53 protein-coding genes and 1 tRNA gene (2 of these 54 cut by a window edge) are annotated in these 57,671 nt (G+C 42.7%); 24 read left to right on the top strand and 30 right to left on the bottom strand.

What is annotated here, in order from left to right; all coding sequences use genetic code 11:
- On the bottom strand, nucleotides 1-669 hold the 5' end (the start) of the coding sequence (locus tag L1271_RS16095; RefSeq protein ID WP_010374688.1) for a carbon starvation CstA family protein. The gene continues 1,017 nt to the left of window position 1, outside the view; 669 of the gene's 1,686 nt are visible here — the first part of the coding sequence; the start codon lies at nucleotides 667-669; the stop codon falls past the left edge of the window.
- A gap of 125 nt (nucleotides 670-794) precedes the next feature.
- The gene (gene dinB / locus L1271_RS16100) at nucleotides 795-1,850 is read right to left on the bottom strand and encodes a DNA polymerase IV (RefSeq protein WP_442793308.1); all 1,056 of its coding nucleotides are present in this window, start codon (nucleotides 1,848-1,850) and stop codon (nucleotides 795-797) included.
- A 221-nt stretch (nucleotides 1,851-2,071) separates the two neighbouring features.
- Between dinB and L1271_RS16105 the strand changes: the two genes are divergently transcribed.
- The 7 genes from L1271_RS16105 (at nucleotide 2,072) to L1271_RS16135 (ending at nucleotide 7,539) form a co-directional block, all read left to right on the top strand.
- On the top strand, nucleotides 2,072-3,124 hold the full coding sequence (locus L1271_RS16105; protein ID WP_010605983.1) for an aldo/keto reductase: 1,053 nt from the start codon (nucleotides 2,072-2,074) through the stop codon (nucleotides 3,122-3,124).
- 86 nt (nucleotides 3,125-3,210) lie between these two features.
- Nucleotides 3,211-3,723 carry an NUDIX hydrolase gene (locus L1271_RS16110; RefSeq protein ID WP_010605982.1) on the top strand — a complete coding sequence of 171 codons (513 nt, stop codon included), beginning with the start codon at nucleotides 3,211-3,213 and terminating at the stop codon, nucleotides 3,721-3,723.
- A 72-nt stretch (nucleotides 3,724-3,795) separates the two neighbouring features.
- Nucleotides 3,796-4,485, top strand: a complete 690-nt coding sequence (locus L1271_RS16115; RefSeq protein WP_102057445.1) for a hypothetical protein — start codon at nucleotides 3,796-3,798, stop codon at nucleotides 4,483-4,485.
- A gap of 40 nt (nucleotides 4,486-4,525) precedes the next feature.
- Nucleotides 4,526-5,032, top strand: coding sequence for a LabA-like NYN domain-containing protein (locus L1271_RS16120; RefSeq protein ID WP_102057446.1), 507 nt, complete (start codon nucleotides 4,526-4,528; stop codon nucleotides 5,030-5,032).
- A gap of 144 nt (nucleotides 5,033-5,176) precedes the next feature.
- Nucleotides 5,177-5,767, top strand: coding sequence for a DUF2726 domain-containing protein (locus L1271_RS16125; protein ID WP_010605979.1), 591 nt, complete (start codon nucleotides 5,177-5,179; stop codon nucleotides 5,765-5,767).
- A 108-nt stretch (nucleotides 5,768-5,875) separates the two neighbouring features.
- On the top strand, nucleotides 5,876-6,583 hold the full coding sequence (mtnN, locus tag L1271_RS16130; RefSeq protein ID WP_102057447.1) for a 5'-methylthioadenosine/S-adenosylhomocysteine nucleosidase: 708 nt from the start codon (nucleotides 5,876-5,878) through the stop codon (nucleotides 6,581-6,583).
- Nucleotides 6,583-7,539, top strand: coding sequence for a cobalamin biosynthesis protein (locus tag L1271_RS16135; RefSeq protein ID WP_235368288.1), 957 nt, complete (start codon nucleotides 6,583-6,585; stop codon nucleotides 7,537-7,539). The genes mtnN and L1271_RS16135 overlap by 1 nt, the downstream gene beginning before the upstream one ends.
- Before the next feature lie 62 nt (nucleotides 7,540-7,601).
- Here L1271_RS16135 and tyrS read toward each other — a convergent pair whose 3' ends face one another.
- Entirely contained in the window at nucleotides 7,602-8,801 is a 1,200-nt protein-coding gene (tyrS, locus tag L1271_RS16140; protein ID WP_102057449.1) for a tyrosine--tRNA ligase, read from the bottom strand.
- A 151-nt stretch (nucleotides 8,802-8,952) separates the two neighbouring features.
- Between tyrS and L1271_RS16145 the strand changes: the two genes are divergently transcribed.
- Nucleotides 8,953-10,293 (top strand): peptidoglycan DD-metalloendopeptidase family protein, encoded by a 1,341-nt coding sequence (locus L1271_RS16145; protein WP_235368289.1) that lies wholly within the window; start codon nucleotides 8,953-8,955, stop codon nucleotides 10,291-10,293.
- A 60-nt stretch (nucleotides 10,294-10,353) separates the two neighbouring features.
- Here L1271_RS16145 and L1271_RS16150 read toward each other — a convergent pair whose 3' ends face one another.
- Nucleotides 10,354-11,667, bottom strand: coding sequence for a M20 metallopeptidase family protein (locus tag L1271_RS16150; protein WP_235368290.1), 1,314 nt, complete (start codon nucleotides 11,665-11,667; stop codon nucleotides 10,354-10,356).
- A gap of 128 nt (nucleotides 11,668-11,795) precedes the next feature.
- On the opposite strand from L1271_RS16150, the gene L1271_RS16155 reads away from it, so the two are divergent.
- The gene (locus L1271_RS16155; RefSeq protein ID WP_010605973.1) at nucleotides 11,796-13,007 is read left to right on the top strand and encodes an HD-GYP domain-containing protein; all 1,212 of its coding nucleotides are present in this window, start codon (nucleotides 11,796-11,798) and stop codon (nucleotides 13,005-13,007) included.
- Here L1271_RS16155 and L1271_RS16160 read toward each other — a convergent pair.
- Together L1271_RS16160 and L1271_RS16165 are read right to left on the bottom strand one after the other, a co-directional pair.
- Nucleotides 13,004-13,987, bottom strand: a complete 984-nt coding sequence (locus L1271_RS16160) for a general secretion pathway protein GspB (RefSeq protein WP_235368291.1) — start codon at nucleotides 13,985-13,987, stop codon at nucleotides 13,004-13,006. The genes L1271_RS16155 and L1271_RS16160 overlap by 4 nt on opposite strands.
- Nucleotides 13,988-13,995: 8 nt before the next feature.
- The gene (locus L1271_RS16165; protein WP_174169761.1) at nucleotides 13,996-14,910 is read right to left on the bottom strand and encodes an ExeA family protein; all 915 of its coding nucleotides are present in this window, start codon (nucleotides 14,908-14,910) and stop codon (nucleotides 13,996-13,998) included.
- Nucleotides 14,911-15,000: 90 nt separating this feature from the next.
- Between L1271_RS16165 and L1271_RS16170 the strand changes: the two genes are divergently transcribed.
- From L1271_RS16170 to L1271_RS16180, 3 genes are all read left to right on the top strand, one after another.
- The gene (locus L1271_RS16170; RefSeq protein ID WP_235368292.1) at nucleotides 15,001-16,101 is read left to right on the top strand and encodes a tRNA nucleotidyltransferase; all 1,101 of its coding nucleotides are present in this window, start codon (nucleotides 15,001-15,003) and stop codon (nucleotides 16,099-16,101) included.
- Between the two features lie 463 nt (nucleotides 16,102-16,564).
- On the top strand, nucleotides 16,565-19,528 hold the full coding sequence (locus tag L1271_RS16175) for a TonB-dependent receptor domain-containing protein (RefSeq protein WP_010605969.1): 2,964 nt from the start codon (nucleotides 16,565-16,567) through the stop codon (nucleotides 19,526-19,528).
- A gap of 185 nt (nucleotides 19,529-19,713) precedes the next feature.
- Nucleotides 19,714-22,395 (top strand): ATP-binding protein, encoded by a 2,682-nt coding sequence (locus L1271_RS16180; protein ID WP_235368293.1) that lies wholly within the window; start codon nucleotides 19,714-19,716, stop codon nucleotides 22,393-22,395.
- Here the strand turns inward: L1271_RS16180 and rimI are convergent.
- The 3 genes from rimI to L1271_RS16195 form a co-directional block, all read right to left on the bottom strand.
- Nucleotides 22,387-22,833 (bottom strand): ribosomal protein S18-alanine N-acetyltransferase, encoded by a 447-nt coding sequence (gene rimI, locus L1271_RS16185; protein ID WP_235368294.1) that lies wholly within the window; start codon nucleotides 22,831-22,833, stop codon nucleotides 22,387-22,389. The genes L1271_RS16180 and rimI overlap by 9 nt on opposite strands.
- The gene (locus tag L1271_RS16190) at nucleotides 22,823-23,119 is read right to left on the bottom strand and encodes a hypothetical protein (RefSeq protein WP_235368295.1); all 297 of its coding nucleotides are present in this window, start codon (nucleotides 23,117-23,119) and stop codon (nucleotides 22,823-22,825) included. Before L1271_RS16190 ends, rimI begins: the two co-directional genes overlap by 11 nt.
- A 64-nt stretch (nucleotides 23,120-23,183) precedes the next feature.
- Nucleotides 23,184-23,260 (bottom strand) — tRNA-Trp (locus L1271_RS16195).
- Nucleotides 23,261-23,816: 556 nt separating this feature from the next.
- Here L1271_RS16195 and L1271_RS24745 point away from each other — a divergent pair.
- The 3 genes from L1271_RS24745 (at nucleotide 23,817) to L1271_RS16205 (ending at nucleotide 27,716) form a co-directional block, all read left to right on the top strand.
- Nucleotides 23,817-23,945 carry a hypothetical protein gene (locus L1271_RS24745; RefSeq protein ID WP_010374643.1) on the top strand — a complete coding sequence of 43 codons (129 nt, stop codon included), beginning with the start codon at nucleotides 23,817-23,819 and terminating at the stop codon, nucleotides 23,943-23,945.
- A 286-nt stretch (nucleotides 23,946-24,231) separates the two neighbouring features.
- The gene (locus tag L1271_RS16200; protein WP_235368296.1) at nucleotides 24,232-25,884 is read left to right on the top strand and encodes an ATP-binding protein; all 1,653 of its coding nucleotides are present in this window, start codon (nucleotides 24,232-24,234) and stop codon (nucleotides 25,882-25,884) included.
- Nucleotides 25,881-27,716, top strand: a complete 1,836-nt coding sequence (locus L1271_RS16205; protein WP_174169756.1) for an ATP-dependent nuclease — start codon at nucleotides 25,881-25,883, stop codon at nucleotides 27,714-27,716. Before L1271_RS16200 ends, L1271_RS16205 begins: the two co-directional genes overlap by 4 nt.
- 413 nt (nucleotides 27,717-28,129) lie before the next feature.
- Here the strand turns inward: L1271_RS16205 and guaA are convergent, their stop codons facing one another.
- Both guaA and guaB read right to left on the bottom strand, forming a co-directional pair.
- Nucleotides 28,130-29,704 (bottom strand): glutamine-hydrolyzing GMP synthase, encoded by a 1,575-nt coding sequence (guaA, locus tag L1271_RS16210; protein ID WP_010607640.1) that lies wholly within the window; start codon nucleotides 29,702-29,704, stop codon nucleotides 28,130-28,132.
- A 105-nt stretch (nucleotides 29,705-29,809) separates the two neighbouring features.
- On the bottom strand, nucleotides 29,810-31,279 hold the full coding sequence (gene guaB / locus L1271_RS16215) for an IMP dehydrogenase (protein WP_102057463.1): 1,470 nt from the start codon (nucleotides 31,277-31,279) through the stop codon (nucleotides 29,810-29,812).
- Between the two features lie 131 nt (nucleotides 31,280-31,410).
- On the opposite strand from guaB, the gene xseA reads away from it, so the two are divergent.
- Nucleotides 31,411-32,748 carry an exodeoxyribonuclease VII large subunit gene (xseA, locus tag L1271_RS16220; RefSeq protein WP_235368297.1) on the top strand — a complete coding sequence of 446 codons (1,338 nt, stop codon included), beginning with the start codon at nucleotides 31,411-31,413 and terminating at the stop codon, nucleotides 32,746-32,748.
- Between the two features lie 48 nt (nucleotides 32,749-32,796).
- Here xseA and cysE read toward each other — a convergent pair whose 3' ends face one another.
- Nucleotides 32,797-33,618, bottom strand: a complete 822-nt coding sequence (cysE, locus tag L1271_RS16225; RefSeq protein ID WP_010607638.1) for a serine O-acetyltransferase — start codon at nucleotides 33,616-33,618, stop codon at nucleotides 32,797-32,799.
- Nucleotides 33,619-33,861: 243 nt separating this feature from the next.
- Here cysE and L1271_RS16230 point away from each other — a divergent pair, with 243 nt between their 5' ends.
- Nucleotides 33,862-34,269: a diacylglycerol kinase gene (locus tag L1271_RS16230; RefSeq protein WP_010374636.1), complete on the top strand. Its 408-nt coding sequence runs from the start codon at nucleotides 33,862-33,864 to the stop codon at nucleotides 34,267-34,269.
- A gap of 75 nt (nucleotides 34,270-34,344) precedes the next feature.
- Here L1271_RS16230 and L1271_RS16235 read toward each other — a convergent pair whose 3' ends face one another.
- Entirely contained in the window at nucleotides 34,345-37,221 is a 2,877-nt protein-coding gene (locus L1271_RS16235) for a M16 family metallopeptidase (protein WP_235368298.1), read from the bottom strand.
- A 270-nt stretch (nucleotides 37,222-37,491) separates the two neighbouring features.
- Between L1271_RS16235 and L1271_RS16240 the strand changes: the two genes are divergently transcribed.
- Complete coding sequence (locus L1271_RS16240) at nucleotides 37,492-38,448, top strand: methylenetetrahydrofolate reductase (protein ID WP_010374634.1); 957 nt, start codon at nucleotides 37,492-37,494, stop codon at nucleotides 38,446-38,448.
- A 333-nt stretch (nucleotides 38,449-38,781) separates the two neighbouring features.
- Here L1271_RS16240 and L1271_RS16245 read toward each other — a convergent pair whose 3' ends face one another.
- The 3 genes from L1271_RS16245 to folB are packed head-to-tail and all read right to left on the bottom strand — an operon-like array spanning nucleotide 38,782 to nucleotide 40,425.
- Nucleotides 38,782-39,582, bottom strand: coding sequence for an undecaprenyl-diphosphate phosphatase (locus tag L1271_RS16245; protein ID WP_010607635.1), 801 nt, complete (start codon nucleotides 39,580-39,582; stop codon nucleotides 38,782-38,784).
- A complete protein-coding gene (folK, locus tag L1271_RS16250) occupies nucleotides 39,579-40,067 on the bottom strand; it encodes a 2-amino-4-hydroxy-6-hydroxymethyldihydropteridine diphosphokinase (RefSeq protein ID WP_235368299.1) in 489 nt (162 codons plus the stop codon). Before folK ends, L1271_RS16245 begins: the two co-directional genes overlap by 4 nt.
- A 7-nt stretch (nucleotides 40,068-40,074) precedes the next feature.
- Nucleotides 40,075-40,425, bottom strand: a complete 351-nt coding sequence (gene folB, locus L1271_RS16255) for a dihydroneopterin aldolase (RefSeq protein ID WP_010607633.1) — start codon at nucleotides 40,423-40,425, stop codon at nucleotides 40,075-40,077.
- 124 nt (nucleotides 40,426-40,549) lie between these two features.
- Between folB and plsY the strand changes: the two genes are divergently transcribed.
- Nucleotides 40,550-41,140: a glycerol-3-phosphate 1-O-acyltransferase PlsY gene (gene plsY / locus L1271_RS16260; protein WP_029215929.1), complete on the top strand. Its 591-nt coding sequence runs from the start codon at nucleotides 40,550-40,552 to the stop codon at nucleotides 41,138-41,140.
- A gap of 3 nt (nucleotides 41,141-41,143) precedes the next feature.
- Here plsY and tsaD read toward each other — a convergent pair whose 3' ends face one another.
- The 3 genes from tsaD to L1271_RS16275 are packed head-to-tail and all read right to left on the bottom strand — an operon-like array spanning nucleotide 41,144 to nucleotide 43,131.
- The gene (tsaD, locus tag L1271_RS16265; protein ID WP_010607631.1) at nucleotides 41,144-42,157 is read right to left on the bottom strand and encodes a tRNA (adenosine(37)-N6)-threonylcarbamoyltransferase complex transferase subunit TsaD; all 1,014 of its coding nucleotides are present in this window, start codon (nucleotides 42,155-42,157) and stop codon (nucleotides 41,144-41,146) included.
- A gap of 49 nt (nucleotides 42,158-42,206) precedes the next feature.
- Entirely contained in the window at nucleotides 42,207-42,800 is a 594-nt protein-coding gene (locus L1271_RS16270) for a YjaG family protein (RefSeq protein ID WP_010607630.1), read from the bottom strand.
- Nucleotides 42,784-43,131, bottom strand: a complete 348-nt coding sequence (locus L1271_RS16275) for a putative signal transducing protein (RefSeq protein WP_010607629.1) — start codon at nucleotides 43,129-43,131, stop codon at nucleotides 42,784-42,786. The genes L1271_RS16270 and L1271_RS16275 overlap by 17 nt, the downstream gene beginning before the upstream one ends.
- A 109-nt stretch (nucleotides 43,132-43,240) precedes the next feature.
- On the opposite strand from L1271_RS16275, the gene L1271_RS16280 reads away from it, so the two are divergent.
- The 3 genes from L1271_RS16280 to L1271_RS16290 all read left to right on the top strand — a co-directional run bounded on the left by L1271_RS16280 (nucleotide 43,241) and on the right by L1271_RS16290 (nucleotide 46,232).
- Nucleotides 43,241-43,639 (top strand): DUF2721 domain-containing protein, encoded by a 399-nt coding sequence (locus L1271_RS16280; protein ID WP_010374626.1) that lies wholly within the window; start codon nucleotides 43,241-43,243, stop codon nucleotides 43,637-43,639.
- A 58-nt stretch (nucleotides 43,640-43,697) separates the two neighbouring features.
- Nucleotides 43,698-45,221, top strand: coding sequence for a DUF3369 domain-containing protein (locus tag L1271_RS16285; protein WP_010607628.1), 1,524 nt, complete (start codon nucleotides 43,698-43,700; stop codon nucleotides 45,219-45,221).
- A gap of 108 nt (nucleotides 45,222-45,329) precedes the next feature.
- Nucleotides 45,330-46,232, top strand: coding sequence for a LysR family transcriptional regulator (locus L1271_RS16290; RefSeq protein ID WP_010607627.1), 903 nt, complete (start codon nucleotides 45,330-45,332; stop codon nucleotides 46,230-46,232).
- A gap of 55 nt (nucleotides 46,233-46,287) precedes the next feature.
- On the opposite strand, the gene ubiA is transcribed toward L1271_RS16290, so the two are convergent.
- Nucleotides 46,288-47,151, bottom strand: coding sequence for a 4-hydroxybenzoate octaprenyltransferase (gene ubiA / locus L1271_RS16295; RefSeq protein ID WP_010607626.1), 864 nt, complete (start codon nucleotides 47,149-47,151; stop codon nucleotides 46,288-46,290).
- Nucleotides 47,144-47,671: a chorismate--pyruvate lyase family protein gene (locus L1271_RS16300; protein WP_233525182.1), complete on the bottom strand. Its 528-nt coding sequence runs from the start codon at nucleotides 47,669-47,671 to the stop codon at nucleotides 47,144-47,146. Before L1271_RS16300 ends, ubiA begins: the two co-directional genes overlap by 8 nt.
- A gap of 157 nt (nucleotides 47,672-47,828) precedes the next feature.
- Here L1271_RS16300 and L1271_RS16305 point away from each other — a divergent pair, with 157 nt between their 5' ends.
- Nucleotides 47,829-48,224 (top strand): flagellar basal body-associated protein FliL, encoded by a 396-nt coding sequence (locus L1271_RS16305; protein WP_010607624.1) that lies wholly within the window; start codon nucleotides 47,829-47,831, stop codon nucleotides 48,222-48,224.
- Nucleotides 48,225-48,277: 53 nt separating this feature from the next.
- Here L1271_RS16305 and glpG read toward each other — a convergent pair whose 3' ends face one another.
- The 6 genes from glpG to L1271_RS16335 form a co-directional block, all read right to left on the bottom strand.
- Complete coding sequence (gene glpG / locus L1271_RS16310; protein WP_235368300.1) at nucleotides 48,278-49,105, bottom strand: rhomboid family intramembrane serine protease GlpG; 828 nt, start codon at nucleotides 49,103-49,105, stop codon at nucleotides 48,278-48,280.
- Nucleotides 49,102-49,419 (bottom strand): thiosulfate sulfurtransferase GlpE, encoded by a 318-nt coding sequence (gene glpE, locus L1271_RS16315; RefSeq protein ID WP_010374619.1) that lies wholly within the window; start codon nucleotides 49,417-49,419, stop codon nucleotides 49,102-49,104. Before glpE ends, glpG begins: the two co-directional genes overlap by 4 nt.
- Before the next feature lie 104 nt (nucleotides 49,420-49,523).
- Nucleotides 49,524-50,549 (bottom strand): L-threonine 3-dehydrogenase, encoded by a 1,026-nt coding sequence (gene tdh / locus L1271_RS16320; protein WP_010607622.1) that lies wholly within the window; start codon nucleotides 50,547-50,549, stop codon nucleotides 49,524-49,526.
- Nucleotides 50,550-50,593: 44 nt separating this feature from the next.
- The gene (locus L1271_RS16325) at nucleotides 50,594-51,790 is read right to left on the bottom strand and encodes a glycine C-acetyltransferase (RefSeq protein WP_235368301.1); all 1,197 of its coding nucleotides are present in this window, start codon (nucleotides 51,788-51,790) and stop codon (nucleotides 50,594-50,596) included.
- 225 nt (nucleotides 51,791-52,015) lie between these two features.
- Nucleotides 52,016-52,570 (bottom strand): D-glycero-beta-D-manno-heptose 1,7-bisphosphate 7-phosphatase, encoded by a 555-nt coding sequence (gmhB, locus tag L1271_RS16330; protein ID WP_010607621.1) that lies wholly within the window; start codon nucleotides 52,568-52,570, stop codon nucleotides 52,016-52,018.
- Entirely contained in the window at nucleotides 52,563-53,630 is a 1,068-nt protein-coding gene (locus L1271_RS16335) for a glycosyltransferase family 9 protein (protein ID WP_235368302.1), read from the bottom strand. Before L1271_RS16335 ends, gmhB begins: the two co-directional genes overlap by 8 nt.
- Nucleotides 53,631-53,737: 107 nt before the next feature.
- Here L1271_RS16335 and L1271_RS16340 point away from each other — a divergent pair, with 107 nt between their 5' ends.
- Nucleotides 53,738-54,451 (top strand): 3-deoxy-D-manno-octulosonic acid kinase, encoded by a 714-nt coding sequence (locus L1271_RS16340; protein WP_235368303.1) that lies wholly within the window; start codon nucleotides 53,738-53,740, stop codon nucleotides 54,449-54,451.
- On the opposite strand, the gene hldE is transcribed toward L1271_RS16340, so the two are convergent.
- The 3 genes in view from hldE to L1271_RS16355 are tightly spaced (at most 40 nt apart) and all read right to left on the bottom strand, a layout consistent with a single transcriptional unit that may run on beyond the window.
- The gene (hldE, locus tag L1271_RS16345; RefSeq protein ID WP_010607618.1) at nucleotides 54,448-55,896 is read right to left on the bottom strand and encodes a bifunctional D-glycero-beta-D-manno-heptose-7-phosphate kinase/D-glycero-beta-D-manno-heptose 1-phosphate adenylyltransferase HldE; all 1,449 of its coding nucleotides are present in this window, start codon (nucleotides 55,894-55,896) and stop codon (nucleotides 54,448-54,450) included. The genes L1271_RS16340 and hldE overlap by 4 nt on opposite strands.
- On the bottom strand, nucleotides 55,893-56,489 hold the full coding sequence (locus tag L1271_RS16350) for an SIS domain-containing protein (protein ID WP_010374612.1): 597 nt from the start codon (nucleotides 56,487-56,489) through the stop codon (nucleotides 55,893-55,895). The genes hldE and L1271_RS16350 overlap by 4 nt, the downstream gene beginning before the upstream one ends.
- Before the next feature lie 40 nt (nucleotides 56,490-56,529).
- On the bottom strand, nucleotides 56,530-57,671 hold the 3' portion of the coding sequence (locus tag L1271_RS16355; RefSeq protein ID WP_174169744.1) for a capsule assembly Wzi family protein. Its footprint extends 304 nt past the window's final position; the window shows 1,142 of its 1,446 coding nt (coding positions 305-1,446); the start codon falls outside the window, past its right edge; the stop codon is at nucleotides 56,530-56,532.

The raw sequence follows: 57,671 nt of genomic DNA on the forward strand, positions 1-57,671 counted from the left end.
CCAATTGGCTTTGTCGCTTAAACCAAACATTTCGGTTGGTAAGGTAATCGGCATACTACTGCCCATATAAATGGTCGCGTAGAGCACAATAACCCCGATAATACAGAGCGGTACTAGCGGCACTTTTCGTTTCAGCAATTGGCCGATGATAAGTGCCACGACGATAGCAGACCAAGCGGGGAATACCGCATTTGGGTTACCCACGAAGGAGTTTGCGATCACCACGCCGAACACGGCATTTACCATGAGCAGGACAAGGAAGACCACTATCATAAACAATGAACGTGTGCGCTTGCCTATCACGCTTTCAGACAGTGCGCCCATCGACTTACCTTTGTGACGAGCACTCGCCCATAAAGCGCCCATGTCATGGACACCGGCAAAGAATATAGTGCCAAATACCACCCAAAGCACTGCAGGCACCCAGCCCCAATACACGGCGATAGCAGGTCCCACAATGGGCGCAGCGCCTGCGACTGAAGTAAAGTGATGCCCCCACAATACCACTTTGTTAGTGGGAACATAGTCCACGCCATCCTCAAGCTCATGAGCCGGCGTGACAAAGTTGTCATCCATTTTAAATATTTTTTCAGCAATAAATTTGGAATAGACAAACCATCCAAATAACATCCCTATGATGCCGAAGAGTACGATCATTATGGATTGCATAATGCTTACCTCTTATTGTTGTTTTAATTACACGCAGTTCGCGTGATTAGTTTGTTGCACGACAACTTCGAAGCTAGCACAAAATAAACTAATTGCAGTTATCTTTTAGTCTAGGTAGGTCTGAATTAGCCATCAAAAAGTCCCAGTTGAGCTTGTGTGTTAGATTTTTCATTTAGCCCTAAGTGCAAGCCCACGAGGCGCACGGGTTTAAACTTTTGCCGTGCCATCGCTTCAATCAATAGCTCTTCGAAAACGGGCAAATCAATATGCTGGTATTGGCATTCTTTGGTGGTTTGGGTGAAATCGTAAAACTTCACTTTAACACCAAGCTTATTAAAGCCACGCTGTAAATAAGGCTGTGCTCGGCGAGTCAATTCAGGTAACAACTTTTCTTTTATGACTTGTTTTAAGGTATCAAGGTCGAGCGTGTCTTCTGCAAATGTGGTTTCAACGCCTATCGATTTACGCACTCTATCGGTCTCAACTCGGCGCTCATCAATACCTTGACAACGCCGCCATAATACAGCGCCAAACTTGCCAAATGACTGGCGTAACTGAGTTTCAGACAGTGCCTTAATATCTCGGCCATACTCAAGTCCCATGGCTAGCAAACGCTGTTGAGTCACTCTACCTACACCTGGAATTTTTTTAAGAGGTAACACATCAATAAAAGCGCTCACTTGGTGAGGCGGGATCACACACTGACCATTAGGCTTGTTTTCATCGCTGGCAATTTTGGCTAAAAACTTGATTGGCGCAATTCCCGCCGAAGCCGTAAGGCCCGTTTCTGCAAATATATCCGCTCGGATCTGCTCGGCGATAAGCGTTGCACTGCCATTACATTGCTGACACTCAGTGACGTCTAGATAGGCTTCATCCAAAGACAGTGGCTCAATTAGCTCAGTATAGCGGGCAAAAATAGTTCTAATTTGTTGCGATATTGCCTTATATACCTCCATTCTCCCCGGTACAATCACCAGCTGAGGGCAGAGTTTTTTCGCTTGATAATTCGACATGGCCGAGCGCACGCCATATTGCCGAGCAATATAGTTAGCCGTGGATAGCACCCCACGATGACTCCGCCCACCAATCGCCATCGGCACCTTTGCAAGCTCGGGGTTATCGCGCATTTCTACCGATGCATAGAACGCGTCCATATCAATATGAATAAATTTACGCACGTCAAAATACTGTCTAAATAAACAGTGTTTATTATGTGCTAATTTTCCAATTGTTGCAATCTTGAACATAGGCCATAGTGTTCTGGGCTATACTTGTGTGGATGTCTGTTGCAACTTGCACTGCAAAACAGAGATAATGCTAACAATATCAATACAGTTCAAAGTACTAAATCCGTTACTTTGGCTATATTTAATCATTCAGCAATCAATCAGGAGCCTGCATGAAGTACTCACGACTTGGTAGTAGCCCACTTGAAGTTTCACGTATTTGTTTAGGAAGCATGACTTGGGGCGTACAAAACAACCAGCATGATGCCGACGAGCAAATCAATTATGCACTAAGCCGTGGTATTAACTTCATTGATACCGCTGAAATGTATGCGGTCCCTCCCTCACCTGAAACCTATGGTAAAACCGAAGCCATCATTGGCAATTGGCTAAAGCGGCACCAAGAAAAGCGCGAAAAGCTCGTGCTTGCAACCAAGATTGCAGGCAGCGGATTACCTTGGATCCGTGAAGGCGGTGCTATTACGGGACAATCTGTGATCCAAGCGGTGGACGATTCTTTAGCGCGCCTGAATACCGACTATATCGACCTCTACCAACTACATTGGCCAAACCGTACTTCACCGCATTTTGGTAAACAATGGCCTGGCATGGTGCCTTTGAGTGCGCTTGACCGCGAGGAAGAACGCGCTGGTATGCTAGATATTTTAGAAGGCTTAGCGAGCTGTATTCAAGCGGGTAAAATTCGCCATTGGGGCCTTTCTGATGATACGCCTTGGGGCATTCACACTTACCTTAATTTGGCAATGCAACACAACCTACCTAAGCCGGTTTCAATTCAAAATGAGTTTAGCTTGCTACATGCCAAAGATTGGCCTTACTTGATTGAGAGTTGCGTAAACGAAGATGTTGCCTATTTACCTTGGTCGCCGCTGGCTGGTGGGATGTTGAGCGGTAAATATTTAGGGGGTGCAAGACCTGAAGGCAGCCGCTTTACCTTAGTGCAAAGACAAGGCTTATTTAGAGATACGCAACTAGCACAAGAAGCCGTTGCAAAATATTTAGAAATCGCCAAAGAATTTAATATGACTGCAGCGCAACTGGCGCTAGCTTGGTGCAACCAAGTCGATGGCGTGACTTCAACTATTATCGGCGCGACAACCATGGCACAGCTTAAAGAAAATATTCAAGCGTTTGAACAACCGCTATGTGCAGAGTCTTTAGCCGAGATTGATACTGTATTTAAAGCGTACCCTGCTCCGTTTTAATATCTTCATTCGCGATACGCCGCTTTTACGCAGGCGTATCGTTTTGTAAACCCATTCTTGTTACCTAAATTGAAGTTAAAACCCCCATGCAAAGCTTAAACAACACCCCAGTCATTCCGCTTCAAGGCAGCTGCTTTACTAGAGAGACCACTCGCGCCATAGTCCTTAGAGGCAACGACATTCTTATGCTTTACACCAAACGTTATGACGATTACACCTTACCAGGTGGTGGCGTTAACGAGGGGGAAAGCTTAGAAGCAGCATTAGAGCGCGAGCTAAAAGAAGAAACTGGTGCAGTATCCATTACAGGTCTCACTCCTTTTGGTCGCTATGAAGAGTACCGTCCTTGGTATAAACCAGATCATGATAATGTACATATTATTTCTTATTGCTACGTTTGTGAGATCTGTGGCAAATTTGATCTGCCAACAATGGAGAATTACGAACTTGCTAATGGTATGAAACCTTTGTGGATTAACATAAATCAAGCCATAGCCCACAATGAAGCTAAACTTGCTGATGCAAATAACAAAGGGATGTCCATTTTGCGTGAATTAACTTTACTGAAACACATATCGGCGCAACTAATCACAGAATAATTCGTCTATTGAGGGAACATTTACACGTTGATTAAGCTCTAACTCTGCATAACTCAAGGATTAATAAGAATAATGCGGCCGCTCCAAAACAACCTAATTAGTTTCACCATTATCGGCTCTATTGTGCTGCATCTACTGCTCGGCTGGTATTTGCAGCAAAGTATTTATATCCCCTCAAAGCCTTTAGAAATTAAGGCAATGAAAACCTATTTGGTTATTGAGCCTACTAAGCCCAAGGTGGAGCATATTGAGACACCAGCGATAACTGAAGATAAGCCAGTAAAGGAGTTAAAACCGACACTGAAGGACGATACGGTTGAAGTACTAAAAACTGCGCAAACGGAACCAAAAAAGCCTACGGTTGAAAGTACAACCAAGCACATAGCCAAAGCAGCAGTCGTCACGCAACCTAAAAAGTTAGACCATCGCAAAGCAATCTCTCAATTTCGTCAGCAACTTTTAGAGCGCACTCCCAGTGACGTTGTACTCAGCCAAAACCAAAAAAAGCCGCAGCAGATCACCGTGCCTAAAGCGCATCAAACCAGTGCTGCGAGCAAGCCAAGAGAGCTACTCGCGTCCACACCACATTATAACGTCTACCGTGAAAATGGCCTGTGCTATACTGAGGTTAGACTCGATCCGAGTATTCCTACACCAGAGGGATTAAGTAATAACTGGCGTACTCCGCCTCGCCCTTGCGATGGCGGTGCCATTAAAAAAGCCTATGATGCCGCGATGAGTAAATGGCTAAACAAACGCTAATCTTGCTATCATAAAGCAAATTTATTGCTAAGAGTCCATTATGGAAAAAGTCACCATTTTAGTTGACGCTCAAAATGTTTATTACACCACCAAACAAGCCTACCAAACAGGCTTTGACTATAACGCGTTTTGGCGTAAAGCAACGGCTAATCGCGAGGTATATCAAGCCATTGCCTATTCCAGCGAACGGGGTGACGACAAACAAAAGCAGTTCCAAAATATCCTGCGAGCGATTGGCTTTGAGGTGAAGTTAAAGCCTTATATTCAACGTGCCGATGGCTCCGCAAAATGTGATTGGGATGTTGGCATTACCATTGATGCCATGGAGTGCGCGTCAGAATCCGATGTAATTATTCTAGTAACTGGCGATGGTGATTTTGATTTACTCGCGAATAAACTCAGAGATAAATACCATACCCGAGTCGAAGTTTACGGCGTGCCGCAGCTTACCGCCGCCTCACTGATCCGTGCCGCTAGTGAGTTTATTCCTATTGATAGTAAACTATTAATTAGTCGACGCAGGTCTGAAATACATCACGGCGATTAACACTGTCAGATACGTTCCTATACGACAAATAGTCCACCTCCATAGCCAACCACACAAATTCTTATGACTTGCCGTAAAGTAGTTTTATGGCACAGCTATTGCTTATAAAACCACAGATGTCATTTTTTTGATTTGGAGTTTTGTATGGAATTTGCGTTACTTGCTATTTTGGCTCTAGTGGTCGTTGCTTCCATTGTCGCTTCTAAGTACACCGATGTGGGTGGCAATCCTTATCCATTTAATCGTAAAGAATCTGTTTTTACCACCGTTGAAGCATCGTTTCTACATTTATTAGAACGTGCCGTTGGCGATAGATATAAAATCGTTAGCCGCATTAAGCTCATTGATGTGATTGAGTGCAAGCCGGGTATCTCTCCAAAAGCACGTCGTGCTGCGGTAACTAAAGCTAAGAATAAGCAGTTGGATTATGTCTTGGTAGACAAAGAGACACTGAAAATTGTTGCCGCTGTTGACTTGGTCAATAACGCCAATAAAAACGGCCATAAAGCACAAAAAGATTGGTTTGTAAGTGGCGCTCTGGAATCTGCGGGTATTCCACACATTCGTATGAAAATCAAAAGTGGCTACCAAAGCGCTGAGGTCCGTGCGGCAATCCTATTCAAGCTTGGCCAAAAAGTGGAGATGCCAAAGAAAACCAGAAACCGCACCTACAAACCTGCGGTACTGTCTCCTTCACAGGCAAAAGCACAGTCAACTCAGTTGGCAGAAATCTAGCAAAACGGGCGTCAGCCCGTTTTTTGTTTTACCTATCAAAACCCCTTTCGTATAATAAAAGCAATTTTGACACTGGGGCTTTCCCCACCACAAATTAGGAATCTTTTGATGAAAGTAGGCATTATCGGCGCAATGGAGCAAGAAGTTACCATTTTGCGTAACACCATGGAAAACCCGCAAACATTGACCAAAGGTGGCTTTACTTTTTATACCGGCAAACTGGCTGGTCTTGACGTAACGCTTGTACAGTCTGGCATTGGTAAAGTGGCAGCAACAGTTGCGACAACTTTACTTATCGACAACTTTGCGCCAGATTGCGTGATCAACACGGGTTCTGCAGGTGGCTTTGAACCATCACTAAACGTCGGTGATGTGGTGATTTCAAATGAAGTACGTCATCACGACGTTGATGTTACTGCATTTGGCTATGAAATTGGTCAAGTTCCACAAATGCCGGCTGCGTTCACTTCGCACACAAAATTGGTTGAAGCTGCAGAGCAAAGCGTACATGCGCTTGAGGGCATTCAAACTATGATTGGTTTGATTTGTACGGGTGACTCGTTTATGTGTGACCCAGTGCGCATCGATAAGGCGCGCGCAGACTTCCCTACGATGTTAGCAGTAGAAATGGAAGGTGCGGCAATTGCGCAGGCTTGTCATTCTTTAAACACGCCATTTGTTGTGATCCGCTCGCTATCTGATATCGCCGGCAAAGAATCACCGCAATCATTCGAAGAGTATCTAGAAGTCGCTTCTGTTAACTCTTCTAAAATGGTGATGGCACTACTTAATAAGCTGGATAAGGTTACGCTTTAGTGCTCGACAGCTTGCTTCAGGCCCATGAGGGCCTGATCATTTTCTTACTGGCGATTTTTGCCAGCCTAGGGGTAAGGTTATCAACACTTTATCACCCTAATCTTATTCTTAGCCTTATATTTAAAGCGATTGCCGAAAAAGTTTATCGCCCCAAAGCGGCTTCTAGTTATCAACTGTTATCAGGCACACTGGGATTCCTCCTCCCTATATTAACCATCACCGTATTAACTTATGCGATTATTAGCTTTGCTTTTTATCCTAATTGGCTCGGTGGGCTGGTGTTGTTTTTATGCTTAGATATTAGCCATGAAAGCCGTGCTAAGCGTATTTCCGCGCTGATAAAGTCAAAGCAAAAAGTAACCGCAAGAGCCGTGTTGCAAGGAATGGTAGCAAGAGATGTAGAGAAGCTAACAGAGCTTGGTATTTGTAAAGCCACCATAGATAGCACCGCATTAAATACCCTGCGCCATTTTTTTGTCATTGCTTTACTGTATCTAATGGCAGGCCCCTATCTCGCGCTATTTTATAAACTGTTACTGCTATGCGACCATGCTTGGCGGCAAGTAATGCCCCCCTCAGCCCGTTTTATGACAAGCCTTTCCCGCGTGATTTGGCTCGTTGAGTTTGTACCCATTCGATTATTAATTACCTGCTTTTCGTTGCTACTTAGACCAAAGCAAACTTGGCACTACATTAAATACTACGGCCGTCACTTTAGCCAAACGAATACCGGATGGGCACTGAGCTTTTTTGCCGCAAATTTACATACACAGCTCGCAGGGCCGCGCTTTTATTTTGGTGAACGTTATGATGTGATGCGGGTAGGTGCAAAAGCGCAACCCTCAGCTGAGCATATTCAGCATTTACTCGGGCTACTTAATCAAATGCGCTGGCTATTTATTGCTACTTCCGCCTTACTGCTTGTGATTATAAATTTTGCTAGCTTAATGTTGTAACAACCACAAAAAAGGCCAGTAAAACACTGACCTCTTCGGCTATAACAAGTAGATTAGCTTGTTTAGTTTACCGTAACTTTCGCAAACTTACGCTTACCTACTTGGTAGATTTCACAAGAACCTTTCGCAACTTCTAATTTTGTGTCTGTTACTTTATCTTCGCCATTTAGCTTAACCGCGCCTTGCTTGATCATGCGCATCGCCTCTGAAGTACTTGCCACTAAACCGGCTTCTTTTAGCAAGTTAGTGATAAACGTGCTTTCACCCTCAATAGTTACGGTGACTTCAGGGATCTCATCAGGTAAGGCATTTTTTTGGAAACGCTTGATAAAGTCTTGATGCGCCGCTTCAGCGTCAGCTTCACTGTGGAATCGAGCAATCATTTCTTTTGCAAATTCAATCTTAATGTCACGAGGGTTGCGGCCGCCTGCAACTTCTTCTTTAAGTGCAGCGATATCATCCAGTGTTTTTGCGCTTAACAATTCGTAGTAACGCCACATTAAATCGTCAGAAATCGACATCACTTTACCGAACATGTCGTTTGGCGCATCAGTAATACCGATGTAGTTACCTAGTGACTTAGACATTTTCTGTACGCCGTCGGTGCCTTCAAGTAGCGGCATCATCAGTACTGTTTGCGGCTTTTGCCCTTCGTCTTTTTGTAGCTCACGACCCATTAATAGGTTAAAGCGCTGATCGGTACCACCGAGCTCAACATCCGCCTCTAATGCAACCGAGTCCCAACCTTGAACCAGTGGATATAAGAATTCGTGGATTGCGATTGCTTGGCCATTTGCATAACGCTTTTTAAAGTCGTCGCGCTCAAGCATACGTGCCACGGTTTGACGTGCAGCAAGCTTGATCATACCGGCTGTACCTAGCTTTTCCATCCACTCAGAATTGAATGCGACTGTGGTTTTGGCAGGATCAAGGATTTTGAAAACCTGTTCTTTGTATGTTTCTGCATTTGCCAGTACATCTTCACGAGTGAGTGGCTTACGAGTTACATTTTTGCCCGTTGGGTCGCCAATCATACCGGTGAAATCACCAATCAAGAAAATCACCTCATGGCCTAAGTCTTGAAAGGTTTTCATTTTATTGATTAGCACTGTGTGCCCTAAATGCAAATCAGGCGCTGTTGGATCGAAACCCGCTTTAATACGTAGTTTTTTACCTGACTTCAGCTTTTCTTTTAATTCATCTTGCAACAGAATTTCTTCTGCACCACGGCTAATCTCTGCAAATGCAGTTTCTAAATCCACTATTCTCACTCCAACAGCTATAACTTGTAATCGCTCGATTCTAGCCTATATTTATCCGAGTTTAAATGCACAAAACGCTGGTATTACGGGTTTATTACGTATATCCTGCAATATTATCTACAATAATTCTTGACAGCAGAAAAGGCGCATTATGGTTCATGTGGTTCATAAGCTCCCCAAAAAGCACAAAGTGCTCATCATCGGCTTCCTATCTGCGATGGTCGGAATTGCCCTGATCCCCTCTGAAAAAGCAACAGCTTCAAAAGATAATGACGGAAAAGCTTTAGAAGTTGGGAAACGTTACGAGTTGCCAGTAAAAATATCAGAAAAAACAGAGCAACTTACTGAATTAGATGCAGCGCCAGTCATCACGCCTGAGTCTGCCCCTAAACAACCTGTATTTGAATTTAAAGACCACGAAGTGAAGTCTGGCGACAGCCTAGCCGTGATTTTTAAACGCGCAGGTTATTCTGCCAAAACGTTACACAATCTGGTCAATACCAACGCAGAAACCCGCAAGCTGACTAAAATCCACCCGGGAGAAGTGCTTAGCTTTGCTAGCAATGATGGTGGTGAATTAGCTCAATTAAAATACATCTTGTCAAAAACGGATACCTTATTGGTCACCCTAAACGACGAGGGTAGTTACGAAACCAAAATCGAAAGCAAAGAAATCGAAAGTCGCGAAAAATCAGCAGGTGGCGAGATCAGTTCCAGCTTCTGGAGCGCCGGTATTTCAGCGGGTCTTAGCGAACGCCAAATAATGAACTTCGCCGATATTTTTGGTTGGGATGTCGACTTTGCAAACGATATTCGCAAGGGCGACTCTTTCGCATTAGTGTTTGAAAAGCACTATGTAGACGGTGAAGAAATCGGTAATGGTAAAATTATTGCTGCCGAATTTATCAACCAGGGCGAGCGTTACAGCGCGGTTCGTCATACTGATGACGAATTCTATACCCCTGAAGGCCGTAGCATGAAAAAAGCCTTCTTAAGAGCACCGGTTAACTTCAAATATATCAGCTCCAGCTTCAATCCGCGTCGCCTTCACCCTGTGACTGGCCGAGTATCGTCTCACAATGGTATAGACTATGCGGCACGCGTAGGCACGCCGGTGGTTTCCTCTGGTAACGGTAAAGTACTAAAGTCTGGTTACAATAAACTCAATGGTAATTATGTGTTTATTCAGCACGGCAGCAAGTATGTGACTAAGTACTTACACTTGAATAAGCGTACTGTTAAGACAGGTCAAAAAGTGAAGCAAGGGCAGAAAATTGGTACTGTCGGCTCAACTGGCCGCGTAACAGGTCCTCACCTTCATTATGAGTTTTTGGTGAACGGCGTACACCGAAATCCTAAAACGGTAAAACTGCCAAAGTCTGAACCATTACCTCAGTCTGAGCTCGCTAAGTTCAAACCCATTGCAGATGCGATGCTGGTAAAACTAGAGCGCAATAGAGAGTTAATGCTTGCAGCAGCAAACAAAGACTAAAAACTAAAAGGTAGCCAAGGCTACCTTTTTACTATGCAAGATAAAAATGCTAGATAAAGCTTATTTTTGATTAAACAAAGCAAGTGCACTATTAGTCATCGCTCTAACTCCAGTTGCGATGGCGATAGGGTAATCTGGCGCAAAGTGACTAGAATGCAATGAAGGTAAAGGCTCTCCGCTTTTGTGTGCCGCATCGAATACCGCTTGATTAACACCACCTAGCCAAAAAATTGTAATTGGTACATTGTCGTCAGTACGGCCATATAAACCGAAATCTTCACCAGCCATCACCGGCTGAGATTGTTCAACATTTTCTGCACCAATTTCCTGCTTAATAGCGCTAGTTACAAACTTAGCCAACTCCGGATTATTATACGTAGATGGAATGCTTTCGCTTTCATGAACGATAACCTCAGGCACAAGACTGTCCTCCAATCCTGCACTTTTTGCTATGCCTGCAGTCAAGCGTTTGATCGCCGCAATTTGTTGCTCACGCACATCCGGATTATAAGAGCGTAGCGTCAGTTGAAGCTTCACTTCGTTTGAAATGATATTGTGCTTAGAACCACCGTGAATAGAGCCTACAGTGATCACCGACGGCTCTAACGGAGAGATCTCTCGTGATGTAATGGTCTGTAGTCCTAGTACAATTCGAGATGCTAGTGCCACAGGGTCGATGGTAGTATGTGGATAGGCTCCATGCCCCCCTTTACCCTTGACAATGATGTCAACTGAGTCAACATTCGCCAATGCATAACCCGGTGCGATCGCCACTTTACCGGCAGGAACCGCAGCACTTACATGCAAACCAAGCACATGATCGGGTTTAGCAAACTGAGTATACAACCCTTCCTTCAACATCGCTTTTGCGCCGCCACCCACTTCTTCAGCGGGTTGAGCAACTAACATCAATGTACCTTGCCACTTTTCCTTGTTAGCCATTAGCTGTTTTGCCGTACCGATTAAACTGGTCATATGGATGTCGTGACCACAACCGTGCATCACACCAACCAAATTCCCCGCATCATCTTTCACTTTAACTTTTGACGCGTACGACTTCCCTGTTTCTTCAATAATTGGCAAACCATCGGTATCGGCTCGGATCATCACCGTTGGACCATCACCATTTTTCAGCATGCCAACAACACCAAAGCCACCCACATTTTCAGTCACGTCATAACCAAGTCTGCGCATTTCATCCGCCAAACGCCCTGCTGTTTTTTCTTCTTTATAAGAGAGCTCAGGGTTTTGATGTAAATGTAAGTACAAAGACTCAAGCTCAGGCATAGACTCTGCAACTTGTTGTTTCAAATTGGCATTCGCATGCCAAGACAAAGTGACAATGAGGCCTAATACCAAGGGAGATAAGCGCATAAGATAGACTCCTTTTTGTTTCTTTCAGGATGCGGGTTTATTGGGGGAAAATCAATCATATTTATATTTTAATCCTTTCTATTTTACCAAGTTTTGCTACGCTTAAAGACACAACTTAAGGAACCTTCATGCCAGAGATTAACATTAATATCAGTGATTTAGAGCCAGGTATGTTTGTTGTCGGTGTGACAAAGCAGACAGGCTCAGTTGCGATTAAAACCAAAGGCTGGGTGAGAACGAAAACAAGCATTACAAAGCTACAAAAGAGTGGTGTTTTAGAGGTAACGGTCGATCCCAGTAAGCGCCTTTCAGAACATGACCCTCACGACGAACCACCTCATGATGAAAATATAGAAGAGCCGCATAAACCAGAGCATGATCCATGGCAGAGCAAGTGTAGTGTTGATGCAGAGATGCAACATGCAGTGACACTTTACGACGAAGCAAAAGCAATTCAAAGCAAAGCGTTTGCGGATATTAAAGCGGGTAAAGCGATAGAAATAGAGGCTTTTAAAGCAACAGCAAGCGGCTTTATTGACTCCGTATTTCGCAATCAAGATGCACTATCCTGTATCGCGCGGATCAGAGAAAAAGACGCCTATCTATTGGAGCACTCTATTAATGTTTCTATCTTAATGGCTATTTTCTGTAAGCACCTAGGCTATTCGAGAGAGTTAACCGAGGAGATGACCACAGGCGCGCTACTCCACGACATTGGTAAGATAGAAATTCCCGACGATATTTTACATAAGCCTGGAAAATTGAGCCTCGATGAGTATCACATCATGAAGTCTCACGCTAAATACAGCTTTGATATTTTGCTCAATGCAGGTCTTGGACGAGTTGCTTGTGAAATAGCAGGCTATCACCACGAGCGCCTAGATGGCACAGGGTATCCTTATGGCAAAACTGCGGACGAACTTCCTCAGCATGTGAGAATGGCAGCTATCGTTGATGTATATGACGCATTGACCGCTGAGCGCGTCTATAAAGAGGGCATGACACCAATTAAAGCGTTTAAGTTAATGCGTGAAGGCTGCCCTCACCATTTTGACGAACAACTACTAAGCCGGTTTATTGCTTGCATTGGCGTATACCCTGTGGGCACTTTAGTAAAACTCACTAGTGGTAAGGTCGGTGTTATTGCCCAAAGCAATCCCAAAACGCCGCTAAAACCCGTTGTTAAAGTGTTTTATCACGCTAAGCACATGCATTACATTGAAGTTCAAGATATCGATTTAAGCGCGAAAAAAGCAAACGATGAGCTAGAGTCAGCGATCAAGCCCGAAGAATTCAAGCTTGATCTTATTCGGTTTTTTAAACATTCAATGCTGCCTTAATATGAAGGCAGCCAGTCCTCCATTGCCTCAAGGCTGAATTCAATACCGTCGAAATCAAAACGTGTTTGCTCTGGTGTAATTTCTACAACGGTCAAAGCCCCTAGACTATCACCCTCATATAAAGGTCTATTGTTTATTTTTATCCACCGCTCATGGGAGTCGGTAGCATAAATATGTGCTTGATAGCGCAGGCTTGGAATACTATTTTGCAATTGGGCAGGCAGCAGCGCGATGGGCGTAGCTGAAGCAGACTCCTTAGTAGTAGCAAGCACCTCAGGCTCTTCATGCGGTGCTGTTTCTTTTACCGCCTCTGCAAAGGCTTTTTTAAGTTCTTCTGATACCCCGGCAAGTTCATCATCTTGTGGTTTTGGCTTAGCGCCAAATACACGATAGCCCGCGTACTCCCCAGCCGTTTGGACTTCTCCTGGAGATAAGTCTTGAGTAACCTGATTAGGTTGAATGACATCCGATGTAGGGATTGACACGACAGGTACAGCTTTAACAGAGTCTACCGGTACCAATTGTTGTTGATATAAAGGCTTGCCTTGGTTATCAACGCCAATTTGCACAGACACCCACTGGAAGTGCTGCTCAGGCTCAGCAGTTTGTGCCTCTAGATTAGAATTAACAGTGTTGTTTGTCGCTGAAGTAGTCGCTGGTGTACTCACTTCTTGACTAGCAACACTAGCCTTTTTCACCTGCTGATTATTCTCCACCGCAAGATCTGTAGAAAGCTCAGCTTGCTCTTCTTTTTTCGCCTCCACTTTAGTCGTTACTGCTGGTTGCACTTCTACTGGGGTCGTTATCTTACCGATATAATACCCCGCTCCAAGTGAAGACAAAGACAAGAGACCCGCACCGGCATAGGTAACGAGCTTTTTATAGAAAATGAGTTGGGCGTCTTGGCGTTGACTCAAATAATCCTGTTCGGCATCTGCACCTTGCTGCGACTGTTTCATAGCTCTTGTTAAATACGACATGTTTCCCTCTACACCAATTTTGCCAAACCAAAGCCCGCAACAAATAACATACCAAGCCAAACCGAAAAAAATAATGGCACGCGACTCTTTTCTTGGCTTGCAACTGGCACTAAATTAGTGGGTAGCGCCTCCTTTGCTGCTTGAACAGCGATTGCTTTCGTTACCTGAGTTTGCGATGCCGAGTATGCCCCTAATAAACACCTGTCGGCCAACAAATTTATTAATCTTGGGATCCCTGCTGTCACTTGATGTACATAGGCTACCGCATCATGGTGGAACAAAGCTTGCTGACAACCGGCTTTTTGCAGACGATGCTGTATATAAGCAAACACTTGCGACTCGCTAAGTGGCAGTAAGTGATAACGCGCCGTGATCCTTTGTGCTAATTGCCGCAGCTCGTTGCGCTGCAACAAATGCTGTAGCTCTGGTTGACCCACTAATACTATTTGTAGCAATTTTTTATGATCTGTTTCAAGGTTAGTCAGCAGCCTAAGCTGTTCAAGTACCTCCGGTGCTAAATGCTGAGCTTCATCAATGATCAACATTGTATGACCACCACTATGATGGTTCTCTAACAATCTATGCTTAATCACATCGGTAAGCGATTTTAACGTGGCGTTGTTGCTGTCATAGTCAATTTCCAGCTCATCACAAATCGTCGCAAGCAGTTCAAGCTCCGATAGCGATGGGTTAAGTATAAAAGCAACCTTCGTTGATTCAGGCAACTGAGCCAGCATACTCCGTGTAACTGTGGTTTTCCCCGTACCAACCTCACCAGTCAGTAGTACAAAGCCACCCGCGTCACCCAACCCATAGGTTAAATGTGCAAGTGCTTCCTTGTGACGTTCGCTAAGGAATAAGAATTCAGGATTTGGTGCAATCGAGAAGGGTTTTTCAGTTAACCCAAAATAGCGTAAATACACGACTTGTCTCTTTATTGTTATGATGCGCTCTATAATGGCAAAATCCGGTTCAAGATAAAACCTTGAATCGCATAAAATGGAATATAGCAAATGAAAATCTATCTCGTCGGCGGTGCAGTTAGAGATGAACTGCTAGGGCGCCCAATAAAAGAAAGAGATTATGTGGTCGTTGGCAGCACACCAGAGCAAATGAGTGAGCTGGGCTATCAGCAAGTTGGCAGCGACTTCCCTGTATTCTTACACCCCATCACAAAAGACGAACACGCTCTTGCGCGCACCGAGCGTAAAAGTGGTCAAGGATACACTGGGTTTATTTGTGATTTTGGCCCAGAAATAAGCTTGGAAGAAGATTTACTTCGCCGAGATCTTACCGTTAATGCAATTGCTAAAGATGATGATGGTTCGCTTATTGACCCCTATGGCGGTCAAAAAGATTTAGAAAACCGAGTATTACGCCATGTCAGCAGCGCTTTTAGTGAAGATCCACTTAGAGTGCTGCGAGTAGCGCGTTTTGCAGCTCGCTATAAAGAATACAACTTCACCATTGCAACTGAAACTTGGCACCTTATGCAAACCATGGTCGCTAACGATGAATTAAAAACCTTAACCAAAGAGCGTATTTGGCTAGAAATAGCAAAAACAATACAAGATAACGGATTAGGACACTTTCTAAATACGATCTCAGCGTTAGGTGCACGTGAATTTGTTTCTCCATACATCCCAGAGTGGGATCAAGCAGCATATGGAAAATTTCAAAGTGCACTCTCTAGACTTGAAAAGAATGATGAGTTGGATGGATTAGCACAATTCAGCCTTGCCTGTTACTTTTCGGGTACTTGCTTGATTCAGTTAGAGCAAGCAAAACGATTTAAAGTGCCTAATATTTACTTAGAAAGCAGCAAAGAGCTTATCGCAAATCTCGATTTATTGAGCAAAGAAAGTAAAACCCCTGATGAATGGCTTATTATCTTACAAAATATAGACGCATGGCGCAGACCTGAGAAACTAGAGCGCTTTTGTTATATTTGTAGCAAGGTAAGTGATAATTTACGTGCTCTTTGTGACAAACTTACACAGAACTTTTTAGCAACTCGCAACATCGATGTACAAGAGATCATTGCAGACGGCTACCAAGGAAAGGCTATTCAAGAGCAGCTCAAACTCAGACGCTTAAAAGCTATGCAAAATTAGCTATTTTCCATAAAGAGATAGGTTGATTTTCGGCCTATCTAAAAAAGTTCCCTGTCGAATTCCCCTCAAAACATCAAGTGCTCACTTTTAGCACAGCAAAACCCACATAAAAATTACAATTCCAGCTACAAAAAAGCTTAAATTTCAAACTGAAACTTATATCATTTCTATCAAATTTAAATTTATTGTTCTCAAAACAATAACAGCATTTGTAAACACTTACTAACCGTAAATAAAAGATGACACAAAGAACCAACATAACCAACTGATTATAATAAAGAAAACCAAATAAGGAACAACAAAATCACACATTACACCTTTTTTAAACATCATACACATTTAGACAAAACCCATATTTAACAATTGTTTATGGTAAAAACGCAGCACCTATATTGCGATATGTCGCCTTCCAAAGTATGGAAAGGGTCGGCCATCGTTATAAACAAAGTAAATAAGGGTCAAAATGTTGAAGAAGTTAAATCTAGTTACCGCTGGAATCCAAGTTGCTTTAGTCGCTGGTGCCGTAAGCAGTTCAGTAGCTGTTGCAAACGAACAAACAGAAGCTAAATCAGTAGAGCGCATTCAAGTTACCGGTTCACGAATCAAACGTGTGAACCTAACTTCACCTACACCAGTTACTGTAATTGGTGGTGTAGAGCTTGAAAACCAAGGCATCACCAACGTAAATGACCTTTTAGCTGAAATGCCTCAAGCTAGTGTTGGCCTATCTCCTGAAAATACCACCAGCTACATCTATGCGTCAGGTTTAAATACTACTGATCTGCGTGGTTTAGGCTCAGAACGTACACTGGTATTAGTTAATGGCCGTCGCTTTGTACCAGGCTCTGTTGGTGACACTGCGGTAGATTTAAACAACATCCCTACTTCTATTATTGAGCGTGTAGAAATCGCAACAGGCGGCGCAGCAGCAGTCTATGGTGCGGACGCTGTCGCTGGTGTTGTAAACATCATTACCAAGAAGTCATTTGATGGCGTAGAAGTTGATATCTCCACCGTGAAGCCTGAACAAAGTGGCGGTGAAGATTACTCTTTCTCAATTACTGGCGGACAAGAGCTAGACAAGCTTTCATTCATTACCTCGTTGAATTATACGAAAAACGAAAGCTATGCAAAGCTTGACCGCGATTTCTACAGAAATTCAATGCGATCGATAGCCAACCCTTCTGACACAGGAAGCAAAGATGGCATTCCTGGGAATATCGTACTAAACGGTCAAACGGCCCTCGCTAGATATTCTGAAAAAGGTGATTTCTTTGCTATCGCTCCGGGTGCAGATAAAACTCGTGATGTATATTTAAATAACCACTTTGCATTTCAAGAAGATGGTTCATTACAACCATTTAACTATGGGTTAGGTTTGATCCCAGATCCAAATTCAGCTATTTCAGACTTAGCTGCTGGCCGCTACTTCCACGATGAATACAACAAAGGTGATGGTGTATTTACTCAAGGATCAAAAAGTTATTTTAGAACACCTCTAGAGCGAGTAATCGCTTCTGCGTATGGTACTTACGAACTGAATGATGAGCATGCTCTGACATTTGACGCAACTTGGTCAAAAACAGACTCGACAACTGAAAGCGGTCCAACATTCTTCGCCTATAAGATCTATCGTGATAATGCCTTTGTGAGCGATGAAATGGGCAATATCATGGATAGCGTAGAATACAAAGATAAAGATGGTAATTTAGTCAAAGGTATTGATAGCGTAACTTTATATCAAGCGAACTCAAACCTTTGGGGTGACCGTAACTACGAACAAGAGCGTGAAGTCTTCCGTTCATCTATTGGTGCCGAAGGGATTATCAATGATGATTGGAGTTACAGTGCCTATTTCCAATTTGGCCGCGTAGAGCAAGATACAACTTGGACAGGTGAAGTTCTTGAACAAAACTTACTAAACGCAGTTAACTCAGCCGTTATCGATGGTCAAACTGTATGTGTAGACCGTGATAGTAAAGGTAAGATCATTGGCCAAATCGCAGGCTGTGTACCATTTAATCCTATGGGTGCAACATCAGCAACTGCAGAGCAAATGGGTTATATTTCGACTGTAGCGACCCGTTTTGCAAGACATGATCAAGCTGTTTTTGCAGCCACCGTCGATGGTATTCTATTTGAGCTTCCTGCTGGTTATGTGAGTGCTGCATTTACCGCCGAGCACCGTCGCGAAGTTGCTGAAAAGACACCATCTGAAAATATGGAAAAAGGCTTAATCTTCGGTAATTCTAGCTTACCAATGCATGGTGAAATTGAAGTTGACGAGCTTTCAATGGAGCTATCTGTACCATTACTCGTGGACGAATTTCTTGCATTAGACTTAACATTTGAAGGTGCATATCGTTATATGGATTATTCAGTGACTGGTGGAGATGATGCTTGGAAGCTAGCACTTAATTGGGGTATAACTGAAGAGTTAAGACTACGCGTTAACCGTTCAAAATCAGTCAGAGCACCGAGCTTAGGTGATCTATTTGCACCATCATCAACACAATACAGCTCTGGCCGTGCTGACATCTGTCGTGCTGACAGCATTAAAAAGCTAAGTGACGATTACAAGTACAAACAAAACATTATTAGAAACTGCCAAGCTGACGGCTTACCAGAAGGCTGGATGCCTTCTTCAGAATGGCTTGCGGGCGGCAGTCTTGAAGGTTCAATCGTTGGTAACACCGAACTTAAGAACGAAGTGTCTAATGACTTAACTGTAGGTCTTATCTATACACCTGAATTTATCGAAGGTCTAGATTTTACTGTTGATTATTGGTCATTCGAAATTGACGGCGCAATTCAATACTTTGGTCGTGCAGACATAATCAAATACTGTTATGAAAGTGAATCAATTGACAACTTATTTTGTAAAAACTTAGTTCGCGGTGAAAATGGCGATATTGAACACTTCTATCAACGCCCAATTAACTCTGCACAAATAGTAAAGAAAGGTTACGATCTAGAGTCGGCATATCGATTTGATGCCATGAGTGGTGAGGTTGCTTTAAAATTAGCCGCGACTTACATTCAAAAAGACACTCAAAACTCAACAGGCCGTGCTGACGACTTACGTAGCTTTACTGGACTAACTGATGATTCACCACGCTGGAAAGGCCGTTTTACAGCGGTGTACTCGCAAGATGAATCAGTTTACGCGTTAACGGTTAATTACCGCCATAGTACGGTTGATGACAAAGATTGGACTATTGAAGCTAATAACTTCAACGAAGTTTCATCATATACAACTGTGGATTTCATGTATAAGTCATACGTGTTAGAGGATTTACAACTTCGTCTAGGTGTAAGTAACCTATTTGATAAAGAACCTCCTCGTACACCAGCAACATTCGACTCAGGCGAGTTCTATGATGTTAATGGTCGTAGATTCTCAGTAGGTATGAAGTATAACTTCTAATCTTCTTTAGAATTTGATTCAAAAAAAGCCTCCTTTTGGAGGCTTTTTTACGTTATCCCCACCTTTTATCTTATTTTCGCCGCGATTGAGCAAACTTGAGTATTCACCTCCCCCTGCTTATGATTTAATACTCATGTTAATTTTTTTGTCATTAAGATTTCGTGTAGCAAGGCAGCTAGTTATCCATGAAAACAAGCAAGTTAAGTATTCGACTCCTTTGGTATATCACCCCGCTTGTGATATTACCCTTGCTGTTTCTTGGCGGATTTACGCTCACGAATGTAACTAGCTCAACGCAAAAACAAGCCAAGCTCATTGTTAGTCGTTTCGTTGAACAACAACAGCAGAAGATGTTCAATTATATTGAGATCTACCAGTCCACGACAAAACTGCTTTCAACTTCTCCCGTGCTCAGTGATTTTCTTAATTCGGCCAACCTTGAAAGGATGGAAAAAACCAAGCGTTTAGGTGCACTGATGGATGTATTTGCCAGTTATAGTGAAGCCTACCCTGATATCATTAGTATCAATCTTTTATCTCCCAATGGCAGAAGCTCCGCATTTTACTCTAGTAACTTAGGGGGAGCACCGAACCTTTATCCCTTTGCCAAACAAATCATGCAAAGTAACTTACGCCAACATCAATTTATGGTTGCCTCAAGTGCAGGTACGCAACTGTATTTTGTCCAGCAGATCTACAGTGTAGATTACGAACTTAAGCAGCCTAGACAACAAGGCTATATCGTCGTACAAGTTTCTCCCTCTCTCTTAAGTACTAGCATACTTGAAGCTCCGTATGATAATACGCTAAACCTCTTGGTGAGCATTGATGGTGAGGTATTATTCAGCTCAGATACAAATCTCATTGGCCACTATTTAAGCGCCAGTGAAATAGAAAAAATAGGCTATATTGCTGATCTTGGGCAATTAGACTCTACCGTTATTCATAGCATTGATAATGTAGAAAGGATGACCTACAGCGCGCAACTAAGCGGTGGCTACTTTTATATTTCAACGATCCCTAAGTCGCTACTTTACCGCTCTGGTAAAACTATTAGTCTGATCACAGCATTGATCGTTATTCTATCTGTCGTTACATTGCCCATTTTGATTTTTATCGTGGTCCGCAACCTGTTGCTCAACCCCATAGAATTACTGGGAGAAGCGAGCCACCGGGTCGGAGATGGTGACCTAATGGTGGCGCTACCAGAGCATAATAGTGACGAAGTTGGCATTCTTTTCAGAGATTTCAACCATATGATCGGCCAAATTCGGACCTTTCAGCGAGAGCTTGAGGATTACAAAGAGCACTTGGAAGAGAAAGTTGAAGACAGAACCAAAGAATTAGAAGAAACTAATAGCAAGCTAGAAGTTGCTATTGTAGAAGCCGAGCAGGCAAACCAGCTTAAAAGTCGCTTTTTAGCTAACATGAGTCATGAGATACGTACCCCGCTTACCGCTATTATGGGGTTTACCGAGCAGCTTATACAGAATCCTAATTCTCCTGCCTCAAAACAGCACCTAGACACAATTTTAAGAAACTCTAAACACCTTTTAGAACTTATCAATAATATCTTAGACCTCTCTAAAATTGAGGCTGAGAAACTAGATGTGGAGGAATCAGAGGTCTTGGTAATGCCACTCATCAATGATATTGAATCCATCATTGAGCCGATGACGAATGAAAAACTACTGAACTTTTCCACAGAATTTATTCTACCGTTGCCTGACAAGCTTTACACCGACATTACTCGCTTAAAACAAATCTTGCTTAACATCGCAACAAACGCGGTGAAATTTACTGAGTACGGTGGCGTTCATTTAAAGGTGGAGTTTAGACCAGAATCTGAAAAGTTTATTTTTAGTATCAAAGACACCGGAATTGGCATGTCGCAAAATGAGCTAGAGCGCGCATTTAAGCCTTTTGAGCAAGCTGATACAACAACAACTCGGCGCTTCGGTGGCACAGGGCTAGGTCTTTGTATATCAAAGAATCTAGCACAACTGCTTGGCGGTGACGTAAATGTTCAAAGCCAACAAGGCGCAGGTAGTCTATTTTCTGTTGAAGTCTCGGGTAATTTCAAAGAGCGCTCTTACTCTTGGCTAAACGCACTTGAGCGACCAAGACAACCGGATAACAGTAAAACCCATATTGCAGCAGTAAAAGAGCTTGATGCCAAAGTGCTTGTTGCGGAAGACAATCCCGATAACCAAGAGCTTATTACGCTGCTACTGTCTAACTGGGGCATAGTTCCTGATATTGCTAATAACGGTGCTGAAGCGGTTGAAATGGCGCTGGTTGAAGACTATCAACTGATCTTAATGGATATGCAAATGCCAGTCATGGGTGGTGAAGAAGCAACGCAAATGCTCAGACATGCCGCCTATGATGGACCAATCATCGCACTTACTGCCAACGTAATGAAACACGACATAGACAACCATATTAAAGCAGGATGTGATGCCACTCTTGGCAAGCCGATAGATAAAGAATTGCTAGGTAAATTACTACTAGAGTACCTTGAACTTCAAAATGGCAAGTCCTCTTCATGGGATGCCTTGTTACAAACCGAAAAGTTCTTACAAATAAGCCGAAATTACGTTGAAAAGCTACCGTCACAGCTAGTTGAGCTGCAAAAGCTTTATGATACACAGGAATGGGAATCTTTAAGGGCACTAGCACATAGTATCAAAGGCAGCGCGGGTTGCTTTGGCTTTATGAATATTCATGAAGCCGCAGGGGAACTAGAAACCAGTTTGCAAAAAACACAAAACAGTAATCGCCATTACTATTTGCTTAAGCTCACTGAGGCTATGCGCTACACCCTATCGATAGACCAGCCCACGGATAATAGTCACTTAGGCTAATGGTAAGGCCATGAGCATTGCGTCTTCACGACCATGAGTGCTCGGGTAGTAGTTTTTTCTCAAGCCCATTTCGACAAAATCATAGCGATGATATAACGCGATTGCTGAAGCGTTTGACGCTCTTACTTCAAGGAAGATATTTTCTGCCTGCAAGGTCTCTGCTTGCGCTAACAAATCTTCCATTAATGGCTTCGCGTAGCCCTTACCTTGGTAATTAGGACGAATACAAATATCCATCAAGGTTAAGTCTGGGCCCGCACGCTCTGCAACGTAGAAACCCACTAGCGTATTACCATCAACAATAGCTGTATTAAAGTAACGACCATGAAGGCAAGACTGCATGGTTTTCTCACTCCAAGGAAAAGCATTACAGGCTTGTTCTACTTGCATTATTTCATTAAGTGGAAATTGTAGTAAGCCACCTTGCTTAACTTGCATCTTGTTGACTCCAGATTAATTGCCACAACTCACGCTTTTGAGCCGTACTTAGTTGTGCACTTGGCAAACTCAATTGGTTATCCTGAAGTGCAATCGTGTTACCCATGACAACCTCAATTTTTCTACCCATTGCCAATTCAAAGTCCTGCAACAAAACAGTCGGTAAAGCTATTTGCTGAAGCTCATTCACATCAGTAGCAACAACTGCGTTGGGATCAAGATGTGCAAATGTAGAATTTAGCTTTAGCGGTACAATATCAAGAATATCTGCGTAAATCGGATTCATGGCTAAGCAGTTTAATTTTTTAAGGAAGTTTACTTTGAAAAAATGCGAAGTGCAAAATAAGAAGTGGCAGGGGCGGCAGGACTCGAACCCGCAACCATCGGTTTTGGAGACCGCTGTTCTACCAATTGGAACTACGCCCCTGCAATGTCGACGCATTATAAAGCGCTTTTTCGAAAGGTAAAGTGAAAAAATCACTTTTTTGATTCAACTGCTTCTAAAACAAGCAAAATGGCGAATATTTATCATATTGGCCATTTTCTTAAGCGGATGCTAACTCATTTTAGAGTCATTATTCCCGCTCGAATATCAATGAGCAGGAAATAAATCTATATAACAGCTAGTTAGAAAAGCGCTCGTTATCACTACCATCATCTATACCATGCACAGAATTTTTTTGATTTTTTGCTGTTCGTCGACGTTTTAGTTCAGTTTTGGCCTAGACGGAGAATTCTTGTATATCACGACGAAGCTCTTATATCTCTTCAACACTCAGCCGTCGCGGACCCGAGGTAACCCTATCCATCTTGTGCCTCCAACTGATCACCACACACTTTAAGTGGTTCGTCAAACAGAGAGTTACCAGCAGAGAACTTAGAGGATATTTTTTGATTATTTTTCATACACACCTTGAAAACCATCAATACTGCTCAAAGATCACACAACGAGGAATAACCTCGTTAAATAAAAGGATCAAATCATGGGTTTGAAACCAGGGCCAAAACCAAAAGCCAAATCAACTGGCAAGCCAGATCAACGTCGACGTGACAACAAAAAAACTCCAGGAAACACTCCAGGCCTAAAGCCGAGTAAATCCTCGAGCAAGTAACTCTACCTCAATATCGGGTCAGTGTAAGCGGTACTGACTCTTGTTGCTAAAACCCGCTTCTGCCCCAAAATGAGTTTTGAACCAAAGTTCAAACATTGAATATCAGTTAACTTTGACATACATATACTAATAGCAGATTATGAGCCTAGTTGAGCACTTATGATTATTCAGACATGTTCTGCAATTTATGAGTGGAAGGAAGAATGAGACCTCTAGAACAGTATGGTGCTGCTATGGTGTCTATATTTTCTGAAGATATTATAAAGACAATGAAGGAAGTTATAAATTGACAACATCATTAAGAGAACAAGCTTTAAAATTTGGTAAAATTAAAGAAGTTGACGGTGCCGCAATTATACTTCATGCAGATGTTCTAGAGCGCGAGTTTCAAAGTATAAAGCACTGCGCTGAGGTTGGTGCTTATGTTAACTGTGGCGGAGCGCACGGTAATACAATTTGTACCATAAGCAAAGTTCAGATCACTGAAGTTGAGAGAACAAAAAGATCAAATGATGGGCTTGAAATTGTTAGGGAAGAGAGGAAAGTAGTAACGCTCTCAATATTGGGTTGTGCTATCAATGGTAAGTTTAATCGAGGCACCAAACGTCTTCCCACAATAAATTGTGATACATATTTTCTTAGCAGTGACCAAGTAAACCAATTAATAGGCATAGACCTAAATGAAGACAAAGAGCACTTTTGTGTTACTGATCCAAACGATGACGATCAAACGTATTTAAACTTAGATAAGCTAATGGGGCGGCATACCGCCATATTAGGTACTACAGGTAGTGGTAAAAGTTGCACCGTCGCATCGATAGTTCAATCAATATTATCAAGCTATGAGTGTCCTAGAATATTGTTTTTTGATATTCATAATGAATACCCTTCAGCATTTGGCTATAACGATAAAGCACCAAACGAAGACTTTAAAAATAGAACAAATGCAATTCCTTGGAATGATTTTACACTTCCATACTGGTTTTTAGATTTAGAAGAGTTCTTCGGTGTTTATAATCTTGATCCTGGTTCTAATCAGAAAGCTATAATAAAAAGGCTTATAACGAAACAAAAAGAAATAGAAGCTAAAAAGCAAAATATCGATGGTGTAGTTGTTTCTGCAGACACACCAATTTTTTTCAGTATTGATACTCTTTTAGATGAAATAATAGCTGAAAAGGATTCTCAAAATAATGCTACTAATAAGAAACCATATGAGAGTATTATTCTTAAACTCCAAGCTGTACGTCATGATACTCGTTACTCATTTCTTCATCGAAAAATTGATGATGAAACATCAATAGTCGAATATTTTGAATTTATTTTAGGCTTATCTGAATCTGAAGCATATTTAAACATATTAGATTTAAGTGGCTTGCCCGCAGAAGTAAGAGCTGTTTGTGTTGGCGTTATTTCAAGATTATGTTTCGACTTTAAATATTGGGATTTAGACCCTGAAAACATCCCTCTTAACTTAATACTAGAAGAGGCTCACACCTATATTCCAGAAGATAGCGATTCAAAGTTCAATATAGCAAAAGAACGAGTTGAGAGAATTGCAAAAGAAGGGAGGAAGTATGGTGTTGGTTTGACCGTTGTTACTCAACGCCCATCAAATGTTTCAACAACTGTCTTATCTCAATGCGGAACATATATAACCCTTCGACTTACCAATGATCTAGACCAAAACAAGATTAAAAGGTTGTTGCCAGATACATTAGCTGGTCAAGTTGACTTCTTACCTAGTCTTAGAGACGGTGAGGCATTTGTTTCTGGAGACTCAATTAATTTACCAAGAAAAGTTCAATTTAGGGTGCCTAACCCAATGCCTAGAAGTAATGACGTTAGATATCATAAATCTTGGAAACTAGGGAAGCCTGAAACCTATTCTTTAAAAGCTTTAGTTGACTCTTGGCATAAGCAGGACAAATCTAAATGAAGATTGACTCTATAAAACTTTGTGGTTGGCGCTCATATGATTTAAATGGCGTTTATATAAGCGGATTAAAGTCGATAAACCTAATTATTGGACCAAATAACTCAGGAAAATCTAATTTGGCCAAATATTTTAATTACTTAAAAAGTATAGCTAGTGAAAATCTGACTACTGGAACTGCGATTTCAGTTGCCACTGAACTTGATGAAAGCCAAACATGGGGTTGGGGAAAGGAGAAAATTAACTGTGAAATTTCACTTTCAAACGATAATATCTTCACGGAAGATGATAAAGTTTCTTATACGGCAAATGAGAATAAAGTTACGCTAGATTGCTACCATGATGTTAGTTCTAATATATCTGTTTTAAACATGAAGGTTAATCGTAAGCCGATCTTCAATGATAGTAATTTAATCTGTTCTGATTTGGAAGCAAATACATGGATAGACCCGACAGACGATGTAGCAGGGTTTAGTGATAATGAATTTTATTGGAGAAGCTTCTTAAATTCATTGGTGTTTGTTGACCCTATTCGACATTACTCGCGCAATTCGAATAATGAGCAAAGATACTATTTTGATGGCGCAAAAATTATTGAAGAACTTGATAAGTTAAGACTCGACAGAGCAACTCCATCAAACTGGGCTGGATATAAAAAACAAATTAAGCAGTGGCTAACTGATATTTTAGCTGAGGAAGTAACTAATATTGAAGTTGTAGATAAGGATTTAAATCTTGAATTTGCATCAGGGCTATCCTTTTCTTTAGATCAGTTAGGTACTGGGGTCTCTCAAATAGTAATGTTGCTATCACACCTTTGGATTAACAAGGAAGTCAATTTAAACGTTTTTCTCGAAGAACCCGAAGCCAATTTACACCCAGAAGCAGTAGTTAAACTTATAAGTATTTTTGAGAAAGAGCTAAATAATCATAGATTCTTTATTACTACTCATTCTCCATCCCTTATTGACTGCCTAAATGAAAACTGGGCTGTATACAGAACTTTAAAATCGCCCAATGGCGCAAGCTCAATTACCCCAAATGACAATATAATCAAGTATTATGAAACATTAGATTCATTGGGCGTAAAAGCTTCTCAAATACTTCAATCTAATACTATTTTATGGGTTGAAGGGCCTAGTGATAGGATTTACTTGAAAAAATGGATTGATATATATTCTGACGGAGAACTGAAAGAAGGAAAAGACTACTCCTTCTTGTACTTTGGTGGTACAAACTTAGCCTCTTTCACAGTACTAGATGATATTGGTGAAAATCTAATTAATATTTTTAGCACCAGTAGGAAGGCATGCTTGATTGCCGATTCTGATTGTTCTTCGCAAATAGACCGAGATGATGAGGGTTTTAAAGCATATCTAAGCTCTATGTTGAATAGACTTCGAACAGCCAATGCTAATAATGCTGGTTTAGATTCAACATTAGATGATTATGTCAAAGTGTGGATTACGGAAGGTCGTGAGATTGAGAATTATATTTGCAAAGATTTACTCTTTGACATTTTAACTAGCCAAGGTTTCAAGCGTGAATCAATTGGCAAGCGAAATAACCATAAGAAACTGTCGTTAAAATCAACTCAAGCTTCAGACTTTATATTCAAAAAATTTGATTCATTCGATAAAGCTATTTCCGATTGTTATCAATTTGATGATAATACTCCGCTAGATGCCCTTTCATTGAGTAATATTGCTTTAAGTTATGCAAGCAAAAAAGTACCTATTGCTAAAGCGGTAGTCGATAAGCTCGATAAAAAACACTGTTCGATTCTTGACCTAGAAAATAAACTGAAAGATTTAGTTGATTTTATTCGGAAATAGTTCGGTTGGAATCGGCCATTTAACAAGGCCATTAAGTTGGATTCGTAACAGCTTGCTCGGTTCCACTTCGTTTCACATTTTAGCAAGCTATTACTCACCACTCATAACGGAGTTAATCCATAGAAATTTTTATACGAAACTGACGAGCTAGAGTTAATGCTTTAACTCGGATATGTCCAAAAACAAGTTACAGCTTCACCATAATCGGTTTGATATATGTGAAGTGAGGTGCTGTGTAGCCACGGCCTCCAAAAAATAGCAGGCCAGCATCACTATAAACATCACTGCGAAGAAACCACATACCTCCGCAAGGTTTTTTAGGAAAGTAAAAATTCATAAAAAAGGCCAGTCAGAAATACTGGCTGGCCTTTTATTAATCTAACGAAAGCTAGGTTAGGTTTTTACAACCAAGCCTATTCCCACTCGATTGTCGCTGGCGGCTTACCTGATACATCGTAAACCACGCGAGAAATACCATCAATTTCATTGATGATACGGTTTGAAACGTGGCCTAGTAGCTCGTATGGTAAATGCGACCAACGTGCTGTCATAAAGTCGATAGTTTCAACACAACGTAGTGAGATCACCCAATCGTATTTACGTGCATCGCCCATCACGCCAACAGAGCGTACTGGTAGGAACACGGCGAATGCCTGAGACACTTTGTGGTATAGATCCGCTTTATGTAGCTCTTCAATGAAGATAGCGTCAGCACGGCGCAGTAAGTCACAGTATTCTTTCTTGATTTCACCAAGCACACGAACACCAAGACCTGGACCTGGGAACGGGTGACGATAAAGCATGTCATATGGTAGGCCAAGCTCTAGACCAATCTTGCGAACTTCGTCTTTAAATAGTTCACGTAGTGGCTCAACCAGACCAAGCTCCATATCTTCAGGTAATCCACCCACGTTGTGGTGAGATTTGATCACGTGCGCTTTACCGGTTTTTGATGCTGCCGATTCGATAACATCAGGGTAAATTGTACCTTGTGCTAACCATTTTGCATTCACACGTTGGCTTGCTTGCTCATCAAATACATCAATAAAGGTGTGACCGATTGCTTTACGTTTGTCTTCTGGGTCGTTTAAGCCGTTAAGCGCATTAAGGAAACGATCTTCAGCTTCTACCTTGATAATGTTCAGACCAAACTTATCACCGAACATATCCATTACTTGCTGGCCTTCGTTCAAGCGCAGTAGGCCATTATCAACAAATACACAGGTTAGTTTGTCGCCAATTGCACGGTGAATAAGCATTGCAACCACTGACGAATCAACACCACCAGATAGGCCAAGGATAACTTCATCATCCCCTACTTTCTCTTTGATACGCTCAATTGCATCTTCAATGATTTGCTCAGGCGTCCATAGTTTTTCACAACCACAGATATCAATTGCAAAACGCTCTAGTAAACGCAAACCTTGCTGAGTATGCGTTACTTCTGGGTGAAACTGTACACCGTAGAAGCGCTTTTCTTCCCAAGACATTGCCGCATGAGGACAAGTATCCGTTCTCGCTGAAGTTTTGAATGTATCTGGAATTTTAGCAACTTTATCGCCATGGCTCATCCACACGTCTAGGTAACCAGCACCATCTTCGATGTGATCTTCAATCGCTTCAAATAGCTTACAGTCGCCTACTTTCTCTACTTTTGCGTAGCCGAATTCTTTTTTATCTGAGCTATGTACCTGACCACCAAGCTGCATTGCCATCGTCTGCATACCATAACAGATACCCAGTACAGGCACGCCTGCTTCGAATACATAATCTGGTGCTTTTGGGCTACCTTCAAGCGTCGTTGACTCTGGGCCACCTGATAGAATGATACCTTGAGGGTTGAACTCACGGATTTGCTCTTCTGTCACATCCCAAGCCCAAAGTTCACAGTAAACACCAATTTCACGTACACGACGTGCAATTAGCTGAGTGTATTGCGAACCAAAGTCTAAGATCAAAATTCGGGAATCGTGGATATCTTTGCTCATTGATAATCTCGTTAGTTAGGAACTAAACAGGATAAAGCCGCATTGCGCCTCTATCAAAAGTAATAAGGGCTAGCAACTTGCTAGCCCAGAAACACGCCTTGAGGCTTAACCCATACGGTAGTTAGGCGCCTCTTTGGTGATCTGCACGTCATGTACGTGAGACTCACCCATACCCGCAGAAGTCACACGTACAAACTGCGGCTTAGTATTTAATTCTTCGATGGTTGCACATCCAGTTAAACCCATTGCACTGCGAATACCACCGATCTGCTGATGGATAATCGTTGCGATCGGTCCTTTGTATGCTACGCGACCTTCAATACCTTCAGGTACTAGTTTGTCAGCAGCATCACTCTTCTGGAAGTAACGGTCAGATGAACCTTCTTTTTGGTTCATCGCACCAAGAGAACCCATACCACGGTAAGACTTGTAGTAACGGCCTTGGTATAGTTCAACTTCACCAGGAGACTCTTCAGTACCCGCCAGCATTGAACCCACCATTACACATGCAGCACCAGCAACTAGCGCTTTTACGATATCACCAGAGAAACGGATACCGCCGTCGGCAATCACTGGAATATCACGACCTTTTAGGCCTTCTACTGCATCTGAAATCGCAGTAATTTGTGGTACACCACAACCTGTAACGATACGAGTAGTACAGATAGAACCTGGGCCAATACCCACTTTAACGGCGTCTGCACCAGCATCAGCCAATGCAATTGCGCCTTCAGCTGTTGCTACGTTACCTGCAACGATTTGTAGTTCTGGATAAGTTTCGCGCGTCGCTTTAACACGGTCAATAACACCTTGAGAATGGCCGTGAGAAGTATCGATTAGTAGTACATCAACACCCGCTTCAACCAAAGCAGCAATACGCTCATCAGTGCCAGCACCAACACCAACAGCAGCACCAACACGAAGACGGCCTTGCTCATCTTTACATGCATTTGGTTTATCTTGCGCTTTTTGGTAATCCTTAACGGTGATCATGCCTTTTAGTGCAAATGCGTCATCAACCACTAAGATTTTTTCGATACGGTGTTCGTGCATGAGGCCAAGGATCTCTTCACGAGATGCGCCTTCTTTTACTGTCACTAAGTCATCTTTCTTAGTCATTACCGTTGAAACTGCTTTTTCTAGCTTAGTTTCGAAACGCATATCACGGCTAGTCACGATCCCTTCCAGTTGGTTGTTTGCACCAACAACCGGGAAACCTGAGAACCCTTTGTCCTGTGCAAGTTCCATTGCTTCTGCAATCGTAAGATCAGAAGTAACTGTCACAGGGAAAGAGATAATACCCGCTTCATACGTCTTAACTTTACGCACGTTGCGAGCTTGCTCTTCGATAGTCATGTTTTTGTGGATAAAACCAATACCACCTTCTTGTGCCAGAGCGATCGCTAAGCGCGCTTCTGTCACTGTATCCATTGAAGCGGAAACAAGCGGTAAGTTTAATTCAATCCCACGAGTCAAACGCGTTTTCAGGTTTGCTGTGTGAGGAAGAACAGTTGAATGAGCTGGTACTAAAAGTACGTCGTCAAAGGTAAGGGCTTCTTTTGCAATTCTTAGCATGTTCGCGGCTTCTCTCAAGTGAACTGAGTATAAGGAATTGCGTGCGAATTTTATCAGCGTTCCTTATGGGAGTAAATAAAATTTAGCAAAAAATGTGATAAAGTGACTGTGAATTTTTTATGGAGGCCAACATGGGATACCCCAATAATAATAAAACCTATTCTGTATCAAGACTTAACAGAGAAATACGCTCGCTCTTAGAGCAAGGTTTTGCCTCTGTACAACTCACCGGAGAAATTTCAAACTTTGTTGCTCCGGCCTCAGGGCATTGGTATTTTTCTCTAAAAGATGACAAAGCACAGATAAAAGCGGCCATGTGGCGAGGTAATAATCGATACTGTAACCACCGCCCAGCCAACGGTCAGCAGGTAATGGTACAAGCTAGAGTGTCAGTGTATGAACCGCGAGGCGACTATCAATTGATAGTCGAGCAAATGGCCCCAGCTGGTGAAGGCTTGCTCAAGCAACAGTTTGACGCCCTTAAAATGCAACTAGCCGCAGAAGGCCTATTTTCGGCTAGTCACAAAAAGTCTTTGCCAAGTGTCATTAATCGCGTGGGGGTCGTCACCTCAGCGACTGGCGCTGCCATCAAGGATATTTTGACTGTACTCAAACGTCGTGCCCCACAGTTACAAGTTGTAATTTACCCAGCTCTAGTGCAAGGCGATGAAGCCAAGCAGCAGATTTGCAAACAAATCGCTCAGGCGAATGCTAGACGCGAGGTAGACGTATTGATCGTTGGCAGAGGTGGCGGCTCATTAGAAGACTTATGGAGCTTTAACGAGGAGCCCGTCGCAAGGGCCATTTTTGCCAGCTCAATTCCGGTGATAAGCGCAGTAGGCCACGAAATAGATACTACCATTTCTGACTATGTTGCAGATGTCAGAGCGCCAACCCCATCAGCGGCCGCAGAGTTAGTGAGCCCAGACTCAGAAGCGCTAAAATTGCGTACTTCACAGTTGCTACAATATCTCCATCAGGCTTTTAAGCGTCGCCTTGAAGGTGCATCACATCGTTTGGCAAATTTTGAAGCCCGACTGCAGCTACAACACCCTAAAAATCAACTTATGCAGCAAGCACAACGAGTTGATGAGTTAGAGCAGCGATTAATTCGTGCCCAAGCCTATCACTTACGTCAAAAGCAATCGCAATTTCATTTGCTGCAACATAGATTTGATCGATTACATCCAGAGCAAAGGATCGCTCAGTTCAAGCAATTGGTCGCACAACTCAGTGATAAGTTGCAGTATGCAATGGAGCAAAAGCTTAATACACAAAGACATCAACTCGCGGTATCAAGCGCAAAACTAGACAGTGTCAGCCCACTGGCGGTATTAGCTCGGGGCTATAGTATTGCCAAGCAGGAAGATAAAGTGATTAAGTCAGTGGCGGATGTCGACCCAGAAAAGCCGATAATTACGCAACTGGCTGATGGGGAGGTGGTGTCTATGGTAAAAGCAACCCAGTAAGCGGATATAAAAATGGGGAAGTGATTTCCCCATTTTTAATCTAATAACCTACAACATCGCAGAAGTGATAGACTCATTTTCGAGCCTATCATCGTCTTCTAGGAAGTTTTGGTTCATACTCTCTGCAGGACATGGGCATGATGGCTTACCAACCACCTTAGCAGGGATCCCCACTACCGTAGTGTGCGGTGCTACAGGGCTAAGTACAACGGAACCTGCTCCAATTCGAGCACCCTCTCCTACTTCAATGTTGCCAAGTACTTTGGCACCAGCACCAATCAATACACCGGCGCGGATTTTCGGGTGACGGTCACCCTGCTCGTTACCCGTACCACCAAGTGTGACTGATTGCAGAATAGAAACATTATCTTCAATAACCGCGGTTTCACCAATGACTATACCAGTCGCATGGTCAAACATAATACCATGACCGACTTTACAAGCAGGATGGATGTCAACACCGAATACTTCAGAGGTTCTGCTCTGTATAAAGCGAGCCAGCTCTTTTCTGTCTTGACGCCATAAGCAGTATGCCAATCGATGTGCTTGGATTGCATGAAAACCTTTCAGATTCAAAATTACGTTAAGATAACTATCGGCAGCTGGGTCACGATCTTTAACAGCTTTTATATCATGTGCAACATGAGTCAGCATAGTATCGCAGTGCACAAAGGCCTGATCGAACAACTCGCGGATTGTAAATGCTGACACCACGGCATCCGCCAACTTATTTGCAACGATAAAGCTTAATGCAGAACCAAGACACTCGTGATTTAAAATACTCGAGTAAACGTGACTAGCAAGCAATGGTTCGCGAGCAACCAACTCATTGGCTTCTTCGCGTAACTTATTCCAAATCTCATGTCTCATGTGACGAACTTCCGATAATACTGATACTTCTCATAGTGTAACGCTTAGAGTCATTGAGTGTCATGTATTATAAAAAATCAGGCTTCAAACACTTGGTTATATCTAATAACCAACCAACATATTTTAGCCTGGTTTTAAATACCCTCAGCTGGACCAAAGATTCTTACAATTTAGCACTGTCGAACTGAGTAGATCTTCGTATAATAACGCCCCATTGAATACTACCAACGCGGGATCGCTAATATGTCGATAAAGATCAAGACAACGGATACCAACAAACCAAATGGCACAGGGCTTGCGCGGATAATCAAAGCAACGCATTGCTCGGCGAAAGGAATGAAAGCGGCCTATAAAGAAGAGTCGGCATTTAGACAAGAAACGTGGTTACTGGTGGCAAGTCTTCCTTTATCAATCATATTGGCGCAAAGTATTGCTCAGTGGGCCTTATTGGTCGGTAGTGTACTGTTGATATTGGTCATAGAACTTATCAACTCGGCAATCGAAGCGCTGACAGATAGAGTGAGTACCGAGCATCACTTACTATCTGGTCGTGCAAAAGATATGGCATCAGCGGCCGTTACGCTGACATTATTAATTAGCTCGTTAATTTGGATAGCTGCCGCAGTGGAGTGGTTCAACACCATAACCTAAAATTACGCGTGGTTTTGATACAAAAAAATGGCGGCTAAATTTTTAGCCGCCATTTTTTATTAAGCTGAATAATAGTTATTCAAACACTTTTTCTACATCCAACGTTTTAATATTCTTACTTGGAATATTTAGCGGGTATGTAGCAATTTCAGCATCTTCTGCCAGCAATACATCAGGCTTTTTCGTGTTATAAGTCATAGGAGATGGCTGCTCAGCACTTAGGCGCTTCGCCATATCTTTTGCATCACCAGTGATAAACACATAGTGAATATCTTCGGTCTGCAAGTTCTCTTTGATAACTCGATTGATATCTTCAACAGACAGCGACGCTAGCTGCTTTGTCACATAGGCAACAAACTCATCGGTGTTGTAGAACTGGCTATCAAGTGCATAACCTAGCTGTCTATCTTGGCTCGCCACCATTTGCGGCACAAAGTTGATTAAGAAGTTACGTGTTGCTTCAAAGTCTGCTTTGCTCATCCCTTCTTTGATCAGCTTATCGAGTTCAAACAATGCAGTACGCGTTGCAAAATGGGCGTCGTTATTAGAACGAAGTGGGCGTAACCACACTTGGAAAATTTGCTCACTACGACCTAAGTTTGCATCCGGCTTAGTTTGGAACATACCACGAGGGAAGTATTCGATGTATGCATAATCACCATAGTTCATACCACGTACCTGACGGATACGCTGGTACAAGTGGCTGTTTGAACTGCGATGCTCACCAAAGTATGAACGCACTAACCAAAGCGCAGCCCAGTCTTTGCTGCTACGAACCGTGTCGATTGGGAAACCAAAAGAGACCGCTGTTGATTTTGCATTCTTTTCTACGATGGTTGCGTGATGACCAGATAGTTTAGGGGCATCTGGCACTTGTAAACGCGCTTCTTCGCCTTTAGGTAAAGCCGCAAGATCGTTAAACATCGCTTCTTTTAGCTGTTTATCGAGTGCACCTGTGATACCCACGTTAAGTTTAGCTTGAGTAAATTGCTGAGCGTAAAAAACCTTAACGTCATCCAGTGTGATTGCTTCTAAGTCTGATAAATCACCAAAGTTATAGCTTTCGTATGGGTGGCCTTTGTACAGCTCGTGATAAAGCACTTCTTTACCTAGTTCTTCATCATTTGACGCTTTCAAACCAGCCTTAATGCCGTCGATTAGCTCTTTTTTCAGACGTTTAAAATCATCTTCTCTGAACCCTGGGCTCAAAAGCTGCTGACTCACAATGCCATACCATTGATCTGCATTATCTTTATGAATACGACCACGTAAAGAAATCATTTCTTTATCGATTTGATAACCGAAGCTACCAGCAATAGGATACAGCGCCTTTTGAATTTCTTTGTATGATTGCGACTCACTTCCGCCTTTGGCAATCATAGCCGCAGTAAGCGCAGCAAGACCTTTTTTACCTGCAGGATCTGCGGCAGCACCTGTGTAAAAAAGAAAGTTCACATCCACCAGCGGTGAATTATTGGTCTTGTCTAATACGTTGAAATGACGCGTTACTGGCTTGTCCATTTTTGCTACTAACTTGTCTAAGTTAACTTCCTTATCAAAACCAGGCACAGACTCAAGTGCAGACATAGTCACCGTTGTGCGGCTGCTGTCCACAAAGTATTTATTGGCAATATCACGAATGTCTTTCGCAGTGACTTTATCTGCACTTGCATAAAGCGCATTCACCACTTCAGGGTCACGCTCAAAATGCATGTAGCTTGCGAGTGTCGAAGCAATAGATTGTGATGAGTCAAGGCCGTTAATAAAGCTGTACTTTAGGTTTGATTTAAGTGCAGCAAGTTTATTTTCATCTACCAGCTCTGTGCGTGCTTTTGCGTAAGTGTTATTGATTGCATCACGCACTGTCGCCAGATCTTTTTCATCTTCAACTTTAACGAAAACATGCAGAAGACCAGGGTCTTTGGTTTCAGGGTTGTAGGTAAACATTTGGCTTGCAAGCTGTTTGTCTACCACCAGCTCTTGATATAACTCAGAGTTTTGAGAGAAGTATAACTGCGAGATCAAGTCAAGCGCAGCTCGATCTTTTTTCGCAGGCTCCCATGCAGTGCCTTTATATGAAACAAGCAACCAGTGACCTGGTAAGCCATCATATTTTTCATGGACGTAACGTGCTTTCTCTTGTTTAGGCTCAACTGGAATATCAGCTTGATAATCACCCTTTTTCCAATTACCCCAGTGCTTTTTCACCATAGCCATGGTTTCTTTTGGATCTACGTCACCCACAATGACAAGCGATACGTATTCTGGCTTGTAAAAACGTTCAAAGAAGGTTTTACCATAGGCCATTTGATCTGGCATTGCTTCGATGTCTTCAAAAAAGCCCATCGTTGTGTGTTTATAGGTATGTTTATCAAATGCTTCTTTTCTTACCGCAGAAAGCAGTTTTCGAACTGGGCTGGCATTATTTTTAAGGTATTCACCTTTCACGGTTAGTGCTTCAGTACGAAACTGTTCTTCACTGTAAGTCAGGTTCTGAAAGATATCCGCTTCGATTTCTAATACTTTATCTAAATGCTGCTTCGAGAAATTTAGGTGATAGTTCGTGTAGTCATTGGTGGTGTAGGCGCGATTATCAACACCTGAATTTTTTAGAATGTCTGAATAAACGTCTTGTGGATACTTTTCTGAGCCTTTGAACATCATATGCTCAAAGAAGTGAGCGAAGCCGGTTTTACCCGCTTCGACTTCATTACGCGAGCCAACAGAAACCGGGATCTGTAGCGATACCACATCAGGATAGTTAGTTTTAACTACCATGACGCGAAGGCCATTTTCTAGCTCTTCCAAAACATAATCTTGGGCGAATACTTTATTGGATTGGGCAGCTTGAGTACTTTCAGCTGACTGTTGGGCTTGGTCTGAATTCGTCGCTGCGCAGCCACTAAGCGCTAAGCTTACGGCAAAGCTGGTTGCTAGTAATTTGAATTTCATGAATTTGGTCCTAATCATATTTTTTATTCTAAGTAAGTCGTGTTCACTTACGTTAGTAAACCTCCTGATTATGCCCCAAAGCCATACTAATTCGCTAATTTCCAAGGTGATTTACCATCCTAATGTGTAAACAAATATGAAATTTTGGTTTGAGCACTTGAGATAAATTCATAATTATTGAAATTCTTTCATTAAAAAAATCTATCTAGACGTCTAAATGGCTGCTATATTAGTAAAGAGATACAGAAATGCTTTTGTGGAATGAGGATTATGGCTTTAACGCTTCAAGAGAAAATCATTGACCCTAACCAAGGGGTATATTTAATTGGTACCACACCACCTAAGATTGGCACCGACCCAGAGCAGCTAAAATCAATTGCCGCTAAGCTTTTGGGCCGTTTACATGAGATTGAATACGACGGCGTGATCATCTATGACATTCAAGATGAAAGCAGCCGTACTCAAGTACCACGTCCATTTCCTTTTAAGCACACCGTTGATCCGTGTGAATATAGTCAGTTGATCCGCGAATTATCACACCTTGATGTAATTACGTATAAAAGTGTGGCACAGCGCGACAGTGAAGCTTTTGGCGATTGGTTAAGCAGCACAAAACAGCAATATGGGTTAAACAATCTAGTATTGGTGGGCAGTCCGTCTTCACAAGGCGATATTAAGTTGCCGCTTTCTGAAGCCTATAAGGTATTGAAGCATCATCAAGATGACTTTTTCTTAGGTGGTGTAACTATCGCAGAGCGCCACGCCAGTAAGCGTAATGAACACGAAAGGTTAATTGATAAAACAGAGCAAGGCTGCCAATTCTTTGTTTCCCAAGCAGTGTATGACGCTCAAGCAACCATAGATCTTATTACGAGCTATGCTCGCACCTGTAAACAGCAAGGGCAAACACCAAAACGCATTATTCTTACCTTTACTCCATGTGGTGGAGAAAAAACCTTGCAGTTTATGGAGTGGCTGGGGATTTCAGTACCAGAAGCAACCAAGTGGCGCATGTTAGATGCAGACAATACACTAAGTGAGTCAATTCGTATTTGTAGAGAGAATCTAGATCAAATCTTAAAAAGCTGCTCACACCTAGATATTTCTCTTGGCTTAAATATTGAGAGCTTAACAAACCGAAAAGAAGAAATTGACGCGTCGATAAACCTTTATCGACTGTTGAAGGCGACCATGGAATTATGCCTTGCGGAAAAGCAAATTGCTTAATGCAGTCTAGGGCCTGTTGATCTTCCAAGTTTGTTTTTGCAGCAGTTTGATTGGTATTTATACAAGGCAGAGCCTGCGTAGCATAGTCATTCTATGTAAGTCTGGCGATAACATAGTAGAAATGCCAATCAAGCGCTGCCCTTTGGGTTCACCTGAGTGCGCTTTGTTCATTGTTGCTCAACTTTTGCCTAGATTACTAGGCGGCAAGTCGAGCGTCGCGACCAAAACACACTCAGAAGAACAAAAATCAAACAGCGAAGGCCAACAGGCCCTATAGCCAGCTTCATCAAGCTGGCTTTTCTGTTAACCTTGCTGAATTATCCAAAGCCCAGATTAACTTAGGCTCAAGAAAGCGATTAATCCCACCCCAAGTAGCAAGCGGTAAATGACAAATGGCATCATGCCCATGCGCTCTATGATTTTCAGGAAAAAGAAGATACAGGCATAAGCTGAGATAAACGACAGTGCTGCACCACTTAATAACGCATTCCAATCAACCACTTCATCGCCGGTAGCAAGCTCTAAACTGTAATACAATCCCATCATCGAAATGACTGGAATAGACATTAAAAACGAAAAGCGCGCCGCACTTTTCTTATCAAGCCCGAGTAATAAACCTGCGGTGATGGTAATACCTGAACGCGATGTGCCGGGAATAACAGCGGTAATTTGCGCAAGCCCCAGTATCAATGCGCTTTTCCAGTTTAAGGCAAATTCGTCTTTGATTTGTTTCGCTTTCACGTCGGCATACCAAAGCAGTAAACCAAATACTATCGTCGATGTTGCAATCACCCAAGCACTACGTAAATAAACTTCTACGATATCCTTAAGCAGTGGAGCTAAGATCACGAATGGAATAGTGGCAACCACAATACACCAAGTCAGCCGGCTTTCTTTCGAGTGCGTACCTGAGAATGATTTGAACCATCCTGCCAGTAGGCTGACAATGTCTTGTCGAAAATAAATAACGACAGCCAGCAAAGTACCAACATGAACAGCAACATCAAAGGCAAGACCCTGATCTTGCCAACCTAGTACCTGTGAAGGTAGCAGTAAGTGGGCAGAACTCGAAATAGGTAAAAATTCAGTGAGACCTTGAATAATTGCAAGGACGACAATCTCAATAAAGCTCATTGCTTGGGAAACTCCACTTTCCATAATTTTTGAGTTGGGTTGTGATACTCCAGCCATAACTGAGCAATGCTTTTACCCTCAACAGGATGGATAAAATCAGGAGCTAGTTCAGCTAATGGCTGAAGCACGAAGGCATTTTTGGTTATTTCATCCCGAGGCAACTGAGCGGGTGATGAACAAATAAGGTGGTCATAAAAGAGAATATCGAGATCTAACGTGCGTGGACTAAACTTCTTTTCACTACAGCGACGACCATGATCGTATTCTATCGACTTGAGCAGTTTATATACTTCGTCTAAAGACAGCTGTGTTTGTGCAGCAAAGACCGAATTATAAAAGTTATTTCCTGCAAATCCGACGGCTTCACTCTCAAACACACTCGAATGTTGAAAGTCCGGAAAGTGTTTTATCAATACCCTCAAGCCACTCAGCAAATTTTTTTCTTTTTCTATGTTTGAGCCGAGACTGATAAAAATTTGTGCCATGATAATTCTACTTCTTACGCACAATTTCTACACCAACCGTTTGTGCTTGTGGCACGGCAGCAGGTTTACTCACTTTTATAAGCACTTGTTGTACATTAAATTCATTTAGGATCATTGCGGCAAGCTGTTCAACTAACGTTTCTAATAGCTCAACTGGTTTTGCTTGGGTATGCGCAATAATACGCTCACTCACTTTAGCATAATCAACCGCCAAACTAATATCGTCATGGCGAGCGGCAGCGCTAATATCGGTCAACATCTCAACATCAAAGTAAAGGCTTTGTTTACTTTCTTTTTCAAAGTCGTACACTCCTATTATGGCTTCGACGTGTAGCTGTGAGATATAGACTTTATCCATGTAAACTCCAAACATGTTTATCGCTGTAATTCACCCGCATTTTCTAATCGCAATTCGCGATCTGTGCAGGACTTAAGACCGCCGATCATAGCCCAAAACAACGCAATAAAAAATAAGGAAGACAGTGTTAATCAGTTTAATGTGCGTATGTGCTTATTTATTGGGATCGATTTCCTCAGCGATTCTGGTTTGTCGGTTATTCAATCTACCAGATCCACGCTTTAATGGTTCTAATAATCCAGGCGCAACCAATGTATTAAGATTGGGAGGAAAGATCCCAGCTGCGCTGGTGCTCGTCTTCGATATTTTAAAGGGAACCATCCCGGTGTGGGGAGCCTACTTTCTGAAAATAGAACCTGTGTGGTTAGGTGCAATAGCCGTAAGCGCATGCCTTGGTCACATTTATCCTATTTTCTTCCACTTTAACGGTGGTAAAGCGGTGGCAACGGCATTTGGTGCGCTATTACCCATCGGCTTGTCATTGGGTGGGCTATTGATTAGTACGTGGCTCGTGGTGCTAGCGCTAACACGCTATTCTTCACTCGCAGCGATTGTCGCAGTCGCAGCAGCTCCACTTTACACATGGTGGATAAAACCGCTTTATACGGTGCCGGTAAGCTTTTTAACTGTGGTGATTATTATTCGTCATAGGGCAAATATTAAAAGGCTCTTGAGTGGTAAAGAGCCCAAGGTGGGGAAAAAGTCTAAAGACTAAGGTCTAGACTTTTTCTAGACTATCCAGCGGCCAACGTGGCTTAGTTTTCATATCAAGTGGCGCATGTTGACCTGCTTTTAGGCGCTGCATTCCTGCATAAGCTATCATCGCCCCATTGTCTGTACAAAATTCAGTGCGCGGATAATAAACTCGCCCTTTCATACCAAGCATCATGCGCTCAAGCTTTTGCCTAAGTTCTGTATTGGCGCTGACGCCACCTGCAATCACAAGGCTTTTAATGCCTGTTTCTTTCAGTGCCCGCTTGCACTTAATCGCTAGTGTTTCTACGACCGCAGTTTGAAAGGCATGAGCGATATCTGCTTTCGTTTGCTCATCATCGCCTTCATTACGAATCGTGTTTGCCGCTGCGGTTTTTAATCCACTGAAACTAAAATCCAGACCTGGTCTGTCTGTCATCGGTTTTGGAAAAGTAAATCGCCCTGCTTGACCCTGTGTCGCCATTTTCGCAAGCATTGGGCCGCCAGGATAATCAAGACCGAGTAGCTTTGCGGTTTTATCAAATGCTTCACCAGCGGCATCATCCACTGACTCACCAAGTACCTCATACTCACCGATACCTGAGACTTTGACCATCATGGTATGACCACCAGAGACTAGCAGCGCGACGAATGGGAACTCTGGTTTATCGTCTTCAAGCATAGGGGCAAGCAAATGGCCTTCCATATGATGTACGGCAACGGCTGGGATCCCCCAACCAAATGCTAACGAGCGACCAATTGAGGTGCCAACTAACAGAGCACCGACCAAACCCGGCCCTGCGGTATAAGCAATGCCATCAAGGTCTTCAGGACCGCAACCCGCTTGCGCGAAAGCAGCTTCAATAAGAGGGATCGTTTTGCGTACATGATCACGAGAAGCAAGTTCAGGCACTACCCCACCATAATCGGCGTGTACTTTTACCTGAGAATATAATTGATGTGCCAACAGCCCTTGCTCATCATCATAAATAGCAATACCCGTCTCATCACATGAGGATTCTATACCCAAAATACGCAAGTTACTTTCTCCAAACTCTTTACTGCAGCCGCTGATTATACGAAATCAGCTACTCAAGTTCCAAACCAATATTTGTTTGGCCGTCAGCTAGTGCCAAGGCCTTTAGCGACTTCACCGAGTCGCTGCTAATACGCCCCATATTTTCCACGTGTTCGATAAGCTCAGCGAGGATTTCAATTTCATACTGCATCTGCGGGTGTTCACGCACTAACTCATTCGTTGGAGATATATCTTCCGCCATCAACATAAACTCGATGTATTTAGCTACCGTTGCCTGAGAAATTTTGGCAACGCTTACAAACTCATGTTCATCTTTTGTCATTAGGCCTTGCAACATGCCTAACAGCGCTGTCGCTACATCGATTGCGGGATAGGTACCAAACATATCGAACTCACTGAGCTCAGGTACATTTGGTTCAACCTTTTCAACCAGCTTTTCTAAGCTAATTTTGCTCTTTGGCAGTAATATTTTCTCCCAGATTAAATTCAGCGCATTTCTGAGAACTTGCTCGTCGCCAAAACCCGTAGCCTCACTAAATAATGAATAATTTGGCAACATACGCTCAATAATAGCAGCACCTAAGACTGCCTTTTGAAGATAATTTAACTCTCTAATTCTTTGAAAGTTATTTGCTTTGCTCATGCTTATTTCCACATTGCCAGCAATATTCAAACGCTGGTCCATTTAATTCTGCACAGTGGTTACATAGCCAATCCGACAGCTCGGCGGCACTGCGATGACGTGATTTGTTATAGTTTACCAATATTTCCTGAGCCTCGGGTAACTTTATTGCATAAACAAAAAGCTTGATGGCAGCTTGCTCTGCTGGAATTTCACCAATAGCACCTGACAAATGCTCACCTTGTAAGCGAACCTGAATATTCGCTTGTTCTAGTTGACCTTTGAGTAAATGCGCTTCAACAAAGCCGCTGATAGCGCACAATTGCACCCAATGAAAAGATTGTTCACTCATTGCATTATCTTCACTATTGAATTAGCACTCAATGTGCTCATTTGTTTCTTGATAAAATCATTCATTATCATCACACTTAAACATCAAGCTATTCCATTAAAATACGACTATGACTCTAACAACACCGGGCCTATTATTCCCAGCAATTTCTTTATTACTGCTCGCTTACACCAATCGCTTTTTGGTACTCGCACAATTGATCCGTGAATTAAACGCTCGAGAAGGCGACACCATAAGATCCTTGGTTAAAGCGCAAATCGAAAACTTAAGGAAACGAATTAGATTAATCAGACGAATGCAAGTATGGGGCGTAATTGCGTTTTTACTTTGTACGTCTTCAATGTTTGCCTTGTTCCTTGAAATATCCTTACTTGGCGTAACATTATTTGGTGCGAGTCTCTGTAGCCTAACCTTATCATTGCTACTTTCTCTTTATGAAATCCACATTTCTTGCGATGCAATCGAACTAGAATTGCAAAATATCGAGAAAAAACCTCAACAAGATTAGCGGCCTTGTTACTGCCGACTATACTAACGTTGAGTCAGCATAAAAAGAGGAGCAATCTGTGAGCGGATTTTTGTTCTCAGATGAAGTGCTAGAAAGCCCAATAAATCAAATGGCCGATACCTACTGGGATATTCTGGTTGTAGACGATGAAGAAGACATTCACCAAGTGACTAAGCTGGTGTTGTCCGGCTTTAAGTTTGAGAATAAAGCATTGAGATTTCATCATGCCTACTCAGCACAAGAAGCAAAAGTCATCTTGGACACGGAGCAGAATATTTCTGTAGGCCTTATTGATGTCGTAATGGAAAGTAATCATGCAGGGCTTGATTTAGTGCGATATATCCGTGATGACTTAGAAAACTTTGATATTCGCCTTGTGCTGCGCACAGGGCAGCCAGGTGAAGCACCGGAAGAATCGGTTATTCGCGATTACGATATTAATGACTATAAGAACAAAACCGAGCTCACTGCCGTCAAGTTAAAAACGCTGCTCTATTCTGCTTTACGCGCTCATCGGGATATTCAAACCATCGAAAAGCACAAAATGGGACTCGAACGCATTATTGATGCATCTTCGAATTTTTTAAAGTGTAGCAATATTCAGGATTTTGCATCAACTATATTATCCCATGTATCCGCTGTAATGGGATTATCAGATTCGGAAATATACTGTGCAGCAGCAGTAAATCATCAAGCTAATGAGCCCACAAAATTTAAGTTACTAGCAGCCTCTGGTGCAGGCGTAGAGCCAAGTAATGTAACTTTGCCAGAGAATGTACAAAATTTATTTATAGAAACGCACAACAAAAAATCATCTATGAAGACCCGCAATGAATATATCGGCTACTTCCCTTCCCGAGAAGGCAGTGAAACGATGATTTATGTGAGTAAGGATAGCGATCTTCATAGCATGGATTTCCAGCTACTTGAATTTTTTGCAAACAATATAGCGCTAGCCTACGACAACTTAAAGTTGCGTGAAACCGTCAAAGACTCTCAAAAAGAGCTTTCTTATATTTTGGGTGAAGCCGTCGAAAAACGCTCGAAAGAAACAGGCTCCCACGTAAAACGCGTGGCACATTATAGTATGCTTTTAGCCCAGCTTTATGGACTTTCTCACTACCATGCAGAAATTATCAAACTTGCCTCTCCGCTCCATGATATTGGCAAAATCAGTATTCCAGATCAAATCCTGAATAAACCCGGAAAACTCACTGATGAAGAATGGATAATTATGCAAACTCACGCACAGCAAGGGTTTGAAATCTTAAAAAATTCAACAAATGAGATTCTGCAATGTGGTGCGTTAATTGCGCATCAACATCACGAAAAGTGGGATGGCTCTGGGTATCCAAACGGCTTGAAAGCTGAGCAAATAAACATTGTCGGGAGGATCACAGCACTGGCGGATGTCTTTGATGCACTGGGCAGCGAGCGTTGTTATAAGCCCGCTTGGCCGCTGGAAAAGATAATTGAATTACTCAATAAAGAAAGAGGAAAACAATTTGACCCCAAATTAGTTGACCTTTTTCTAAATAATCTGGAACAATTTATTGAGATACGTGACAGGTATCCTGACTAACTTTGTAATCAGAATGTAAAAACTTCACTTTCTTTTTCTCGTTTTGTGTATTACTATTGGGAAAAGACGTAGTAAATGTGTTTTAGTTGAAATTAAAAGGAATTTCACATGAGATTTGAACAACTCGAGCAGTTCGTAGCATTAGGTAATTTAAGACATTTTAGACAAGCCGCAGAACAAACCCAGATCAGTACTTCAGCGCTTACCCGAAGCATCCAAACCCTTGAAGATGAAATAGGTTGTGAACTCGTTAAACGTTCAACGCGTTCAGTAAAATTAACTGAGCAAGGTGAACTGTTCTTAAAGTATTGTAAAACGACGCTATCAGAACTCGACCTAACCAAGAAAACCATCAAGCAAAGTTTGTTTGGTCGCGATAACCAGAAGTTAATTATTGGTTATACAACACAAGCAAGTAGCATTGTGCCAGTTTCTTGCGGTCAGTTTTTAGCTCAGTATCCTAATGTAAAAATCGAGATGCAGTTACAAGATGAGTTGGAGCTTACTCGCAAGCTGCAACTTGGTGAAATTGATATTAGCGTATATTTACAAAGCGCAAATAGCATAGTGAGCGATATTCACCTACCCGATCAGCTAGTTTTGTTTGTTTCTAGAAACCACCCTCTAGCAAACCAAGACAGCATTAGAAAAGCTGAATTAACGCAATATCCTATGTATGGGTGCTTTTCCCAATCAAAGCAAGTTCAAGGTATGCTTAATGAAGCCGTTGATTCGCTAAACAAATCAACCAGCGTTAAAATTGGTAATATTGAGCAAGTAATTGATGGCTTAAAGAATAGCAACAGTTTCGCAATTGCTAGCATTGAGCATTCCAAAACCATCGCACAAGATCCTAACTTAGTTTTCTTAAAAACCAATAAGGCATTGGATAGAGAGCAATTGATTGTACAAACCAATCATCAAATTGGTTCAAATGCACATATAAATCACTTGCTTGAGCTAATCGAAGATGCAGCATCTTCATCTAGCAAAAAAACAGTAACTTATTAGTTGCAAAAAAACGGGCAAATAATCTGTATTACTTGCCCGTTTTTAATAACCGACTTTAGAACGGTAAAAACCCCAACACGACCCCTACAAAAATCGCCAAGCCAACATAATTATTGTTTAAAAAAGCCCAAAAACATCTGTCTCTATCTCTATTGCGTATGGCATATTGTTGTTTAACAAGCAGCACAGAGGCTGCGAGTAAGCCACACCAAAAAGCGAGGTTTAAATCAAACGTTACACCAACTGCCGCCATCATCGCGATAAATGTGATGTTGAGCAACGCAATAATGTGGAGATCCCATTTTCCGAATAAAATCGCAGTAGACTTTACCCCAATCTTCAAATCATCATCCCTATCTACCATGGCGTACATGGTGTCATAAGCGACCGTCCAAATTAAATTCGCAGCAAACAACACCCAAGCAAGTACTGGCACATTCTGATTTACTGCCATAAAGGCCATCGGTATCGCCCAGCTAAAAGCAGCCCCAAGTACGATTTGAGGTAAGTTTGTATAACGCTTCATGAAAGGATAGACAGAAGCCAACACAAGTGCACCAAACGATAATGCAATAGTCTGCCAGTTTAAAAAAAGCACCAGAATAAAAGCTAGCGTTACCAAAATAGAAAATAGTCCTAGCGCTTCTTTACTCGTCACGGCCCCCCTTGCAAGCGGTCTTGTCGCCGTACGCTTTACAGCCCCATCAACCTTGCGATCGGCGAAATCGTTGATAACACAGCCCGCACTTCGCATTAGAAATACACCAAGTGCAAAAGTAACAATAAGCCAGATACTTGGAATACCTTCAGCTGCAAACCACAGTGACCAAAGTGTTGGCCATAATAATAGTAAAGTTCCGATTGGCTTATCTAATCGCATAAGTTGGCTGTAAGCCTGCCATTTCTGGTGTTCAATCATAAAAGCTTTCCGATATAAAGACTTCACAAACTAAAATCTTTGCTTTACCGTTTTTAAACCAGCTTCTTCTGGCAAATAAACGCTCTGGGACGACGCCAGTGGTGGGTGCAATAAGTTCAATCAGCGCTGGATAGTCTGAAGTAGCTAAACGAAGATACTCAAGGGTTCCGCGCTGCCAATTTGAATCAGTAAACAGTAACTCACCTAACGGCGTCTCACCAATTGCATCCATTCCGACAGTACATGCGTCCTCATTGAGCCAACTTTGTCCAAATACAGCTGCTTTACCGTTACAATTTAGCGTTACTTCTCGGCACCAAACCTGTTCAGAAAGATCTGTACGTAACGCATCTGGAGCGCTCCTGAACTCATTAGCAAGCACAGTCACAGAAAATTTATCACAAGTTTCTTTCAATTTTGCGGTTAGAGATTGGGTCTCTAGTAAATAAGGAGAAAGTGCTGGCTCAACATCCACCAACTGTGTGTTCTTCAGCCAAGGGAGCTCTAAGGGTAATTGCAAAGGCAACGTTCTATTTCCGTTTTAAAAATCCGCGGTCATAATAGCAGAGCAGAGGCTTTCTAAAAAGTTTATGTTTGTGCTGAAGCCAACTGTAAAATCAACGCAATTATGTATAAACTAAGTAAAAAGTAACTTGCATTAGGATACCTGATAAAACATGAGACTGTTGGCTGTTGTACTCACTTTGTGCATTGCATTAACCGCGGCTTCCCCTGTAAAAGCGGATTCAACTATTGGGTATTTCGGGTTTGAGCCAGATATCATCACGAACTACATAGGCCAATCTAATAAAAAGCTTGGCTATGTCCGAGTCACCGTTGACCTAATGCTGAATGACGTTGCGAATATTGCCGTGGTTGAGCACCATACACCTTTACTAAGAGATGCAATTGTACAGATCCTGAGTAAAGAAAACGAAGAAACCATTAAGTCATTAACTGGCAGAGAAGAAATCAGAAAGCGCTGTGCTGAAAAGCTAAAGACATTGCTAAAAGAAGAAACTGGGCAGGAAATTGTTCGAGATGTGCTTTTTACCAAATATTTATATCACTAACCGAATCAACTCATACAAGAACTCGGAAGCGCTAGATTCCGAGTTCGAAGTAACTAGCTATTCTCTTTGAGTTGCCTGTTGATAGGCCAAAATACCGCAACCAACATACCTGATAGCAGTCCGAACAAATGTGCCCAGTTAGCCATGTTGATGAAAAACATATCCGTAAATCCAAACAGCATCCAAAGCAGCATAAAACCAATAACAGGCTTAGAGACCAAAGCGGCTCCGGCAGGATTTCGATGACCAATTACCCAGCAAAAGCCTAGTAGTCCGTAGACCACGCCACTTAGTCCACCAAAATTAGCGTCAACAAATAGGTACTGCATAAAATTACTGGTTAAGCCGGTTACAAAGTAGATGCAAACTAACGCCCAGAGCCCTAGTTTCTCTGAAATTTGCGCGCCAAGGTGTAACCACCAGCTTAAATTAAAAATCAAATGTATGGCGCTAAAATGTATCAGTGTAGGCGCTATCCAAGTCCAAGGTTTATCTAGGGAGAAACGTAGCGCAGAAAAGATGCCATTAGCGTCACCAAATAACATGGCGACAAAAATAATAATACTGACACCAAAAACGCCCTGTAATAACCAGTTCAATCCCAAAAAGCGCTTTACTAAGTTTAAGTTTTGGCCTTGGTAGCTAAATAACCCCTGTGTACTTCCGGTTTGCCAAGAAGCCGCTTGATATAGTTCAGCCTCAGGTTGCTCCAAAAACGTTTGCCAAAGACGCATAGCAAGCGCTTCATCACCACGCTCTAGCCAAACTTCAACTTGTTGCCCATCGTGACTGTGCAAAACACAATAAACCCCTTGCGTCTTAAAATAATCGACCGCACCTTGTGCTAGTCGTGCATTGTGATAATGGGCTATTAACTTCACTTTTCAATCTCGTTTGGCAATTCACTTGCCCACTGCGTAAAACCGCCATCCATACTGTAAACATCTTCAAAGCCTTGCTCAACTAGGTAGTTAGCTGCGCCTTGTGAGGAGATCCCGTGATAACACACCACAACAATGGGTTGGTCAAACTCTTTTTCCTGCATAAAATGCGCAAGATTAGCGTTAGATAAATGTTCAGCGCCTGGAATATGCCCTTGTGCAAAAGTATTTTCATCGCGGATGTCTGCTACCACTACATCATCATTGCCTAAAAGCGCTTGTGTGTCTGCTACTGAAATATGTTTAAAAGACATGTGTTACCCATTTAAAACTAAAAAATAAAAGACGGCTTAAGCCTTATCGACCTAGCCGTCTTTCTATTATAACTACTCATTCATGCACTAAGCAAAGTTGAGCATTAATCCCAATTCAGAATCACTTTACCTGATTGCCCTGAAATCATCGTATCAAAGCCAGTCTGGAAGTCATCAACATGGAACTGATGTGTAATGATTGGGTCAAGGTTTAAGCCTGACTGGATCAAACTTGCCATTTTGTACCAAGTTTCAAACATTTCACGGCCGTAAATCCCCTTGATCACTAGACCCTTGAAGATCACTTGGTTCCAATCCACCGCCATGTCAGAAGGAGGAATGCCCAGCATTGCAATCTTACCACCATGGTTCATGCTGTTTAACATGCCCTTAAATGCAGAAGGAACACCTGACATTTCAAGCCCAACATCGAACCCTTCTGTCATACCAAGATCTTTCATCACCGTTTCGAGGCTTTCGTTGGCAACATTTACTGCTCGCGTAGCACCCATCTTAGTGGCAAGTTCAAGGCGATATTCGTTTACATCTGTGATCACCACATGACGCGCACCGACGTGTTTCGCCACTGCCGCAGCCATAATACCAATTGGACCCGCACCAGTAATGAGTACGTCTTCACCAACTAAGTCAAACGACAATGCGGTGTGCACTGCATTACCGAATGGGTCGAAGATAGAAGCGAGTTCGTCAGAAATGTTGTCAGGGATCTTAAACGCATTATAGGCAGGAATAACTAGGTATTCTGCAAATGAACCTTCGCGGTTAACGCCTACACCAATGGTGTTACGACATAGGTGAACACGACCAGCACGGCAATTACGACAGTGACCACATGTGATATGACCTTCACCAGATACTCGGTCGCCAATGCTAAAGCCACGCACCTCTTGGCCCATATCGACCACTTCGCCTACGTATTCGTGTCCCACAACCATTGGAGTTGGGATAGTGTTTTGTGCCCACTCATCCCATTTGTAGATGTGTACGTCGGTACCACAAATTGCTGTTTTACGGATTTTGATCAATAGATCGTTGTGCCCTACTTCCGGTTTTGGCACATCCGCCATCCAAATTCCTTCTTCAGCTTTCAACTTGGATAATGCTTTCATAGTATTCGCTCGTTAGCTGCACCGGCTTAATGCCGGTGGCAAAATTAAATGACGCCTAGGCCTTTACCAATACGGGTAAAGGCTTCGATTGCTTTGTCTAGCTGCTCAGTAGTATGCGCAGCTGAAATTTGTGTTCTGATCCTAGCTTGCCCTTTTGGCACGACAGGATAAGAGAAACCGATCACATAGATCCCTTCAGCTAGCAATCTGTCAGCCATTTCTGAGGCTACTTTGGCATCGCCTAACATAACCGGAATAATCGCGTGATCTTTACCCGCACAAGTAAAGCCGACGGCTTCCATCTTAGTACGGAAATAGGCTGCGTTATCCCATAGTTTAGCACGTAGGGCATCGCCTTCTTTCATCATGTCTAGCACTTTTATTGAAGCTGTAACAATTGAAGGCGCTAGCGAGTTTGAGAATAAATAAGGACGTGAACGCTGACGTAACCACTCTACGATTTCTTTCTTACCAGAGGTATAACCGCCAGATGCACCGCCAAGTGCTTTACCAAGCGTTCCTGTAATAATATCCACTCGGTCTAATACACCACAGTATTCCGGTGTTCCTCGGCCATTTTCACCAACAAAACCCACCGCGTGTGAATCATCAACCATCACTAAAGCGTCGTACTTATCCGCTAAGTCACAAACCGCTTTTAAGTTACAAATAACGCCATCCATTGAGAATACGCCATCGGTCGCGATAAGCTTGGTTTTCACACCAGCTTCATCAGCAGCAATTAACTGCTGCTCTAGATCAGCCATATCGTTGTTAGCATAGCGGAAACGCTTAGCTTTACATAAACGCACACCATCAATGATGGAAGCGTGATTTAATGAGTCCGAGATAATTGCATCTTCAGGGCCTAAGATAGTTTCGAATAAACCAGCATTGGCATCAAAGCATGAAGAGTAAAGGATAGTATCTTCTGTTTCTAAAAATTCACTGATCTTTGCTTCAAGCGTTTTGTGAATATCTTGCGTACCACAGATAAAGCGCACCGACGCGACACCAAAACCATGGTCATCAAGGCCGCCTTGCGCCGCTTTAATTAGCTCTGGGTGATTCGCCAAACCTAGATAGTTGTTTGCACAGAAGTTAATTACACTTTCGCCAGTCGATACTGCAATTTCAGCTTGCTGCTGAGAAGTGATAATACGCTCTTTTTTATATAATCCTTCAGCTTTTACTTCTTCAATTTGTTGCTGAAGCTGGCTGTAGAAGGCCGATGCTCTCATCTGGGAGTCTCCATTTTTTGCACGGTGATAGTAAGCTACGCATCGCCATAGGCGGTTGTCATTCTCACTATCAGAAGTTAACGCTTGAGCTTATTCTATATTAATTAGCTCAAGTTAATTGGAACGTACCAATTCAATCATACCTGGTACATTAAAAGATATCTTTATTTTAAAAGGTTCACACAATAAATGCACGATTTGCGACAACTGGCAGCAAACTTTATTTTACTCAGACAAACATAGTGCGGCTGGTACCTCCGCCAACGACGCACATACTTTATCCGCGAGCTGTTGTTGCTCTTGACTAAAGCTCTGCCCAGACTCAACTAAAATGGCTGTTTTTACGCCAGCAGCGCGGGCAGCCTTGATGTCTGAGACTTTGTCACCAATCATAATACTATGCGTAGGATCCAAGTCATGCTCGGCTATCGCTTGCAGCAGCATCCCGGGTTCTGGTTTACGACAGTCACACTCTACTTTATATGGGCCTTGTGCCTTTTCAGGGTGGTGAGGACAAAAATAAACACCAGCGATGTCAACACCATGCGCCATAAACTGCGCGCACATCCACTCGCTTAACGCGTGAAATTGTGCTTCATCGTAGTAACCTCGGCCAATGCCCGACTGATTCGTCACGACCACAATTTTATAACCGGCTTTGCTAAATGCTTGGCAGGCACTGAATACCCCATCGATAAACTCAAAATCCGCGATTTTATGAACATAGGCGTGATCTTTATTAACAACGCCGTCTCTGTCTAAAAATACAGCCTTATGCATTGGTCACAATCCCCTGCTCTTTTATTACCCGCTCAAACATCGTAATAACAGCATCAACAGAAATTTGAGACATGAGTTCGCTACCTTTTACCCGTGTTCCCCAGGGTAATTGCTCAGCAGTTTTACCCTTTTGCGCAATGAGGTTTTGATGATAAACCTCAACTACATAGTCTTGATACAGGTACGGCCCTGTGCGAGTTGGGTTGGAGTGAGCATACAAACCGATCACCGGCGTTCCAACTGTCACAGCCATATGAGCAGGCCCAGTATCAGGTGCTAACACCAATTCGGCTTGCTCCAATACACAAAGTAGGGTTTTCAAGTCAGTTTTTCCCACTAAGTTTAATAACTCAGCTTGGCTGTGTTGTTGAATTTCGGCTGCTAAGTTTTGCTCAAGTTCCGTTGGGCCACCCGTTATCACCACCTGAAACCCCAATGCAGCAGCATGATCTGCAACCCTAGCATAACGCTCAGGAAGCCAATTGCGCTCGGCTTTACTTGCCGCAGGCGATATCACAAAAACCTTGCCTTCAGGTAATAGCGATTTTGCCGCAGCTTGATGAGCTGCCGTCACTGGCATCTGCCATGTTGGCTCACCGCACTCAGCACCGATTGCACGGGCAAAGTTTTGGAAACCTTCGAGCACATGTGGCGACTGTTGAGGTGCGATCCGCTTATTAATAAACAAACTGTGTAACTCTTTAGAGCGCTCTTTATCAAAGCCTATTTTTTGCTTTGCAGGAATAACTCGCGCAACAAGGTTGGCTCTTAACGCAACCTGCATATGTAGTAATACGTCAAACTTTTGCCCTTTGAACTTTGCCTTTAACGCCTTGAGCGCGGCTTTACCCTGCTTTTTGTCAAATACGACGAGCTCAACACCGGGTAGGTCAGCCAGCAACATGGCTTCCACCTTACCTATCACCCACGTTATTTTCGCTTGCGGATGTGCGCGTTGGATCGCCTGTACAGCACTCACTGCATGGCACACGTCGCCAATCGCAGAAAGTCGCAAAATACAAATAGAGGTCAAGGATTTGCTCAAAACAATAGTTCTCATGGAAAGTAACAAGCGCTTGATCTTAAATTAATCAAACAAGTTTGCAAGTTTCACTGAGGATGAAAAATCGTTAGAATGCCACAATTGACTCTTAAGAATTCTATATCGTGCAAATCACCAAACAGCCGCATAGCTATTTACTAACGCCTTCAACCCTAGATCATGATGTTTCAGAAGAAATGTTTGACCCTGAATATTGGCAGAAAAATAATGCGATTGTCGGCTCGAAAGAAGGCCGAGCAACGGCGTGGTTCGTACGGTTTAATCAAGGCATAGCGGTACTCAAGCACTATTATCGTGGTGGCTTAATCGGCAAGCTGTTGAGTGATCAATATATTTTTACCAAACTAGAAAATACTCGCGTATATCAAGAGTTTGCTTTGCTAGAGCAACTACAACTACAAGGTTTACCAGTCCCAACACCACTTGGCGCAAGAATATCGCTTCATTTTGGTATTTATCGTGCAGATATTTTGACCGAAGCGGTGTCTGATGCCACCAGTGTTTGCGAAATTTTGCAAGCAAGAACGCTTAGTACAAATGAACTGGAAAGTATCGGCCACACCATTGCTCAGTTTCACCAAGCCGGTGCCTATCACGATGATTTGAACATCAACAATATTTTGTTTGATGCCAACGGCAAAGTATTTCTAATTGATTTTGATAAGGGCAAAATCATGCAGCCAAACTCAAGTTGGCAGCACGCAAACATGGAGCGTTTGCAACGTTCATTTAAAAAAGAGGCCGGCAAATGGCCGACCTTTTATTTTGATGAAAATCAATGGCAAGTATTGATGCAAGCCTATCACAGCGCACGTTAACTTTTTTGTAGCTGTGCCTTTTTAATCACATTGGAAGTCGAGCAGCCATCCAAAAATGCTAACACCTCGACTTTTCCACCTTGATTAAGCACATGCTCTGCACCTGCAATCTCTTCCACTTTATAGTCACCACCTTTGACCAAAATGTCAGGGCTGACCATTTCTATCAGCTTAGCTGGTGTGTCATTTTCTTCAATACTGCCAAACGGAATAACCCAATCCACAGAAGCGAGTGCAGATAACACCATTGCCCGCTCTTTCAATGGATTGATTGGACGTTCAGGCCCTTTGAGACGCGAGATTGATTCATCATTATTTAACCCAACGACGAGTCTATCTCCCATCGCTTTAGCTTGCGCTAAATAACGCACATGGCCTGCATGGAGAATATCAAAGCAGCCGTTGGTAAACACAATGGTTTCGCCGTTTTGCTTGGCAAAAGTAATGTGCTTAAGCACTTCTTCAAACGGCGTTTGGTAGTGCTCGCCCGTTTCTCTAAGATATTGACCCAGTTTGCGACTCAACTCTTCCGGTGACACCGTTGCAGCACCTAACTTACTCACGGCAATGCCTGCGGCAATATTTGCAACCTCCACCGCGTCTTTAGCAGACATTCCTGCGCCTAACATCGTCGTCAGTGTGGCGATCACGGTATCGCCAGCTCCCGTAACGTCACTTACTTCCTGTACTTGAGCTGGGAAATCAAACTTTTCAGTATTGGTTATCAAAGACATACCTTGCTCGGAGCGCGTCAGCAACATAGCACCGATCCCTGACGTTTTCAGGAGCTCGCGCGCACTAGAGGTGAGTGCCTCTTCGCTGCTTGTATCTCCACCTGCGAGTTTAAATTCGTTTAAGTTAGGCGTGATAAAATCAGCACCTTGATAAAGGCTCAAGTCACTATTTTTGGGATCAATAAGTACCGTTTTACCAGCAGCTTTAGCCACCGCAATCATATCTGAAATGGCGCATAAAGCGCCTTTGTTGTAGTCGCTAAACAACACAAAGTCATACTTATCAACTTCTTGCTTTAGACGCTCAAGCAGTAGTTGACTGTGAGATAACTGAAAGGGTTCTTCTAAATCGAGTCGGACTACTTGCTGATGACGGCTGATCACACGCATTTTTGCGATAGTCGGCAGCTCAACGACGTTAACTAGGCTAGACTCAATGTTTTCTTTGGTAAGAATAGCCTCAAGCGTTTTGCCATTGTCATCTTCGCCGATAAGCCCAAGCAAACCCACTTTACCATCTAGGTGAGCGATGTTTTTGGCAACGTTCGCCGCACCACCAGCTTTGTCTTCCAACGCGCTGACTTTCACCACAGGTACTGGAGCCTCAGGAGAAATGCGCCCGGTATCTCCATGCCAGTACCTATCCAACATCACATCGCCAACCACCAATACCTTGGCTTGATTTAGCTGTTGAAGCGCCGCTAACTTCATGCCTCTTGCTCCGCCGCAACGAGCATATCGACCGCTTCGCATAGCCAGTGACCAATAAACATATGCGCTTCTTGAATACGCGCTGTCTCGTCATTTGCGATAATAATCGGTAATTTAGCAATATCCTTAACTTTGCCACCAGTTCTGCCAGTCAATGCCACGGTAAACGCGCCAATTTCATTCGCGGCTTGAAGTGCCAAATTGATATTAGGGCTCGTACCTGATGTGGTTAAACCAATCACCATATCTTCCGGTTTACAAAGTGCCTGAACTTGACGTTCAAATACGGAGTCAAAGTGATAGTCATTGCTGTGCGCGGTCAAAATTGAGGTGTCGGTAGTCAGTGCAATCGAAGCCAAAGGACCACGCTCTAATTTGTAACGCACCACAAATTCTGCAGCTAGGTGCTGCGCATCTGCCGCGCTGCCACCATTACCAAACCAAATGACCTTACCACCTGCTGCTAATGTACTTTGGCATGCTTCAAGTAGCTCAACACATTCTTGGTGATAGTTTGCCATTGTTTCAAAAACATCAACATGGCGCTGTAAGCTTGCGAAGTAGCTTTGTGCTACTTGTTCATTCAATGACATATTTGTTCCTAAACTATTCTATGCTTGTCCCGCGTGATACCTACCAGTATACATGGACTGATAACCAAGTGTAATTCTCACCGAAGACATCTTTACCCAAGGTTAATTTAGTTTCGACTTGCTTGCTGTAAGCTTCACCAATATGCGCCAGCTCAAATTCATAACCAGTTTCATATTCAGCACCAAGCTCATTTAATTCGTTGAAGTATTTACTTTCGTTATCAATAACCGACAGCTTAGCTCGCCACAAAGAACGGTAATCTGCTTGATAAGTACCTTCTAGTACATGGATCTGCGTCGGTGCACCATCATCGAACTGGCGATGGTTGGCAGCAAAGTGTCCCACACCAAACCCATCAATCGTATTGCCTTTAGTTTGATAAATTTCATTGACGTACCAAAGACTTTCCATGTCGGTAAATTCATAGCGTAATGAGGTGGTTGAACTTACATTCGGTAGGAAAATGCCTACGCTAGTCGCTGTATTACCAAACAAATAGTTCTTATGGTTATTAGTATCTTCCCCACCATACTCTAGATACCATTGTGCTCTGGTACCGTAATTTGTAGTGAAACTCGTGGTGATCGTTGCCCATTGGTCGCCAAGTTCATCATCTTGAGTCAGGTCGCCGATTTTATTGTCATTGCCAGCAGGATCTATATAGGCCTTAATAAAGTCCTCAAAATCCACCTTCCTTGGGCCTCCACCAAATTGTAGTACTCGATTTAGACCAATTTTCCAACCATCGATTGGTTCAATACTAAAGTGTGTACCAGCAATTTTCGGTGTACCATCATGCAATGTATTTTGAAAACGAATTCCCTTTTCGACTTTATCTAACTCTGAATAAAACAATTCAACATCAAAATTCCACCAGTTTTTAAGTGGAACAACTAACCCCAATGAAATAGAAGGCCGGTTTTTAGCGTTATTAGAGTAGACCTGAGCCGAATGCTTAAATGGCGAGAACCAATGTTCTTTATAACCTAGGTTAAGCTGTAAATTGCCATAAGATAGCCCGTAAAAAGTGTTATACGCCACCAGCTTGTCTGCTTCTACTCGATACTCAGCACCTATTTGTAGAATACTCGAGTCACCGCCTCGCCATACTCCAGCGAATCCCAATTCGGCATATTCACCACTATAATTACCTCTGTCGTTGGCGATTTGTTTTTCCTCAC

The sequence above is a fragment of the Pseudoalteromonas sp. OF5H-5 genome, from assembly GCF_021530695.1.
In the GTDB taxonomy this organism is placed as follows: domain Bacteria; phylum Pseudomonadota; class Gammaproteobacteria; order Enterobacterales; family Alteromonadaceae; genus Pseudoalteromonas.

Excerpts from the sequence above, each read along its gene's own strand:
- L1271_RS16275 (WP_010607629.1), bottom strand. The coding sequence starts at position 43,131 with ATGAGTGAACAATCTTTTCATTGGGTGCAATTGTGCGCTATCAGCGGC.
- tdh (WP_010607622.1), bottom strand. The coding sequence starts at position 50,549 with ATGAAAGCATTATCCAAGTTGAAAGCTGAAGAAGGAATTTGGATGGCG.
- L1271_RS16350 (WP_010374612.1), bottom strand. The coding sequence starts at position 56,489 with ATGTCATTGAATGAACAAGTAGCACAAAGCTACTTCGCAAGCTTACAG.
- L1271_RS16190 (WP_235368295.1), bottom strand. The coding sequence starts at position 23,119 with ATGAATCCGATTTACGCAGATATTCTTGATATTGTACCGCTAAAGCTA.
- L1271_RS16125 (WP_010605979.1), top strand. The coding sequence starts at position 5,177 with ATGGAATTTGCGTTACTTGCTATTTTGGCTCTAGTGGTCGTTGCTTCC.
- gmhB (WP_010607621.1), bottom strand. The coding sequence starts at position 52,570 with ATGCATAAGGCTGTATTTTTAGACAGAGACGGCGTTGTTAATAAAGAT.
- L1271_RS16120 (WP_102057446.1), top strand. The coding sequence starts at position 4,526 with ATGGAAAAAGTCACCATTTTAGTTGACGCTCAAAATGTTTATTACACC.
- folK (WP_235368299.1), bottom strand. The coding sequence starts at position 40,067 with ATGGCACAAATTTTTATCAGTCTCGGCTCAAACATAGAAAAAGAAAAA.
- guaA (WP_010607640.1), bottom strand. The coding sequence starts at position 29,704 with ATGAGCAAAGATATCCACGATTCCCGAATTTTGATCTTAGACTTTGGT.
- L1271_RS16305 (WP_010607624.1), top strand. The coding sequence starts at position 47,829 with ATGAGACTGTTGGCTGTTGTACTCACTTTGTGCATTGCATTAACCGCG.
- L1271_RS16160 (WP_235368291.1), bottom strand. The coding sequence starts at position 13,987 with ATGTCGTATTTAACAAGAGCTATGAAACAGTCGCAGCAAGGTGCAGAT.
- hldE (WP_010607618.1), bottom strand. The coding sequence starts at position 55,896 with ATGAAGTTAGCGGCGCTTCAACAGCTAAATCAAGCCAAGGTATTGGTG.
- L1271_RS16245 (WP_010607635.1), bottom strand. The coding sequence starts at position 39,582 with ATGAGCTTTATTGAGATTGTCGTCCTTGCAATTATTCAAGGTCTCACT.
- L1271_RS16155 (WP_010605973.1), top strand. The coding sequence starts at position 11,796 with ATGCCAGAGATTAACATTAATATCAGTGATTTAGAGCCAGGTATGTTT.
- guaB (WP_102057463.1), bottom strand. The coding sequence starts at position 31,279 with ATGCTAAGAATTGCAAAAGAAGCCCTTACCTTTGACGACGTACTTTTA.
- L1271_RS16145 (WP_235368289.1), top strand. The coding sequence starts at position 8,953 with ATGGTTCATGTGGTTCATAAGCTCCCCAAAAAGCACAAAGTGCTCATC.
- glpE (WP_010374619.1), bottom strand. The coding sequence starts at position 49,419 with ATGTCTTTTAAACATATTTCAGTAGCAGACACACAAGCGCTTTTAGGC.
- L1271_RS16105 (WP_010605983.1), top strand. The coding sequence starts at position 2,072 with ATGAAGTACTCACGACTTGGTAGTAGCCCACTTGAAGTTTCACGTATT.
- rimI (WP_235368294.1), bottom strand. The coding sequence starts at position 22,833 with ATGCAAGTTAAGCAAGGTGGCTTACTACAATTTCCACTTAATGAAATA.
- folB (WP_010607633.1), bottom strand. The coding sequence starts at position 40,425 with ATGGATAAAGTCTATATCTCACAGCTACACGTCGAAGCCATAATAGGA.
- cysE (WP_010607638.1), bottom strand. The coding sequence starts at position 33,618 with ATGAGACATGAGATTTGGAATAAGTTACGCGAAGAAGCCAATGAGTTG.
- L1271_RS16335 (WP_235368302.1), bottom strand. The coding sequence starts at position 53,630 with ATGAGAACTATTGTTTTGAGCAAATCCTTGACCTCTATTTGTATTTTG.
- mtnN (WP_102057447.1), top strand. The coding sequence starts at position 5,876 with ATGAAAGTAGGCATTATCGGCGCAATGGAGCAAGAAGTTACCATTTTG.
- xseA (WP_235368297.1), top strand. The coding sequence starts at position 31,411 with ATGGGATACCCCAATAATAATAAAACCTATTCTGTATCAAGACTTAAC.
- L1271_RS16170 (WP_235368292.1), top strand. The coding sequence starts at position 15,001 with ATGAAAATCTATCTCGTCGGCGGTGCAGTTAGAGATGAACTGCTAGGG.
- L1271_RS16115 (WP_102057445.1), top strand. The coding sequence starts at position 3,796 with ATGCGGCCGCTCCAAAACAACCTAATTAGTTTCACCATTATCGGCTCT.
- L1271_RS16290 (WP_010607627.1), top strand. The coding sequence starts at position 45,330 with ATGAGATTTGAACAACTCGAGCAGTTCGTAGCATTAGGTAATTTAAGA.
- L1271_RS16205 (WP_174169756.1), top strand. The coding sequence starts at position 25,881 with ATGAAGATTGACTCTATAAAACTTTGTGGTTGGCGCTCATATGATTTA.
- L1271_RS16325 (WP_235368301.1), bottom strand. The coding sequence starts at position 51,790 with ATGAGAGCATCGGCCTTCTACAGCCAGCTTCAGCAACAAATTGAAGAA.
- L1271_RS16230 (WP_010374636.1), top strand. The coding sequence starts at position 33,862 with ATGTCGATAAAGATCAAGACAACGGATACCAACAAACCAAATGGCACA.
- L1271_RS16180 (WP_235368293.1), top strand. The coding sequence starts at position 19,714 with ATGAAAACAAGCAAGTTAAGTATTCGACTCCTTTGGTATATCACCCCG.
- L1271_RS16150 (WP_235368290.1), bottom strand. The coding sequence starts at position 11,667 with ATGCGCTTATCTCCCTTGGTATTAGGCCTCATTGTCACTTTGTCTTGG.
- L1271_RS16270 (WP_010607630.1), bottom strand. The coding sequence starts at position 42,800 with ATGAGCAAAGCAAATAACTTTCAAAGAATTAGAGAGTTAAATTATCTT.
- L1271_RS16280 (WP_010374626.1), top strand. The coding sequence starts at position 43,241 with ATGACTCTAACAACACCGGGCCTATTATTCCCAGCAATTTCTTTATTA.
- L1271_RS16240 (WP_010374634.1), top strand. The coding sequence starts at position 37,492 with ATGGCTTTAACGCTTCAAGAGAAAATCATTGACCCTAACCAAGGGGTA.
- L1271_RS16235 (WP_235368298.1), bottom strand. The coding sequence starts at position 37,221 with ATGAAATTCAAATTACTAGCAACCAGCTTTGCCGTAAGCTTAGCGCTT.
- ubiA (WP_010607626.1), bottom strand. The coding sequence starts at position 47,151 with ATGATTGAACACCAGAAATGGCAGGCTTACAGCCAACTTATGCGATTA.
- L1271_RS16175 (WP_010605969.1), top strand. The coding sequence starts at position 16,565 with ATGTTGAAGAAGTTAAATCTAGTTACCGCTGGAATCCAAGTTGCTTTA.
- L1271_RS24745 (WP_010374643.1), top strand. The coding sequence starts at position 23,817 with ATGGGTTTGAAACCAGGGCCAAAACCAAAAGCCAAATCAACTGGCAAG.
- L1271_RS16110 (WP_010605982.1), top strand. The coding sequence starts at position 3,211 with ATGCAAAGCTTAAACAACACCCCAGTCATTCCGCTTCAAGGCAGCTGC.